Raw genomic sequence first — 56,507 nt, forward strand, 5'->3', positions numbered from 1 at the left:
CGACAGCGTCGCCGTGAACACGTAGTTGGCGACCGCGCCCTCGGCGACCGTCGAGGCGCTCAGGTTGACCGTCGCGTTATCAGTAATTCCATTGATCGTGACCGTTACTACCTGCGCTGTCCCGTCCGCAGTCCGAACCGTGAATGTGTCGATCAAATGATCGCCCGCGTTGAGTTCCTGGACCGCACTATTCGTGTTGTCGAGCGTATAGGTCCAGGTGCCCGCCGCGTTCATCGCAAAGGTGCCGTAGCCGTGGTCAGTTGCCCCGCCGGCACCAACCGCCTGGAACGTGTTCGCCAGATTGTCGACGTCGGTATCCGTCAGCGTGCCGCTGACACTCGGGGTGCCATTGATAGCGCCGCCGGCCTCGACGACCGTGCCGGCAATGGTGCCGGAGATTACAGCCGCGTCATTGGTGCCGTTGATCGTGACCGTTACTACTTGGGCCGTGCCGTCCTGTGTGTGGACGGTAAACGTCTCGGTGAGATGCTGGCCGACGTTGAGACCCTGCACTGCCGCATTGTTGTTGTTGAGGGTGAAGGTCCAGACACCACCCGCGGTCATCTGGTAGGTCCCATACCCATGATCGCCCGCGGTTCCGGGCGCGACCGCCTGGAACGTATTGGGCGTGTTGTCGACGTCGGTATCTGTCAGCGTGCCGCTCACCGTCGGCGTCCCGGTGATGGCATTGGCGACACCGCCAGCCTCGACGACCGCGCCCGTAGAGACGCCGGAAATCACCGCGGCGTCGTTGGTGCCGGCGAAATGTACCGTCGCGGTTGCCCAGCTGAGCGTTCCATTGCCGAGCCGGACCGAGTAGATGAAGCTGTCAGTCAGGTACTGTCCCGCATTCAAGCCCTGTAACTGTGCCTTGAACGCCGCTGACAAGGTAGTCGCGTCGTATCCCACGAGTCCGTCGGACGTAATCCAGATCTTCGCGCCGTTATAACTTGTCTCGGAGGTGGGGGATTCAGTGCGTGCTAAGTCTTGGGTCAACAAATCAGCGGCGGTGTATCCATTCATTGCGCCTGTGTTGTTGATGCCATTGTCGACTGACCAGAGGGTCTTGGCATTCCCGCCGAGATCGTTGGCCATCACGTTCAGGAAGACGGATTGGAAACTATCATAGGTAAACAGGTCATCCTTCGCCTGCGGCGTGTTGGAGAAAGACGTCGTGGTGCCGCCGGCACCGGTGACCTGAGTAGCCATTTTTCAACCCCCCTTTTAAGAACAGACGCCTCATCTGTTTTTCTGTTTTATCGACAGTACTGAACGACCGGCTGCTTCCAGCCGAAGAAAAACCGCGCGAATCCAGGCAGGCATGAATTTTCGCCCTCATCCAGGCACACCGCCGCGCCTGGAACAGCCGCCTCAAGCTGGCCATTCACGGACGGATATTGACCCGATGCTGCTGGACGCGACGACTGGTCGTCACGCTACGTTCCCTACCCAACCTACATCGTCAAACTCGTGGCTTTCGACCACGAACTTTAGATGCTTCTTATATTAGGAGATTATTAACTCTTATAGAGAGGAAGCGTCAACGCCCAACTTGGCCGAACAGTTAATAGTCGAACATAAGGGGAGCCACAGTCACTAGAATCGAGTTGTGAGATCGAACAGGCGCACGCCCGATATGAGCCAGGCGGCAGACGTGCGGCTCAGCGTGACCAGAGCCCGCCAGCGCACCACCATACCAACACCGCACCTTGATCGCTGAGTACTTTTCGTGCAGCACGCCAACCCGACAGCCAGCCAGTTCGCTTGAACGGTCGGGGATTCAACTGAGATCACTTAACGCGCCGGACAGCCGGGAAGCTTCATGCCTTGCTCACGGAGATCTTGAAGCCGGGCAACTCGAACATCTGTCCCACACGCTCCGTAGCACTTCGTGAAACCTCGTCGTTCGGTACGTGCGACCACACCTCCTCGTTCAAGGCCGATTGATCGCCCGAGCGCTGTCGCGATCGGTCTCGTCAGGGATATATTCGCCGGCATTGGCATCGAAGCCGGTCCAGCCGCCAGCCTCGTAAGCCCTGCGGCGTTCGGCAAGATCGACCGATCTGGATTGCCCCAGAATTTCCTCGAAATTTGCAATGAGTTCATCGTCCACCCTGGCCGTGACCAACGTGCCGCCGCGGCGTACGCCCTCCGCATACACGTGGGCATCGTTCTCGGGCACGCCGGACTCCGTCAGAGCGCCGACAATGCCTCCGACCGCACCGCCTGCCACCGCCCCGGCAACGACACCTGTCGCGGTGGCGGCGAGCCAACCCGCCGCGACCACAGGTCCGACGCCCGGGATGGCCATGACCCCCAGCCCTGTCAGCAATCCGCCGGCACCGCCGATCACGGCTCCAATCCCCGCGCCAGCCCCGGCATCCTCGGCAGCCTCCGAACGGTCGCCCTCGTACCAGTCATCCGAGTTGTTGGCGACGATGCTGATGTTCGCATGCGGGACGCCCGTGGCTTCCAGTTCGCGGACCGCGTCGGCCGCGTCGTCATAGTTGTCGAACAGTCCAGTTACCGTTTTCATTGATTTCTCCTGATCCGTGCTCACTTGCTGGCGGCAACGACGTTGCCCTGATAGTCCAGGCCGACGGCGAGGCTTTCGCCTGCCTTGGTGGCATGGCCCCGCCAGATGCCCTGGTCGTCCTTGGTAAGCTTCGACACGTTGGTATAGCCTGCACCCTCGATGCGGCTCTTGGCCTGGGCTTCGGTGAAGCTGTTTGCGCCGGGAACGAGAGCGGCGGCATTGGGGGTATTGTCGGTCTTCACCGCCGGTGTTGTCGCTCCCGTGATGGCGTCCTGCCCGGCTGCGATCTTTTCGATCATCTGCTGGTGCGTCTTCAGCGTATCGACCGTTTGCTGGGCGAATGTCTTGAGCCCGGCGTTGTCGCCGCCGCTGGCATAGGTTTCGAACAGCTTGACGGCGTCGGCATGCGCCTTGCGCTGCATGTCGACATAGGCTGGATCGATCGGAGCCTGCGCATTCTTGAGCTTGTCGAGATCGCCCTGGTGCTGGGCATCAAGCGCCGGCGGCACTTTCAATTTTTGTTCGCCGGCCACCGTTGCCAGCTTGGCATTGGCCGCGCCGTGATCGCGGATCATCATCTGGGCGAAGTCCTTGATGCTCTGGTCCTGAACCTTGCCCAAGGCAATCTGGCTCGAGTCGACTTCGAACTTGCCGCCGATGGCAGCCTTGTCGACGAAGGCCTGGGCGCTGTCGGCAGCAAAAGCAGGCACGGCGAGAAAAATGGAAGCAGCGGCGAGCGATGCGAAAAATTGTCGTGTTTTCATCGGCTTTGTCCTTGCCTGGGATGCGTCGCCCTAACAGGCCAAGATGCGCTTTGTTCCGATACCCAGACGACATGCCTGCAGGCCCGGCAGCACCACGATCCACGCATGAGGCTGCCGGACTATCTCGCGTGAGATCTGCCACATCGACGGAAAATGTGGAGAAGTGACAGGCGACAGGAACGCCGGCACCATGAACCAGCGTGGCTGCAAAAAAGCCGTGGTCGAGACAAGCAGTTTCCAGGCGCCGCTATTCTACATGCAGCATGGGTTCGAGGAATTCGGCAAAGTCGAATTCGGAATTCCAGGGCACGCACGCATCTTCCTTCGCAAGGACCTGTTGTAAGTCTTGGGACGGGCGCGCACGGACGGCCAACGGCTAGTTGTTTCAAACGCCAGGTGCTCTGGAACAAATCGACGGTTGCGGAGTTAAAGCGCGTCGCGACGCGCAGTCTTGCAGCGGCGTGTCGAATAGAGTGCATCCCGCTGGAGAGGCATGTGCGTACTGGACATTTCAGAAAGCCGATTGTCATTCAACCTGGCCGGATAGACCGCGACAGGGTTGTGGTTTCGGTGTCGGACGCAGCCGAAGTGCTGCTGCGGGACTGGCCAAAGCCGACATCCGAGAGGCGTCTTGCCGCGATCAGAGCGTGCCTTGCCGTCATGCGAGGCGAAAAGCCGACAAGGGCGGCACGACAGGCGTTCATCGTTGCGGCCAAGGACGCCAGGATTCTGCTGAGCGAGCAAGTCTGACCGTGGTGGGTCGCCTCAGCGCATGCAAGCTTGGTTCCGCCGGCGCCTGCAAGTGCGATACTGCCGAGATCGGTTCGAAGGGGAGAGATTATGGCTAAGGTTACAGGTCTCACGGCTGCCGCGGCCAGAGGCGAAGTTCAGGCAGGAGCAACGCACGACAAGACGCCGGGGTTCGATCCCGCCATTGCCCCGCTTGAGACAGACGCAGAGGCCGCGGACACACAAAATCCGGTCGCTGAGACAAGTCCGCCGCGCACTCGTCCAAAATTCGAAAACGATGCCAGCTTTGCCAATGCCATGCGTCCGGTCGAAGGCGAGCCGGAACTGCGGCCTGGCGGCAACTGGCCGGTGTTGGTGATTGCAGCTGTCGTTTTGACAGCAGCCGTGGTCTTCCTGGCGGCAAGCATGCTGCGCTGAGACTAATCCCGACGATGCAGCACCCACGACCTATTCCTGGAGGTCCGGCGCGTCCTTCATGCCTGAGAGTTCAGTCATTGGGCACAGCAGCCGCGGTCGCGCGGGATCGGAGATGTCGAGCTTGTCCCAAGGAATGCGGTATAGACCGTCGCGGCGGCGTAATCGGAAAAGATCCAGCACCGCCACGCCTATGGCCGAGGCCGAAAGACGCTCGAAAGCAGCGTAGACCCCGACGTGGAATTCGGTGACGACGAAATCGTCACCATCCCGTTCGGCGCGGATCTCCTCGATATAACCGACATTCTTGCCGCGCTGCGAGAGTACGCGCCGCCCCGCCAGATGCTCGAGATTGACCGTAATCATCATCAAGCTCCCGGAATGCGCCCGATGATATGGTCGCGCAACCAGTCCTGCCAGGCGAAGATCGACGTTTCTCGCACATCGATGTCGAACTCGATATCGATGCCGATATCTTTCACCTTGCGCCAAGCGATCCGATGAGGTTCGCCATGCTGCGTGCCGCCCAGCTTGACCGCGAGCCGCGCCATCCAGCGCCCGGGCCGTGCGCCGAGGCGACGCGCCAGGGTGATGGAGCCGAGCTCGATGGCAATGATCCGAGGCGGCTTGCCAGGCCGCAACTGCGCCACCAAACCGTCGACCTTACCGACCTTGACCTGCTCGCGGTCGACCACCTGCTTGTCCAGGAGATCACGCAGCAACTTCATCATGTGCCTCCGAATATCTGCAGCGGGATGGTCACCACCGCCAGTACGAAGCCAAGCGCGATGATGAAGATGACGGCGGCATTTGACAAAATGCCGTTGCGATGCTCGCCGACATAACGTTTGTCGTTCAGCAGAAACAGGAACGGAACGACGGTCAGCGGAAGGCTGGCAGCCGTCAGCGCCATGGAAAAGATGGTGAGCCTCAGCGGGTCAAGACCAAGCGCGATGGGAATAGCCGCCAACAGTAATGATATCGTGTAGATGGCGCTGAAACCCGGATCGTCGCGCGGCTTGCGATCCTCGCCCCAATTCCAGCCGAACCCTTGGGCCACAAGATAGGCCTGTTGCAACCCGACCTCGAGCGCAGCGCCGAAGCAGGCGATGGCGAGAGAAGCAACAAACAGCACGAAGCCCCAGAAGCCGAATATGGGGATCAGCATCAACGGCAGTTGGTGATAGTCGTCCACCTGGGTGACGCCATGCGTGGCGAGCACGAGAGCGGCCACGATCAACACGCCGATCGAGATGGTGCCCCCGAAGGTCATGCCCAACCCCGCTATGGCCCGATTGGCGCCGAGATAGCTTTTGTCCCACCGGTCCTCGATGGCCCCCGAGGAATAGAACATGAACAGGTAGGGCGATATCGAGGCGCCCAGAATGCTGACCGCCATGAACCAGTAATTGGCGGCATCGTGGACCGGCAGCGAAGGCACGGCGCCCCTTGCGACTGCCGTCCAATCAGGTCTCAGCATCACCGCTCCGACGACGAAACACAGCGTCACCAGACCGAGAAACGACACGCCCTTCTCGATGACGCCGAACGTGCCTTTCCAGAGCAGCAGCCACGCCAGCAAAGCCACCGGCAGTGCCCACCACTGGAAGCCTATGCCCGTGGCAAGTTCGAGCGCAATGGCAACGCCGCCGATCTCGGCGGACAGCACCAGGAAATTGACCAGCAAGGCGGCAAGCAACGGCCATAGAAAGACGTTGAAACCGAACCTTTCGCGGATGCCGTCGGAGATCGTGTGATGGCTCACGGCCGCGAACCGGCCGGACATTTCGACAAGGAAGATGATGCAGACGGTGCCAAGCACCACCGCCCAGATCAACTGGAAGCCAAACATCGCGCCTGCCTGCGCCGCCGTCGCCATGGACCCAACTTCGAGGAAGCCGCCGACGCTGGTGACGACGCCGAGGGATATTTCCATGAGCTTTTTCATGGCTTCGGCGCGAAATACTTGGCGTAGGCGGCAGCGAGCGCACGCGACGCCAGCCGTAAATCCTGTTGCGCGTCTTGGACTTCCAGCCGGTCATCTGCCTGCAGTCCGGCCTCGGCACGCGTCACCGCGACCGACAAATCATTGACTGCTTTTGTCAGAGAAGCTTGCTCGGTGGGTTCACTGGTTTCGGCGGACCGGATTTGCGCCCCCGTATCTACGAGCGTCTTGGCGATCGATTGCAGCGTGTCCACCGTGTATGCGGTCGGCGCCGCGCCGCCCATCCAAGCGTCGAGCAACATCGATGCGGTCTGTGCCGCGGAAGCCGCTGTTCGTGATTGCTGCTCGATCTCGTCGGAAGACGAGCATCCCGCCGACACGCACAACAGCAACAGCAAGCACAAACAATCCAGCCGGAAATGACGGCCGCTGAGGATCAAATTCGGCGTTTGGTGCGCCACAAGAATAGTCTCCCCTAGTGCCGAACGAGCGGTGGTCGGCTTGAATTGACCTAGAGCGTTCAGCGGGCGCGTCAACGAAAGCCCATCCGGCGGGGCGGCTGCAGGGCATGTGGACGCGACAGATCTCAGCCGGCCACCGCAACTCAAGCGGAACAAAGGATCGCGTGCGGAATTAGGAGCACAAGGAGGCGGCGGAGCCGACTTCAATTCCGTCCTGATCATCACGTCGACGTGAATGGACTGCTGGCACGGAGAATCCCGCAATGCCTCGTCTCATATCCTGGATAGTGATCGTGGCAGTCGTGATCGTCGCGGCTTGGCTGTGGTTCGGCGGCCATAGAGCAAGCAACGATGGCGGCAGCCAACCCGCGCCTCACGCGATAGACCAGAACGGGTAGGTCAATCCTGATCGGCCGGGCTGCGAGGGGCCACGATCCTGTATTCGTGGATCAGGCCGAAAACCTGATTTCTCACCGTCTCGCGCGCTTCGGGCTGGATGAAAGGCATTAGCCGGTCGACGCTTTCAACGAGTTCCGGCGGCAGGTCCGCCACCGCATCCGTGAGTTCGCTGGCATGTTCATACATGTTGTCCGTCAGCTTTTTGTCGAGGTCGGAAAGGATGCTCATCATCACGCTCCATGTCTGTCCTCTCCCGTTCTGTTAATGACCAGTCCGGCAGAGATGTTCCGCGCGAGACGGCGCTCAGACCGCTGAGTACTTGTGGTCAAGGGAGCATCGTTTCAGACCGCCCCATCACCGCAACGTCGTGTGGCCCGGGTCGCGTCGCCTGGCTTTCGGCGGGATCAGCCTCCCGGCATTGGCCCGTAAGCCCCTGACGAATTCCTCCACGTACGGAAGCAACTCGAAAAGTACGATCACGGCCATCACGCAGACGATATAGATCAGTGGCAACTGCTGCGATTTCCAGACGATATCGAAGCGCGCGGTTTCCGGCCCCGCCCCGAACAACGCAAGAAACTGCGTCCAATGGAGGGAGACGACGCTGACCAGGCCCATCAGCGGGATCATTTCCAGAAAGCTGTGCACATGCTGTTCGATCGGCGTTACCCTGCGCGCCGTGGTTGCATAGCGTACATCCCACATCGCCGTCGCCTCGTGGATGAAGAAGGTGACGATCATGACAGCGATGACCAAGGCATTCACCTCGAGGAACATGGCTGCCAGCAACGGCACGCCTACTTCGGCGAACATCAGAAGATGGATCAAGGATTCCTTGGCGCCCGTGGTCGACTCGATATATGAGGCGCGGTGGCAAAGCCAGTCTGCAAAGCCAGCGACAAGCCAGACGGGAAGCAGAAAGTACATAAGGATCAGCACGGTGGGACCTGACAGCATAAACGCGTCTGGCCTGGTTCGAGGTCTACTCAGAGACGAGCTGTCGATCACTGCCCAGGCATTTCGGTGTTTTCCTTGGGATTCTTCTGGACGCCCGCGGCTGGTGAGGTATCCGCCGGGGCGTTGCCACCCTGGTTCTGTTCAGGCGCGCGTTTCAGCGGCGAGGTCTGCCAGCCCATATCAATGTAGAAAAAGCCGACGACGAAACCGACAATGATGACTGCGGCTATCACCAGCGAGATTATCGCGTTGCGTCGCTCCATAGGCCTAGCCGCCACTTGGCTTGGGAGATGCAGGCTGGGCTGGCTGCGTACCTTGCTGATCGCCGCCGGTGCTGGTCTGCGGTGTCGGGTTGGTGTCCGTCGTGGGATTCTTGTCGACCGGTTGGCTGTTCGTGGTATCCGTCTTGGACTTGGCTGGATCGGCATTGTCATTACACGCCGCCAAGGCGAGCAATGCGGCCGACATCAAAAGCACTGCCCTCATGCTGATTTCTCCTGGCTGAGTTCGGGCGAAGCCGCCTGCCAATGACCTATCCGGTCGAACCGCACCGACAGCCCTTGTTTGACGGCGCTTCTGGCCAGCAGATGGTCCAGTTCGGCGTCCTCGATCGGGCTTCGTACGACCTGGCGGATGGCCTTACAGGCGAGTTCGGTCGAGACGAAATCATATCTCCTGCTCCTGGCGACAACATATTGTTCGACCAGCATCTTTACGCGCCTGAGCGCGATTTCTTCCGCGAATTGCATTTTGTTCCTCCTGCACGCCGAACTGCTGAACGGGTACGTTGTTCCAAAGATTTAAAACATGGCGCCCTGCCCATAGAAAGCCCGCGCTGCCGCGAGGGCGCGCGGGCTGATCAGGCTGAGGGGACCCGACCGTGCAGCATCAAACAAGGGGAGCGATGACGCTGCACGGCTACCGAACTCGCACAAACTTGAGTTGTTCCACCGCCATCATGAGTTGTTCACAGTCGAATGTGCCCAGAACAAAATCGCTTTTCATGGCCGGCATAAAGCCGCCCATTCAATCCTATCCGTACGGAACAATCAGCCTCGATGGTGGTTCGGCCGAAGCGAAATTCGGAGGACGTTATGACGAATGAAAAGTTGGCCGTGGTGAGGGCAAGGTCGGCACCGATGAGAAGGACAATCCCACCGATGTAGTCATAGCCGGTTACGAGGCGAGATGGCCGGCGAGGAACAAGTCATCAGCAGTTGGAGAACAAGCTGCAGGTCGCCGCGGCGCATGTGATGCCGGCAGGCACGCTGGCTGAACAGCACCGCAAGATGGCCGAGCCGGGTTCCGCATCCAAAGACTGAACAATCGGGCATCACGGCAGCAACTCCTATGTGTTGACCTGTATATCGACGGATTGCTGCAGACGCTCAGACGGTGCCTTTTACACGATTTGCCTTCCAACCTTCTTCCAACAAGGAGCAACCTCATGAAAGCGCTCACATGGCACGGCAAAGGCGACATCCGATGCGACCAGGTGGCTGATCCCGCTATAGAGGATGATCGCGACGTCATCATCAAGGTCATCTGCTGCGCCATATGCGGCTCGGACCTGCATCTGATGAACGGATATATGCCGACCATGGAATCGGGCGACGTGCTTGGACACGAGACCATGGGCGAGGTCGTGGAAGTCGGCCGCGGCCATTCGAAATTCAGGAAGGGTGACCGCATCGTGGTGCCGTTCAACATCTCATGCGGCGAATGCTGGTTTTGCCAGAAGGGGCTGTTCTCGCTTTGCGACAGGTCCAATCCCAATGCCAAACAGGCCGCCGAAGTGATGGGACAATCCCCGGCGGGCCTGTTCGGCTATTCGCATCTGGTCGGCGGCTATTGGGGAGGGCAAGCCGAATATCTGCGAGTCCCTTTCGCCGATGTCGGTCCGATAAAGGTGCCCGAAGGAATGGACGACGAACAGGTGCTGTTCCTCTCAGACATCTTCCCGACTGGCTACATGGCGGCTGAAAATGCCGGCATCGAGCCAGGCGATACCGTCGCTATCTGGGGCTGCGGTCCGGTCGGCCAGTTCGCCATCCAAAGCGCATGGATGCTCGGCGCCGGCCGCGTTATTGCCATAGACAAGGTGCCGGAGCGGCTGGCGATGGCTCGCGAGCACGGCAAGGCCGAGACGCTCGACTTCAGCAACTCCGATATTTACGACGCCTTGATGGCGATGACCGATGGCCGCGGTCCTGATCGCTGCATCGACTGTGTCGGTACCGAGTCGGATCCCGGCGCCAGTGCCGACGCCATGCTCGACAAGGTCAAGGCCGCCGTCTACCTCGGCACCGACAGGCCGCATGTACTGCGCGAAGCAATCTACTCCTGCCGCAAAGGCGGCACCATCTCGGTGCCCGGCGTCTATATCGGTCTCGTCGATCATATTCCGTTCGGCGCCGCCATGAACAAGGGCCTGACCTTCCGGATGGGTCAGACCCATACTCAGCGTTACCTCGAACCGCTCCTGGACATAGTCCAGAAGGGCGACATCGATCCCTCCTTCGTGATCACGCACCGGGCGGATCTCGGAGCCGGGCCGGATCTCTACAAGACGTTCCGTGACAAGCAGGATGGCTGCATCAAGGTGGTGATGCGGCCGCATGGTTGAGGTGTCGGGCTCTCGCACCAGGTCTGCCCTGAGTAAGTCGGCGGCCGTGGATCGCAATGGACCCGTTGGCACCTGGAACCTTCGATCGCGGCGACGGTTTGACCTGCAGACTTCACAGCGGCGGGACTACCGTGCCCCACCCGATGCAAAGAAAGGTGCTGCCATGAGCAATGAGAGTTCCACATCGAAACCCAGCGTCCGGTCTCCGAACGCCGATGGTCTGCCGCACCCGAGACGGGACGCCAGTGACACGGATGCCGGTGGCAAGCCGGAGACGCCGAAAACCGCAGGCACATCCCGGCCGTCGACCGCGCCGCTTGACAATCCGGTTGCCAATCGCAACGCCGGGCGGCCGCGTCAGGCGAGCACCACGCCTCGGCCGACGGACAAGCCCCTGGACTGATCGAAACCGCCTGTTGAAATCACGACGAGTGCGTGTCGGGACGAAGCAATGCCAGGTCGGCCAGGGTGTTGAGAAGGGCAGCGTCGCCTGCCGGCTTTGGCACGAATTTGCAGCTTCGGAAGGGTTGGGGAACATCACGCGGCCCAAATCCGGTCATGAAGGCGAAGGGGACGCCGCGAGCCAGCAATGTTTCGGCTACGGGCAGACTCGTTTCACCGTTCAATTGAATGTCGAGCAGCGCCACGTCGACTTTGCCTGCATCGATAAGTTGACGAGCCGCGGCGACCGACGAGACCGGGCCGATCACGGGATAACCCGCCGCACGCAGGCGAGACGCGACGTCTTCGGCGATCAGCCATTCGTCCTCGACCACCAGAACGCGCGGCCTGTCGTCGCTCACGGCGCCTCCTTGTGGTTTGCTGGAAACGCGATCTGGACGCTGAGGCCGTCCTTGTGGAACGCGGTCTCGACATGGCCGCCGAGCCTGTAACCAATTTCTCCCTGCAGCAGTGTCAGGCCAAAACCATTGTCCAAGGGCGCCTTGACAACAGGGCCGTCCTTTTCGCGCCAGCCAAATGTGAAACTGTCCTCCTCGATCGACCATTGCACACTGACCTTGCCGTCGGTTTTTGACAAAGCGCCGTACTTGGCCGCGTTGGTGGCCAGTTCATGAATGGCCATGCTGAGGGAAAGCCCCTGTTGCGGACCTAGTTTGACATCCTCGCCATCGAGTTCGATCCGCTCGATGCCGAATGGTTCGAGCTCCTGCTGGAGCAGTTCCCTGACCGAGGCTTCCTTCCATCTCTCCCGGGTCAGCAGGCCGTAGGCCCGCGACATGGCATGCAGGCGACCGATCAGCGCATCCGCGAACTCCTCCTTCGTATCAGAACTTTCCCGCGTGCGGCTTGCAATGCTGGCGATCACCGCAAGCATATTCTTGACCCGGTGGTTGAGTTCAGAGATGAGCACCTGCTGATGCTCTTCCGCCTGTGCCAGAGTGGTGACATCGACAAGTGTCACCACCACGCCCTGGATCCTGTTGCCCTTGTCGCGATAGGGATTGATGCGGACCATGTGGAACAGGCCCCTGGCATCGCGTGCCAGATGGTGATTCAGGATCTCGCCTGTCTCGAAAACCTTGTCGATGTGCTGCTTCAGCTCGGGGTAGTCGAGCTGGCTAGACAGATCCGTCAGCGGCCGGCCGACATCGGAGGGACGCAGGCTGAAGAAGGATGACGCCGCCGGCGTGAAGGTACGGACCACAAGGCTGCGGTCGAGGAAAATGGTCGCGATGTCGGTGCTTTCGAACAGGTTGCGCAGATCGCCGTTGGCGTGGTCGAGCTCCTCTATCTTGGCCGTCAACTCGGCGTTGATCGTGTTGAGCTCCTCGTTGAGCGACTGCATCTCCTCCTTCGAGGCTTCGAGTTCCTCGTTGGTGGACTGCGCCTCCTCATTGACGGAGACGAGTTCCTCGTTCGACGATTTGACCTCTTCCAGCGCGGTCTCGTATTCCTCGATCGTCGATTGCAGGCGCTCCCTGGTGTCGCGCAGCTCCCGCTCGAGATCGGCGGTGCTGTCACTGTCACGGCCGCCGCCGTCTTCCTCTGAGCGGGCCTGGGTCGGCCCCGACGGTTCGAACAGGACGAGATAAAGCGGCTCGCCATTGCCACGTTCGGTGAGCGGTTCGATCGTGAGCTTGATCGGCTGGACCCGTTCGTCGTCTTCCTCTACGATGAGGTTTTCCCGCACCACTGTGCGGCGCGTCGTCGTCGCTTCCCGCAACGCGGCGCGGAGGTCCAGTCGCAGCCCACGCCTAGCCATCGTCAGCAACTGCCGGCTGGGAATCCCTTGCGGCGCTTCGAGATATCTGCCGGTCCTGGCCGAATAATAGACGACATCGCCCTCGGCGTTGACCAGGACATGCGGCGGAGCGAAGCGCTCCAGCACCTGCGCCTCGACAGCCTGGCGCAGCGGATAACCGGCGGCTCCCTTCCTTAAGCCGGCGCTTTCAGAGGGAAAGACGCCGGAACGGCTCTCACCGATCAAGGCGGGCAGCCTGATATGCGGCGAGGCATGCTCGCGCGCCTGGAAGAGACGATGTTTCTTGTCGACAGTGGCAAACAGATTGTCGTGCTGCCCAACGCTTTCGGAGGTGCCGAGGAACAGGTAACCGCCGGGCTTCAATGCATAGTGAAAGACAGGGATGACACGGCTCTGGATGCTCGGGCCGAAATAGATCAGCAGATTGCGGCAGGAGACCAGATCCATGCGCGAGAAAGGCGGATCGCGAATGACGCTGTGCGGCGAGAAGATGCACAGTTCCCGTATCTCGTTGCTAATGACATAGCTCTCTCCGTCGCCGTTGAAGAACCGCTGTCGGCGTTCGGGTGAAAGCCCTTGCAGCAAGGCTTCGGGATAGCGTGCCGCCCGGGCCACCGCCAGCGCAGGCTCGTCGATGTCGGTGGCAAATATCTGGACGCGCGGAACGACCGTAAGCTTCTCCATGTGTTCGCGCAGCAGGATGCCGATAGAGAACACCTCCTCGCCCGTGGCGCATCCGGGAACCCAGACCCTGACGGTGTCACTGGCGGTCTTGCCTTCGAACAACTGCGGTATGATCTTTCGCTCGAGCAACTCGAAGGCATCGGGGTCGCGAAAGAAGTTGGTGACATTGATCAGCAGATCGCGAAAAAGGTTCATCACCTCGCGAGCATCTTTCTTCAGCCAGTCTATATAGGCGCTGATGGAATGGACCTGGGCGATCTGCATGCGTCGCTTCACGCGGCGCAGAAATGTCTTGGTCTTGTAGCCCGAGAAGTCGTGGCCGGAGTGGCTGCGCAGAATGGCGTATATCTGTTCTCGCACCTTATCGATGTCGGCCGTATGGTCGCCATCTTCTTCCGCCAGCCCTTCCAGCGTGTCGAAGCCGCGGGCGAAAGCCTCCAGCTTCGCCCCGATCTCCTCGGCGGGCACAGCGACGTCGACGAGCCCGCTGGCAATAGCGCTCTGTGGCATATCGGGATTGCGCGGCCCGTAGCCGTCGTGCGCTTGCGCGACAGTGAGGCCACCCCGCTCCTTGATCGCCTTGGCGCCCAGCGTTCCATCGGAATCACCGCCCGACAGAATGACGCCCACGGCATATTCGCCCTGGTCTTCAGCGAGCGCACTAAAGAAGATGTCGACGGGTTTGCGCTCTTGGGTAAGCCCGTTGGGCCGCCGCAGGCGCAGCACACCGTTGGCGATCGCCAGAGTGACGTTTTGTGGCATCACGTAGACGTGGTCAGGTACAACAGCTATGCCATCCTCGGCCACAACGACAGGCATCTCGGTGTAGCGGCTGACAACTTCATGCAACAGACTTTCTCGCTTCGGGCTGAGATGCGTGATGATGATGAACGCCATGCCGGGCTGGCTGGTAACGCCTTTGAACAAGCCTTCCATCGCGGGAATGCCACCCGCGGACGCGCCGATGCCAACGATGGGAAATCTAGTCGATCGGGCAGTCACGGCATGTCCCCCTTTCGCCGACCCGACATGAAGTCTCCTCAAGGCCGGATCGAACAGGACACAACCATATAGCGCGCAAGAGGTATGGAACAAGACGTCAGGGATGACGTTGAACCCGATATCAATGGTGGTTCAATGACGAAACGCTCTGCTGACATAAAACTCCGAGCGCCAGTGGTGTCAGGGGCGCCTGGATCGCTAGCAGATTCCGATGCGGGGCCCGTCCCGGATCGCATGCTGATGCTTGCGAAGCGGTTGCAGGCGGCCTTGGATGACAGAATTCGGAAAGCAAATCCTCTGCATTCTAACCTCCGTTGCAAGAAAGGATGACGACGTGCGCGACCTGCGGGGGCTGCATATTCTGATAGTTGAAGACGAATGGACGATGGCGGGAGATCTTGCGCGGTTTTTCAGCAATATGGGCGCCATAATCCTTGGTCCCGCTGCAACCGTCGAACAGGCTTCCAAACACACCGGGACGGCCGAAGCTGCAATCCTCGACGTCAATCTCAATGGCCGACGCGTGTTTCCAATCGCCGATGAGTTGATGCGCCGGGGTGTCCCCTTCGTGTTCTTCAGTGGCGATGACGACATCGCCATTCCCGACCATCTCCGCTATGCCAGCAATCTGCGGAAATCCTCGGGCAGCCAGGCGGTGTTCAACGCACTCTTTCCCCCGCAGGAATCGGGGCGGGCGCCCCCCGGACCGGACCCGTCCGACGACGTCTTCGCGCTTTTGCCCAAACTGCGACTTGCGGCGCGCCTTTTGCTGGGAGACGTCGACGCATCGGATCGGCTCGTCGAGAGGACGCTCGAGCAAGCGATCCGGGATGTCGACCGCAGACAGCCTGGTCAATCCACTGAAAACTGGCTCAACGGCATCATGCGAGAGATGGCGAAAACCCGCGGCGCAAACCTGATGCATTAATTTTACCCTCCCTCTCAGGCTGAAGTGCTAAGCCGCGGGGCCGTCATTGTTGACCACATCTCGACAACTGGGCCGTACAGATCAGCCGCTTGGCTTGCGTCATCAGCCCTTCTGATCGCGCTCGACGAATTTGTTGAAACGGCTGGCTTTCCCCTCCCCAGTCTTGGCCTGATACAGAAAGGCCAGATCGTTCTCGTCGAATATCCGGAAGAACTCGTCCCATTCGATGGGCTCGAATGCTTCCTCAGGCTCACCGAAGTCGATCCGCAGGATGCCGCCCTCGCCTTTTGTGCGTACCACTGCCGGCCGGCCGTCCCGCTCCTCGGCCCACTTGCGAATTTCGTCGTGGTCGGTGGTCGTTTGCGACTGAGACATTGAAATCTCCTTTGATCGGCGTTGCTCCATGGGACACGCGGGCTGTCGGGCGTCCTAACAGCACAAGGGCGTCAATGTTCCAGCACCGCGCCGTGATCGCGATGCCGGCCCAACGAAGTCCGCCAAAGGAACTTTGTTGAAGCAAGGGAACAAACCTTTTGCCGAAAAGTTCGGGGCGCCGAGGTTACTTGTCTGAGGAGTCGTCGTGAAACGCATATTGGTTACAGGAGGCTGCGGCTTCATCGGCCGGCATGTCGCACAGGAACTCGTCGAGCAGGATTATTCGGTTCGCATCCTCGATGCGCTGCTGGAGCAGGTGCATGCGGGCGAAGCCGTCGCGCTTCCCGCCGGGACCGAACTGATCAAAGGTGATGTCCGAGACCGGGAGGCGGTCGCCAGTGCGCTGGAAGGTGTTGACGCGGTCATTCATCTGGCGGCGGAAGTCGGCGTCGGACAATCGATGTACGAGATCGCGCGCTATGTCGGCGCCAATGATCTCGGCACCGCAACGCTACTTGAAGCACTGATCAAGCACCCGGTCGAACGGATCGTCGTCGCCTCGTCGATGAGCGTCTATGGCGAAGGGCTCTATGCAACGCCAGACGGCCGGCGCATCGACAATGCCCGGCGCAAGGCGAGCGACATCAAAAGCGGGCAATGGAATCCGCTGTCGCCAGAGGGAGCCCCCCTCTCGCCGCTGCCGACGGACGAAGAAAAGCCGGTCGATCTCGCCTCAATCTATGCGCTGACAAAATACGCACAAGAACGCGCTGTGCTGATCTTCGGCGAGGCCTATGGCATCGATGCTGTCGCGTTGCGCCTGTTCAATGTCTTCGGCGCCGGCCAGGCATTGTCGAACCCCTATACCGGCGTGCTGGCCAACTTCGCTTCGCGTCTCGCCAACGGCCAACGGCCAATGATCTTCGAGGATGGCGAACAGAAGCGCGATTTCGTCCATGTGCATGACGTCGCCCGCGCCTTTCGCCTTGCACTGCAGCAACGCCAGGCAAAGGGTCATGTCATCAACATCGGCAGCGGCCGAGCCTACGCGATCAGCGAAGTCGCACGATTGCTGGCCGAGGCCATGGGGACACCGAACCGCTCGCCCGAACTGCTCGGCAAAGCGCGCTCCGGCGATATCCGCAACTGCTTCGCCGATATTTCCAAGGCCCGTGAGCTGCTCGGTTTCGAGCCGGTGCGGCAACTGGAGAATTCGCTCGGCGATTTCGTTTCCTGGGTGCGTAACACGTCCGCCGTCGACCGCGGCGCCGACATGAAACGCGAGCTCGAAGAACGCGGGCTGGTGTCATGAACACACGCAATCGACGCGACGCGCCGGTCGCCATCGTCGGCGGCAGCGGCTTCATAGGATCGAACCTCGCCGACAGCCTGTTGTCGGATGGTGAACCGGTGCTGGTGATCGACAATCTCAGCCGTCCGGGCGTCCAGCAGAACCTTGAATGGCTGGCACAAAAACACGCCAGTCGCCTCACGGTGGAGACCATCGACGTGCGGGACGCCAACGCCTTGGCGCCGGCTCTGACGGGTTCAAAGGCAATTTTCCATCTGGCCGCGCAAACCGCCGTCACCACAAGCCTGGTCCAGCCGGGCGAGGATTTCGACATCAACCTTCGCGGAACATTCAACGTACTGGAGGCGGCGCGACTGAGCGGTGAGTGTATTCCTGTTGTCTTCGCCAGCACCAACAAGGTCTATGGCAGCCTGCCCGACGTCGCGGTCCGCGAGGACGGCGACCGCTATGTGCCTTGCGACAGCGTCATCCAGGCGAACGGCATCGATGAGGCTCGGGGCCTGGACTTCTGCACGCCCTACGGTTGCTCCAAGGGCGCGGCGGACCAGTATGTGCTCGACTACGCCAAATCCTACGGCATGCCGACGGCGGTGCTGCGGATGAGCTGCATCTATGGACCGCGCCAGTTCGGAACCGAGGACCAGGGCTGGGTCGCGCACTTCCTGCTCAGCGCGCTGACGGGACGCCCCATCACCATTTACGGTGACGGCAGGCAAGTGCGCGATATCCTACATGTTTCCGATGCCGTCGCCGCCTACAGGGCCGTACTCGACCACATCGAGACGACCAAAGGCCAGGCATTCAATCTTGGCGGCGGCCCGGAAAATGCGCTCAGCCTGCGCACGCTGTTGAGCGAGATCCGTGGCCTGACCGGCCATGAGCTTTCAATCCGCCATGATGGCGAACGCACCGGCGACCAGCCCTTCTTCGTCGCCGACACCCGCAAGATCAAAACCGCGCTTGGCTGGATGGCCCAGGTTTCATGGCGCGAAGGCGTCCGCGACCTAGCCGACTGGCTGCAGCGCCACCGGCTCGAGCCTCACCCCGAAGCCGTGAGGTACGTCGCATGAAAATCGCTCTGGTAAACCCATTCTGGACCTACGACGACAGCATCTATTTCGGCTGCCGCCAACCACATCTGCCGCTGGAACTCGGCTATTCGAAGGCCCTGCTCGAAGCCGCCGGACATGAGGTGCTGATGCTGGATGGTCAGTTGCAGAAGCTCGACAATTCCGGTCTTTGCGAGCGGGTGGCCGATTTCGCCCCGGCAATGACTGTCGTCAGTACCGCGCCGACCTATCTGTTCTGGCGCTGCGCACCGCCGGAATTGCGCGTGCCGGCCGATTTCCTCAACCTTCTCGCCGGGCGCGGTGGACGCACGGTCGCCGTCGGGCCGCACGGCTCGGCCACGCCGGCGCCAACCTTGCGCAAGCTCGGCGTCGACATCGTCGTGCGCGGCGAATGCGAAGAAGTCGTCGAGCAACTTGCCCGGCGCGACGATTGGAGCGCAGTGCCCTCAACCGCTTATCTGCGGGATGCCAGGGTGGTTTCGAACGGCGGCGTCCACGCCAGCTCGTTTGTCGATCATCCACCCCTCGAATGGCCTGCGGACTGGATCGCAGCCCATTCGCATCACCATCACAGGTTCGATGACAATCAGGTCGGGTTCGGTGCGGAAGTCGAGGCATCGCGCGGCTGTCCCTACAATTGCAGCTTCTGCGCCAAGATCGATTTCCGTGATGCCTATCGCCGTCGAAACCACCAAGCGGTGGTCGCGGAGATCGATCGGCTGATTGCCCAAGGTGTCGGCTACATCTACTTCATCGACGAAATCTTCCTGCCGCAAAAAGCGCTGCTGGAAGCCTTGGTCGATCGCAATGTGAAATTCGGCATACAGACCCGCATCGATCTGTGGAAGCCCGAGCTGCTGGAATTGCTGGGCGCCGCAGGCTGCGTCTCCATTGAAGCGGGGCTCGAAAGCCTGACGGTTGAAGGCCGGGCGATGCTGGCCAAGCGCTGCCGGCTGGGCACCGAGGAACTTGCCGCGCTGCTCGTCGATGCTAGACGTCACGTTCCATTCGTTCAAGCCAATCTGATCGGCGTGGTCGAGGATGATCCCGCCCTGGTCGAGCACTGGCGAACCCACCTGATCGACCACGGCGTATGGGCCAATGAACCTGTTCCGCTTTATCCGTATCCGAGTTCGCCCAGCTATCGCGAGCTTTGGGGCGAACCCGACGACCTTGCCTGGGAGCGCGCCCATGATCACTATCTCGCATCCTTCCAGAAATTCAGTGACATCCAGGAGAAGCGGCCCCGGCCGCTGGCGGAACTGGAGGCGACATGTTGCGGACACTGACGCCGCGCTCGTGGCGCATCCTGATGACCGTCGATGCCGTGGGCGGCGTATGGCGCTATGCGCTTGATCTGGCAAGGGAACTTGTGAACGGCGGCGACAGCGTGGTGCTTGCCGGGCTCGGTCCCCAGCCGACGAGGCAGCAGGCTGCGGAGGCAGAGGCTTTCACCACGCTGATCTGGTTGAACACGCCGCCGGATTGGATGACCCACAACGGCGGCGACCTGGATGCGCTACCGCGAGAATTGCTTGCGCCCATGCGCGACCACGCCATCGACCTAGTCCATTTCAACGCGCCGACGCAGGCGGCGGGATTCGATGCGCCGTGCCCAGCCGTGGCGGTCTCCCATTCCTGCGTGACGACATGGTTCCACGCCGTCAGGAAACAGGCAGTGGATGGCGCGTGGGCCTGGCAGAAGGAGCGCAACAGGCGTGGCTTCAATCGGGCCGACGCAGTCATCGTGCCGAGCCGCAGCCACGCCGACATGCTTGAGACCTGCTACGGCCCGATCGCGCGTCTGAGTGTGGTGGGAAATAGTGCCAGTCCGGTGCCGAAGGCCGAAAAGCGCCAACCGCTCGTCTTCGCCGCTGCCCGCTGGTGGGACGAGGGGAAGAATGCGGCGGTGATCGACCAGGCCGCGTCGCTGACGCGATGGCCCGTCTTTGCCGCCGGTTCGATGCACGGTCCGAACGGCGGGCGTACCAGCTTCAGCTATGCTGTTCCTCTGGGAGCACTGCCGTCTCACGAGGTGCGCTCCTTGATGGCGCGCGCCGGCATTTTCGTGTCGCCGTCGATCTATGAGCCATTCGGTCTGGCCGCGCTGGAAGCTGCCATGTCGGCGACGCCCCTGGTGCTTTCCGACATCGCAACCTATCGCGAACTATGGGACGGGGCCGCGATGTTCTTTGACGCGCGCAATCCGCACGACCTCGCTGCCGGCCTCAATCGTCTTTCCAGCGATGCCGAACTCAGGCGAGAGCTCGGCCAGGCAGCGATGCGACGGAGCCGCCGGTTTACACTGGCCAGGCAAGCGGCAGCCATGCGAGGCGTCTACGACAAGGCGGCCCTGGCTATGGCGGGGCGTTGACCATGCGCTTTTTGTTTTACACCCACTCGGTCGTATCCGACTGGAACCATGGCAATGCCCATTTCCTGCGCGGTATCATGCGGGATCTGATCGCGCGCCAGCACCAGGCAGTCGCGCTGGAGCCGTCCGACGGCTGGAGCCGTTCGAACCTATTGGCCGAGAAGGGATCCTTCGCCATCGAACGCTTCCGCAAGGATTTCCCAGAGTTGATGCCGGTGACCTACGATGCCGGGTTCGATCACGAGGCCTGGATCGCCGAGGCCGACGTTGTGATCGTTCATGAGTGGACGGATCCGGAGCTTGTCGCACGCATCGGTCGTGCCCGGGCCGCTGGCGGCAACTTCATCCTTCTGTTTCATGACACCCATCACCGGGCCGTATCGGCAACCGAGGCAATCTCGGCGCTACGGTTGGAGCACTATGACGGCGTCCTCGCCTTTGGCGAGGCCTTGCGCGAGAGCTATCTGCGCGCCGGCTGGGGCAAGCGCGTCTTCACCTGGCATGAAGCCGCGGACGATCGCCTGTTCAAGCCGCACCCAGAGATCCATCCCATGTCCGATCTGGTCTGGATTGGAAACTGGGGCGACGATGAGCGGACTGCCGAACTCAAGGAATTTCTGATCGAGCCAGTACACGATCTCGGTCTCGAGGCCACTGTTCACGGCGTACGCTATCCCAAGCCCGCACTTGCGGACCTGGCCGCCGCCGGACTGCGCTATGATGGATGGATCGCCAATGCCGATGTGCCGAAGGCGTTCGCTGCGCATCGTGTCACCGTTCACATCCCACGGCGCCCCTATCGTGAGGGATTGCCTGGAATTCCGACGATCCGGATGTTCGAGGCGCTCGCCTGCGGCATTCCGCTGATTTCAGCGCCCTGGTCCGATGTCGAGCAGTTGTTCAGGCCCGGCGTCGACTTCCTGTTTGCGGAGAACGGCTCTCAGATGCGCCAACACTTGCGGGCGGTATTGGCCGATGCGGATTTCGCGGCTTCCCTGGTGACTTCGGGCCTCGAGACCATTCGCTCCCGGCATACCTGCCAGCACCGCGTTGACGAGCTGTTCCGCGTGCTCACGGCATGCACGACCGAACATACCATCAACAACACCACCGCAAAGGAAGCCGCCGCATGAAGATGGCATTCTACGGATCGAGTCTTTTGTCGTCCTACTGGAACGGTGCCGCAACTTACTATCGCGGGTTGCTGAAGGCGCTTTCCCAATTGGGCTACGAAATCACCTTCTATGAACCCGACGTCTACGACCGGCAGAAGAATCGCGACATCGAGGCGCCTGACTGGTGCACTGTCGTCGTTTATGAAGCGACCCAGCACGCGCTGATGCAGGTCGCGGCACGTGCCGCCAGCGCCGACATCGTCGTCAAGGCGAGTGGCGTCGGTTTCGAGGACGAGGCGCTGCTGCGCGCCGTTCTCGACCACGCCCGCAGCGACGCGCTGGTGGTATTCTGGGACGTGGACGCTCCGGCAACCCTTGCCCAGTTGCGCGACGAACCGGACCATCCGCTCCATAGCGCCCTGCAAGAAATCGACCTTGTGCTGACCTATGGAGGCGGCGACCCCGTGGTATGGGCCTACCGTGCCATGGGGGCGAACGAATGCGTGCCGATCTACAATGCGCTCGATCCCCAAACGCATTATCCGGTCACCAGCAATGCGCGTTTCGCTTGCGATCTGGCGTTCCTTGGCAACAGGCTGCCGGATCGTGAGGCACGGGTCGAAGCGTTTTTCCTCGATCCCGCATGCCAGCTGCCGAAACAGCGTTTTCTGCTCGGTGGATCGGGCTGGGGGGACAAGCCGCTTCCCGCCAATGTCGGCTGGCTCGGTCACGTCGGCACCCGCGATCACAATGCCTTCAACGTCACACCCAAGGCGGTTCTGAACATCAGCCGCGACAGCATGGCCGTAAACGGTTTTTCACCGGCCACGCGTGTCTTCGAGGCGGCCGGCGCCGGCGCCTGCCTCATCACCGATGCGTGGCTGGGCGTGGAACTGTTCCTGAAACCAGGCGAGGAGATCCTGGTGGCGCGCGACGGCGGCGATGTCGCCGAGATCATGTGCTCGCTGACCTCCAGTCGGGCAAAGGCAATCGGCCAGGCCGCACTTTGCCGCGTGCTGGCCGATCACACCTACGCGTTGCGGGCGGAGGTGGCCGATGCAGTCTTCAAACGTCACTTCGAGCAGGGGACCGTGGAGGCAGCGGAATGACCAAGCAATTGGACATCGTCTTTCTTGGCCTGTCGCTGTCCTCGTCCTGGGGAAACGGCCACGCCACGACGTTTCGAGGCCTGCTGAAAGGTCTGCACGAACTCGGCCACCGCGTGACCTTTCTGGAGCGCGAGGTGCCGTGGTACGCAAACCACCGCGATCTGCGCGATCCGGATTTCTGCGCCTTGCGCTACTACGAAACCACTGCGGAGTTGCAACGCGACTACGCCCGGTGCCTGGAGCAGGCCGACATCGTCGTCATCGGCTCGTTTGTGCCGGAAGGGCGCGTGGTCATCGACATCGTCGCTTCACTTTGCAAAGGGCGCTTCTGCTTTTACGACATCGACACGCCGGTGACCGTGGCGCAGCTTTCAGCCGACGATTGCGATTATCTGAGCTGGCGGCAGATTCCTTACTTCGACGTCTACTTCTCGTTCACCGGCGGGCCGATGCTTGGCCGTCTGGTGGAGGACTTCGGCGCGCGCCGCGCCGAACCGCTCTACTGCTCGGTCGACCCGGAACGGCACCACCGGACCGGCGATCCGATCCGCTGGGATCTCGGCTATCTCGGCACCTACAGTGCCGACCGGCAGGCAACGCTGAACGCGCTGCTGCTCGAGCCCGCACGGCATATGCGGGACCGGCGTTTCGTCGTGGCCGGTTCGCAATACCCATCCGACATCATCTGGCCGGACAATGTCGAACGTATCGAACATCTGCCGCCCGCCGATCATGCCGCGTTCTACAACCGTCAGCGCTACACGCTGAACGTCACACGCAGTTCCATGATCGCCGCGGGATGGTCGCCCAGTGTGCGCCTGTTCGAAGCGGCGGCTTGCGGCACGCCCATCATCAGCGATCGCTGGCCAGGGCTCGACAGCTTCTTTCCCGCTTCCGCGATCCACACCGCCGGGGAAACGGACGATGTCGTCGAGATCCTCTTCGGCGAGTCCGAGCGCACACGCCTCGCCATGGCCCGCCGGGCCCGCGAACGTGTCCTCGCATCCCACACCGGTGCAGCCAGGGCCCGCGAATTCGTGGCGGCGTTGACACAGCCAAGGGCGGCGGCCCTCGATTTCGACATCGGAAGCGCAGCATGACCAGCAGACGGGAGAAAACGGCGATGCGACAAACACGAAACGCGCGAAGGGCAAAGGCAGTGCTTGTTGCCGGCGGTGCGGGATTCCTCGGTTCGCATCTTTGCGAAGCATTGCTCCGCAACGGCTGGCGCGTGATCTGCGCCGACAATTTTCTGACTGGGCGCATGGAGAACATCATCTCGATCATGGACCATCCGGGTTTCCGGTTGATCGAGCAGGATATCTGCCGGCCATTGGATCTCGGCGAGCCCGTGGAGCGTATCTTCAACCTGGCATGCGCTGCCTCGCCGCCGCGTTACCAGGCCGACCCTATCCACACCACGCGAACCTGCGTGATTGGAACGCTCAACCTGCTCGAACTCGCTGTCCGATATGACGCGCGGCTGCTACAGGCCTCGACGAGCGAAGTGTATGGCGATCCGGAACAGCATCCCCAGAGGGAGGATTATGTCGGCCATGTGAACTGCACCGGTCCGCGCGCCTGCTACGATGAGGGCAAACGTACCGCCGAAACGCTTTGCTTCGACTATCTGAGAGCCGGCAAAGCCGACGTGCGCGTCGCGCGCATCTTCAACACCTACGGTCCGAGAATGGATCCGGCGGACGGCCGCATCGTCTCGAACCTGATCATGCAGGCGCTCGAGAAACGTCCCCTGACGATCTTCGGCGACGGCTTGCAGACGCGATCCTTCTGCTATGTCTCCGATCAGATCGATGGATTGAGGCGCCTGATGGATATCGATCCCAATCCAGGCAAGCCGGTCAATCTGGGCAATCCCGGAGAATTCACCATCGTGCGACTGGCTGCGTTGGTGAAGGCGATGACGGGTACCAAATCGGATCTGAAATTTCTACCGCTGCCGCAAGACGATCCTCGGCGCAGGCAGCCCGATATTTCGCGTGCAAAAGCGCTGCTCGGCTGGACGCCGAAGGTGCCCCTCAACGAAGGGCTCAAGCTGACGATCGATTATTTCGCAGCTCTCGAAGGCAGCCGCATCGGCGATCAGATGACAGGCTTTGCCAAAAGAGCAAGGCCCGCACCCGGAGGGCTGCAGAACCTTCCGGCGTGATGCGAGATGGCGCCGAACCTTTCCCGAGATCGTGCGGAACATCCGCCCAGGCTTGTGGTTTGGCAGGAGGACCCGATATGGAGGATCACCCTCATGCAACCCAAGCGCCCCTCGAGGGATATCGACCAGATGGCCGAACGCGAGACCGCTGCCTATCTGCGGCGCGCCTCGATTACCTATCTCGAGTGCTGCGTCAGCCTGATGATGACGCATCTGCAGCGCGAGGAAGTGGCCACTATTCTCGAGCAGGAAGCAGACATGCTGCGAAGGCTGGACTGATCGGAAACGATCATATCCGGCATTCGTCCAGGAACCGTATCAGCGGCATCCTATATCGGTCTGCCATCTCGGCCAGCCTTGTTTTTTCCCCACCGTTTTCGGATTGCGCAGCCGTGCTCCAGAGCCCGAGTTGGAATGCCAAATAGCATGGTTCGAAAAAGCCGATGTGGTCACGGTCGATGGCAAGTTCCATTCCCTCGACCAAGGTCCTCACATCGCTGTCGGACAGTCCATACTCGACGCGGGCGCCGGCAATGTCCCATTCAATCGGTTGGCAGCCGATCAAATCATGTGCCCGGCAGTGGTCAACAGCATCTGTCTTGAGCACCGTGCCATCTGCACGAACGAGAAACTCCCACGGTTGAAGCTTTCCGTCGATTTCGACGCGCTGCAGCACATGCGCGGAGGTCCGTTTCGAGAGCCAACCGCGCAACGTCGCTGCGCGTTTCTCATCCAAGGCTTCCGACGCATTGGAAACAGCCATCTCCGCGAGAGCAAGTAATGATGCACCCGGTTCGCAAGTTCGAAGATTGAGCGCACGCCAGGTTAGGTAGTTTGTGAGCTCCGCGATCAGTTTTTCCCTGGGCAGCGGCGCCTGATCCATCGTGCTGCCATCAATCCACCGTTCAACCAGAAAGCCATGGCAAAGCGCGACAACTTGCGATCCGAACCCGGCTTCATGCAACATCGCCGCGGCTCGTTTCTTGCGGAGTCCGGTTTCGCCGAGGCCGGCGAATTTGACGAGCCAGCGGTCACGCCCTGCGGACGCCAGGAATTTACGCCGCTCGGTACCGCGTGGGCTCGGCGGCCAGCGTCCTTCGTCGGCATAGTGGGCGGCCCGCCACTCGCCACCAGATGATTCGGTCAGGTTTAATTCCGGCCTGCCGACCGCCTCGGCCACCCAATCGCGCAGCGTGGGAATTTTCGAGCTTTCGGAGAAGGTGCATTCAAACGCCGTCGCCACATGTTTCGGACAGCGCGACCACGTTTCCCGAGCCTCCGGCGACGCTTCGCTGCCCGGGCCGCCTGAATGGCTGGGAAACAGGTGAATGCGGTCCGTATCGACATCCAGTTCACGCAGCCAAACGACAACGGCATGCATCGAACTGCCGGACAGGCCGGGACCCTCGTCGACAACGGCGAAACGCGCCGATGGATTGTTCTTCCAGGCGGTGATCGACCGCGGATCGGCGTTGATGTGCCTGTGGAAGGGATGGCCGATCGGACGAACGCTGAATGGCGCCGGCGCGCCAATCGAGGCCGCCACCATAGCTGCGAGCCCAAGGCCAATGCTGCGGACACCGATTACGCATGTGTTCGCATCGAGCCCCGACTTCTGCGCCGCGTCCAAATAGCTTTCGGGATAAAGCGCATAATGCGCATAACCCTCGGCGGAGCCGGTCAGAACCTCGGCCTGACAGTCGAGCCCGGCCAGCAGCTTGAGAAGTCCCGGATCGATGCCACCGCCAACGTTGAAACCGCTTCGCCACGACTTCGCTACCTCTGCCGCAAGTCCGACCAGCAGCCTGGCGCCTTGCTGTTGCCGTGGCGAAAAAATGTCGATGCCGCAGGTTCCGAAATCGAGGTCGGCAAGCGCCTGAACCAGCTCCGACACGCTGATGAACAGTCCGACCAATGCAGCATGGCGTCGGATGCCATGAGACATCCGATCAAGTCTTACGGCCATTTCGCCTGCTGCTTCGCGAAGCTGTTGTGCGTCCTGCGTCCGCTTGTGGTCGCCGTAGACGATCATCGATCGGTTTCCAATGCTTGCCGTGCGGGAACGCATCGGATGCGGCTTCGATCCATGCTGTCTCGCGCAATTTTTCGATGGGCGGAGGAACATTCCGGCAAGCTGATGGTTCGGCGCCAGGAACTTACCTTTGAACAACATAGGGTGGCGGTTTCGTGGGATCGAAAAAGGTTCGTGTTGGTATCGTTGGGGTCGGCAATTGCGCATCCTCCCTGGTGCAGGGCCTCTCGTTCTATCGTCACGCTAAAAGCAACGAACCAATCCCTGGGCTGATGCATGCCGACCTCGGCGGTTACCATGTCGACGACATCGAGATTGTCTGCGCATTCGATGTCGCCAAGAGCAAGGTTGGCCTCGACGTCGCGGAAGCGATCTACGCCGCCCCCAACAACACGTTCCGCTTTGCCGACGCCATGACAACCGGCGTTCGCGTCGAGCGCGGACCGACGCTGGACGGGATCGGCAAATATTTGCGCGACGAGATTGAAGAAGCTCCCGAGCCGGTTGCCAATGTCACCGAGATCCTGCGTGACAGCAGCGCTGACGTGCTGGTTTCCTACCTGCCGGTGGGTTCCGAGGAGGCGACCTGCTTCTATGCCGAATGCGCACTCGAGGCCGGCTGCGCCTTCGTCAATTGCATACCGGTCTTTATCGCCTCACGTCCGGAATGGCGACGGCGCTTTGAGCAGCGCGGGCTGCCGCTGGTCGGCGACGACATCAAGAGCCAGGTCGGCGCGACCATCGTGCATCGGTTGCTAGCCAATCTCTTCCGTGAACGCGGCGTACGCATCGACCGCACCTATCAACTGAATTTCGGCGGCAACACCGATTTTCTCAACATGCTGGAACGCGAGCGGCTGGAATCGAAGAAAATCTCCAAGACACAGTCCGTGGCCAGCCAGTTCGATGTTCCCCTGGAGCCGGGCAACATCCATGTCGGCCCGAGCGACCATGTGCCTTGGCTCACCGATCGCAAGTGGGCCTATATAAGGGTCGAAGGCACGACCTTCGGCGGCGTGCCGCTCAATGCCGAGCTCAAGCTGGAGGTCTGGGATTCGCCCAACTCGGCCGGCGTGGTGATCGATGCGGTACGCTGCGCCAAGCTGGCGCTCGATCGCGGCATAGCCGGCGCGCTGACCGGTCCCTGCAGCTATTTCATGAAGTCGCCTCCCGAACAGTTCACCGACGCCGAAGCGCGGCAGCGCACGCTCGCTTTTATCGCAGGCAAGGACGAGCCTTTGCTCGATGCGGCAGAATGACGACGACCTTCTTTCTGATCCGCCATGCGGCACACGAAAATGTCGGCTCCTATCTGGCAGGCCGTATGGACGGCGTTTGCCTCGGCGATGCCGGTAAGGCGCAGGCAACGCAGCTTGGCTGCCGCATGGCCCGGGAGCCCATCGTCGCGATCTTGTGCAGCCCGCGCGAGCGTACCCGAGAGACGGCGCTGCCAGTTGCGCTCGCCTGCGGTGTCGGAGAAATCGCGATCTGCGCCGAACTTGACGAGATCGACTTCGGCGACTGGTCGGGAAAGACTTTCGATGAGCTGAATGGCGACGCCAGCTGGCGAGCCTGGAATGATCAGCGGCAAGTGGCAAGGACACCGAGTGGCGAGACCATGCACGATGTCCAGCAGCGCGTCGTCGCGGTGATGAATGCTGTCCACGAGAAGCATCAGAATCAGTGTGTCGCCCTGGTCAGCCACGCCGATGTGATCAAGGCCGCCGTCTGCAAGGTCCTTGGCTTGCCGGCCGGCGACTGCTTTCGCTTCGACATCGATCCCGCTTCGATCACGACGATCGTGTCGGGGGACTGGGGGGCGAAGCTGATCCGATTGAACGAAGTTGCCTGACGAGGATTTGCCGGATGCAGATGGTCATTTTCGGTCTTACCGTCACGTCTTCATGGGGCAACGGCCATGCCACCTTATGGAGGGGACTGATCCGAGCCCTCGCCCGGCGCGGCTGGTCAGTTACCTTCTTCGAACGCGACACGCCCTACTATGCCGGAGCGCGCGATCTTGATCGCCTGAACGGCGGCAACGTCGTGCTCTACCCGGACTGGGAGGACATCCGCCGGGTCGCGGAGCAAACAGTCAAGCAATCGGATGTCGTTATCGTCACCTCTTATTGTCCCGACGCCGTGGACGCCTCGCGGCTGGCGCAGCAGGCAGGCCGCGGACTGCGTGTGTTCTACGATCTGGACACTCCGGTCACGCTTGCCCGCATCGAACAAGGTGAGCGTCCACCCTATTTCGGCCCTGAGGGTCTTGCCGATTTCGACCTCGTCCTGAGTTACACCGGCGGCTCGGCGGTCGACGCGCTGAAGACGGTTCTGGGTGCGCGCCATGTGGTGCCGCTCTATGGGCACGTCGATCCCGACCAACACCGGCCGGCAGAGAAGCGGGCCGAATTCGCCGGTGATCTGTCCTATCTCGGGACCTACGCGGCGGATCGCCAGGCCGGCGTCGAAAAGCTGCTGGTCCGCACCGCCGCGCGTCTACCGGATCAGCGCTTCATCATCGGCGGCGCACAGTATCCGCAGGAATTCCCGTGGGGCGACAACATCTTCTTCGTCAGGCATCTGCCACCGGCCGATCATCCGGCGTTTTTCTCATCCTCCCGACTGACGCTGAATGTCACCCGCGAGGCGATGGTGCAAAAAGGCTGGTGTCCTTCGGGCCGGTTGTTCGAAGCGGCGGCATGCGGGGTGCCGATCATAACCGACACCTGGCCTGGCCTGAGCAGCTTCTTCGAACCCGGCAGCGAGATCCTGCTGGCCCACGACACCGATGACGTGGTCGCGGCGCTCGCCTTGCCGGCAGATGAACTCGATGCCATCAAAACCCGTGCGCGCGAACGGGTTCTGGATGAACACACTTCTGCCCGGCGCGCGGCGGAGCTGGACCACATTCTAAACGACGCCTTTCAAAGATCTCCCCGCGAACCGATGATGGAAGCAGTCTGATGTTGGGCATTGTGCCCGCTGCCGGGCGCGGCAGCCGCATTCAACCGCTCGGCTTCTCGAAAGAGCTGCTGCCGGTAGGCAGTCGGATCGATGGACAGACGGAGCGTCCCTGCGCGGTGAGCGAGTACCTGGTGCGGCGGATGGTGCGCGCCGGCGTCGACAAGATCTGTTTCATCATCGGATCGGGCAAATCCGACATTCTCGAATATTACGCCGCCGGCTATGGTGACGCTGCGGCTCTGTTCGTGGTGCAGCCCAACCCTGTTGGACTTTGCGATGCGATTTTTCGGGCAGCGCCTCTCGTCGCGCCCGACGAGACGGTTTTGATTGGTTTGCCCGATACGATCTGGTTCCCCGAGGACGGCTTCTCCTGCCTGCCGGATAGTTCCCTATCGTTTCTGCTCTTCCCGGTGGACCGCCCGGAATTTTTCGATGCCGTGGTTCTCGACGAGGGAGATCGGGTGAAGGAAATTCAGGTCAAGCGGCAAGACGCCGCCACGAACTGGATCTGGGGGGCGTTCAAGATGCCGGGCCGGATCTTGCACCAACTCGCTGCACTCTGGCGTGAACGGGACCGGCGTGACGAATATATCGGCACCCTGATCAATGCCTATCTGGCTGCCGGCGGTGAAGCCTACGGTGTCAGGGCCGGAGTCTCCTACGTCGATGTCGGCACCTTCAACGGCTATCGCACGGCTCTTCGGCTGCTCGAAGAGGGCGTCGCATCCGAACAACGCCAAACCGCCATGCTTGTGGGTGGAGCACACCCGCATGTGCCTGTCGTTCCCGGCGAAGGAGCCTGACCATGCTGCATTCCCATGCCGAAATCCGCCGCCGTATCGATGCTCTCGGCCCATGGTTCCACAACATGGAACTGGCCGGTGTCGAAACCGCTCCCAACCATTTTCTCGGCAATTACCCGCTGATCAAATGGCGCAAATTCGCCGAGGCCATTCCCGCGGATCTGACAGGCAAGACGGTGTTGGATATCGGCTGCAATGCCGGCTTCTATTCCATCGAGATGAAACGGCGAGGTGCTGCCCGTGTCCTCGGCATTGATTTCGATGAGGCTTATCTGGCGCAGGCCCGCTTTGCCGCCGAGATCGCCAATTGCGAGATCGAATTCCAGAAACTGTCGGTCTACGACGTCGGCGCCCTGCGCGAAACATTCGATATCGTGCTGTTCATGGGGGTGCTTTATCACTTGCGCCACCCGTTGCTTGCGCTCGACCTTATCCGTGAGCATGTCGCCGGTGATCTGATGATCTTCCAGTCCATGCAGCGCGGCAGCACCGATCTTCCCGAGATGGAAGAGAACTATCATTTCTGGACGCATGACCTGTTCGACCGGCCGGAATTTCCCAAGCTCCATTTCATCGAGCACCGCTATGCCGACGACCCGACCAACTGGTGGATACCCAATCGAGCCTGCACCGAAGCGATGCTGCGCAGCGCCGGTTTCGAGATCGTTCTGCACCCTGAGCAGGAGGTCTATTTCTGCCGGGCCGCAGGCGACCCGGCCAGTGGCGGTCCCGTCTACCCCTCGAAAGGACAGCGCCATGATTGAAGCCGCGATGATCTGGAACGAGCCCAACAACAAATCGCATTGGGATCCCGAGCTCGACCCCGACTGGAGCCGCTTCGCCAGGATGGCAATCCTGGCGGCGGACGCAATCGCATCTGAAAACCCGGCTTTGACCAAAGTGCTCGGTGGCATCTCGCCGATAGACCCGGGATTCATCACCCGCATGAAGGAATTCGGCGTGCTGGATCATGTCGACGCCGTCGCCGTGCACGGCTTTCCGCTCGACTGGAACCTGTGGCAAATCCAGGAATGGCCGCAGAAGATCGGCGAGATCGCGACCGTCACCGACCTTCCCATCTGGGTCAGCGAAGTCGGCGTATCGACCTTCGGCGCCGAGGAAATCCAGGTCTGGGGGCTCAAGCGAACAGCTGAATTGCTGCTCGGCAATGCACCACGCGTCCAGTGGTACAGCCTCTACGATCTTCCGCGTGAATGGGAAGCAACGACGCGTCACCGCGAAGCCGAAGGCTCCTCTTATTACCGTCATTTCCATATGGGGCTGCTGCGCCAGGACGGCACGCCAAAGCCCGCGCTGGAGGAATTCCTGCGCTATACACCCGCAATGGGACTGGTGCAGTGGTTTCATTTCGAAGATCCGCGGCTGGACGACGCTGTCGCCTGGCTGAAGCGGCTGGGTGTCACCAATATGCGTACCGGGCTTTCCTGGGCGGACAGTTTTCGGCCGAATGCGCTGGACTGGTTCGACCGGCAGATGGAAGCACTCGCCGATTTCGACGTGACGGTCACCTTCTGCTTCACACCTCAGCATCGCGGAATGATGCCCCACCACACCAGCCCGCCACTGGTGCCGGAGGAGTTCGCGGAATTCTGCTCAACCATGATCCGCCGCTATGCGCCTGGCATGACATCCGCCTCGCTCCCCACGCGGCGGGCCTCGGCCGCGTGAAATCGTCATGCTGCCCATGCATCAGATGCCGGACTTCGCAACACCACTGACAGGTGGGGATGCGGCGCAGGGCACCGGGACGCAACCGGCCGCGACACTCACCGTCCTCAATGTCGCCTACCCTCTCGCGCCCGTCGGACCCGACGCTGTCGGCGGTGCCGAACAGGTTCTGTCGATGCTCGATCGGGCGTTGGTTCACGCCGGCCATCGATCTATCGTCATTGCTTGCCGTGGCTCCAGCACGAGCGGCACGCTTGTGGAAATACCGGCCGAAAACGGCATGCTCGACGAGGCGGCGAAGCGCCGCGCGCAAGAGGCCCATCGCAAAGCGATCGCCGCTGCCCGCGCCCGATGGCCCATCGATGTGGTTCATCTGCACGGCATCGATTTCGACGCTTATCTGCCCGACGATGGTCCGACCTTGGTGACCCTCCACCTGCCGTTGGATTGGTATCCGGCCGCGGCATTGCGCCCGACGCGTGGCGACCTCTGGCTTCATGCGGTCTCACCCAGCCAGCAGAAAACCGCGCCATCAGGCGCCAGGCTGACGGCACCGATTCCGAACGGCGTCGACATCCAAGCACTGAACCTGCCGCAGCCGAAGCGCGACTTTGCCCTGGTTCTGAGCCGGGTTTGCCCGGAGAAGGGCATTCACCTGGCGCTCGATGCAGCCAAACTGGCAGGCGTTCCGCTCGTCGTCGGCGGTAAGGTCTATCCCTACGAAACGCATACGCGGTACTTTCGCGACGAGGTCCAATCTCGCCTCGATGGCCGCCGCCGCTTCCTTGGTCCGCTCGGCTTCACCGTCAAGCGACGCTTTCTCAACGCAGCGCGCTGTCTGGTCATTCCGAGCCTCGCAGCCGAGACCAGCTCGCTTGTGGCCATGGAGGCCCTCGCCTGCGGGACCCCGGTAGTCGCCTTTCCAAATGGTGCGCTTCCCGACGTCATAGAGCACGGCAGAACGGGCTTTCTCGTCGACACGGTCGACGAGATGGCCCAAGCCATTCTTGCGGCGCCCAGCTTGGATGCCGAGACATGCAGGGCGGAGGCGCGACGGCGATTTTCGCTGGAACGGATGATCTCGTCTTACATGGATGCCTATCAGGCGCTGGCACAGCTTGGCACTGGTCGCCGGCGCTTGGCTGCGACGCCGTGAGCAAAGCGGTGCTGCGCTGCGAAATCATCGGTGACCCCGCGCAGTTCGACGCCTTGACGCCGCACTGGTGGAAACTGTGGCAGCAGAGTCCCTCGGCGACGCCGTTTCAATCTCCCGCCTGGCTGGTGCCATGGTGGCACGCATTCGCACCCGGTGAACTGGCGACAGTCGCGGTCTGGCGCGGCGGCGATCTGGTCGGGCTGGCGCCGCTCTATCTCGAGCACGGGACGGCCGGTTCGAAGCTGCTTCCGGTCGGCATTTCGCTCAGCGACTATCTGGACATCCTGGCTGTCCCTGGTATCGAAGCCGAGGTTGTCGGCATTATCACCGAGTCGATCTTCTCGATCGGGTGGGCGCAATGGATCTTGTCGGACTTGCCGCAGGACAGCGTCGCCCTTGCGATGAAGCATCCCGAGATGGATCGGCCGACCGCCCATGCCGCCTGCCCCGTGCTCGCCATCGCCGGCGACGAAACGCTGGCAGGCTGCGTCCCCGCAAGACGCAGACGCCAGTTGCGTCGGGCGCGCCAGGCCGCATCAAGATGCGGCGGGATTGCGCTGTCATCGGCATGCGGCAGTCCGCAAACCTTCCTCGATCAATTGATCCGCCTGCACAATGTGCGATGGGCCGAACACGGAGGGGGTATGTTGGCCAACCCCGCCGTCGAGCAATTCCATCGGCTCTCGCTTCCCTTGCTCGATGCTCATGGTCTGGTGCGATGCTGGCTGCTCGCGATCGATGACAGGACCATCGGTGCCTATTACGGATTTCACCACCGCGGCCGTGCCTACGCTTATCTGGGTGGGTTCGACCCTGCTTATGCCGAGGAGAGCCCGGGCGCGATCCTGATTGGCCACGCAATCGTGGAGTCGATCCGCGAAGATGCGCGCGAGTTCGATTTCCTGCGCGGCCAGGAGGCCTACAAATATGGCTGGGGCGCCGCCGACAGGTGGACGATGCGCAGGGTCTGGACGCGGAGTTGACCCATGAGTGTAACCGCACCGAAAGGCGCCCAGCGCCGGACATCGGTCAGGCTGGCGGTTGAAGACTGCATGGCCGACGGTATTTGCGCCGAAGGTGTTCTCGTCAGGCTGGCGCTCCACCTGCCGCCCACAATTGGGGCAGCGGAATTGGCGGAGGTCGTGCTGAAAGTCCGTCCGGCGGATACCGGCGACGCGGCAAGATTGCGGAAGGTCGCCGGACTGCTGCGCTGCAAACCAGACGTCTTTGCCATGTTGCGAGCGACGGGCGGCGCCGTTCGCCATGAGCGCAATGAGGACGAGACGAATGCCGCTGTCGTCATGCGGCTGGCGTCCAGCTTCGATGCCGCGGCAGCGATTTCGGGAGCCGCGAGTGTCCAACTGGCATCCCTCGGCGATGAGGAAAGGCTCACAGCCACGACCAACGAAATCGTCGCATGGCTGGAAGCCCGAGAATTCACCGGAAGGGAACGGAGCATTCTCGACATCGGTTGCGGCATCGGCCGTTTCGAGCGTGCGCTGTGCAAATCCTTCAAGCGGATGGTCGGTATCGATATATCGTCGCGAATGATCTCCATCGCCTCAGAGCAATGCGCCGCACTCGGCAATGTCGAGTTACGACAAACCTCCGGTCTCGATCTGGCCGATTTCGACGATGCCAGTTTCGATTGCGTGCTGGCGGTCGACAGCTTTCCCTATCTGGTTCTGGCCGGCATGGCAGAGCGGCATTTCGAAGAAATTGCGCGCGTTCTGAAACGGCCGGGCTGGCTCGCCTTGCTGAACTATTCCTATCGCGGATCGCTTTTCTCAGACCGCGACGATATCGGCCGTCTGGCGCAAGCTCATCAATTGCGGGTCCTCATCGACGGTGAGAAGCCGTTTCGATCATGGGATGGCAACGCTTTTTTGCTCGCTCGGTGAGACGGAACATTACAGCACGATGCCAGTTCGGACGTCGAGCAAAGGGCACCAACGAGTGTCCTCGATTCGAAGGAGGAGCGCGGGCTGGACGGCAATCGGATCAAGTCCGGAGGATTACGCCGCTAATCGATTGCCGAAGGACTGAACGCCACCGCGCGGGCCTGTGGTCCGCGGGGCGACCAAGGAGCAAGGAAATAAACCTGTGCAAGGGTCCGCCGGTCAGCTTCTCGGCGGTGGACACAGGCTTGTAATGCCGGGCGCTTATCACCACACTACGATCAAGGGACCGCTATCAAGAGAATGTGATGTCTCGTTCGAGCGACGATACCGCGGATCCGCTTGTCGAGATGGCGGTGGATCGGGAGATTGCCTCCCTGCTGGCAGCCATAGAGCAGGAAGAGATTCCGGACCGCCTCACCAAGCTGGCGATCGAATTGCAGAACGCGCTCGTCGAGAAGCGTCGGCGCGACGTGAACAACTGACTATCTGCGGCTGTCGACCTCGACGTCGAGCTGACCGTCCGACAGCTGGTTTCTCCTCTCCATCAATGTCTCCAGCGAACTCTCCCCTAGGAGTTCAAGGATGTTGGCGCGCGCACGGTTCAGGCGGCTTTTGACCGTCCCGACCGCGCAACCGCATATGTCGGCGGTTTCCTCGTAGCTCACTCCCAAAACGCCGATCAGCATCAGCACCTCGCGTTGGTGTTCAGGCAGTCTTTGAATGGCGCCGTGAACTTCCCTGCTCTGAACGGTCCATTCCTGGGTGGCTTCCGAAATTGGTCTCGAAGAGGCGCAGTCGAGCAGGCCTGGCGCCTCCCGGGCAGCGATCTTGACCCGGGTATAATAGGTGTTGCGCATGATGGTGAAGAGCCACGACTTCATTCGCGTACCGGGTTCGAACTTGTCGATGTTGGCGAGACCTTTGGTCAGTGTCTCCTGCACGAGATCGTCAGCATCGTCGGGGACGCGGCAGAAGGTGCGGGCGAATGCCCGCAGGGCGGGTATCAGGTCAACGATGGAAACTTCATTGGTTTCCTGGTCGGCCAAAAGGCAGCCTCCGGATGACAATGGTCCAGCTCCCAGAAGAAAGAGTGTGTGAACGCAGCCTCAGCTAAATGCATGGAAGTTTGGTTCGTTCCTCTTGCTGGAGACAACTCTTCACAATTCTTCGCGGGCGGAGATATCTGTCATGCGATCGGCGCATACCATCGCCGCAGCAGCGACGCCTCCTTCGACAGTGGTATCTACAGCGTCCGCTTTTTTACGGGAACAAAGCCGTTCACCGGCAGTTTGATGGCTTGCCACTTCAACCTTCCAGTATCGATCGAGGAGCTGTCATGGCCAAATCCGCTCGCCCCTCCGCTCGCCAATCGGCAAGTGGACTGGATCAGAATAGCGCGCGCGGAAATGGCGGCGAGTTGCACCAGATCGCGGGAGACGACACGCCTGTCCTTACCACGGCGCTCGGAACGCCTGTCTCCGACGACCAAAACACATTGCGGATCGGTGAACGCGGACCATCGCTGATCGAAGACTTTCACTTTCGCGAGAAGATTTTCCACTTCGACCACGAACGCATCCCGGAACGGGTCGTCCATGCCCGCGGCTATGGCGCGCATGGTTATTTCGAGACCTACGACTCACTTGCCAAATACACACGTGCCGACATTTTCCAGCGAGCTGGTGAAAAGACGCCGGCATTCGTTCGTTTCTCGACGGTTGCCGGCAACAAGGGCTCGTTCGATCTCGCCCGCGACGTGCGCGGCTTTGCGGTCAAGCTCTACACCAAGGAAGGCAATTGGGATTTGGTCGGCAACAACATTCCGGTCTTCTTCATCCAGGACGCCATCAAGTTTCCCGATCTGATCCACGCCGCCAAACAGGAGCCCGACCGTGCTTTTCCGCAGGCACAGACGGCGCACGACAATTTCTGGGACTTCATCAGCCTGATGCCGGAATCGATGCACATGGTGATGTGGATCATGTCGGATCGCGCCATCCCGCGTTCCTTCCGCTTCATGCAAGGCTTCGGTGTGCACACGTTCCGCCTCGTCAACGCCAAGGACGAATCCACCTTCGTCAAGTTCATCTGGAAACCCAAGCTCGGCATGCAATCGGTGGTCTGGAACGAGGCGGTCAAGATCAACGGCGCCGATCCCGACTTCCATCGCCGCGATCTGTGGGAGGCCATACAGGCCGGCAATTTCCCGGAATGGGAGTTGACGGTGCAACTGTTCGATCAGGCGTTTGCCGACAGTTTTGACTTCGATATCCTGGACGCAACGAAGATCATTCCCGAAGAGGTTCTCGAACCAATTCCGGTCGGTCGGCTGGTGCTCGACCGGATGCCGGATAATTTCTTCGCCGAGACCGAGCAGGTTGCATTCATGACGCAGAATGTGCCGCCCGGAATCGATTTCTCCAACGATCCGCTTCTGCAGGGCCGCAACTTCTCCTATCTCGATACCCAATTGAAGCGGCTGGGCAGTCCGAACTTTACCCATCTGCCGATCAATGCGCCGAAGTGCCCGTTCGCCCATTTTCAACAGGACGGGCACATGGCCATGCGCAATCCGGCCGGTCGCGCCAACTATGAACCGAACTCATGGGGACTGGGACCGCGCGAGGATCCGCAGCGTGGCTTCCGTTCTTTCTCCGATGCCGAAGAAGGGCAGAAAGTACGTCTGCGCGCGGAGAGCTTCGCCGATCACTACAGCCAGGCCCGGCAATTCTTCAACAGCCAGACACCACCGGAGCAGCGTCACATCGCAATGGCGCTGACGTTTGAACTGAGCAAGGTCCAGGCGCCGGCGATCCGCGAACGCATGGTTTCGCATTTGTTGAACATCGATGAAACGCTGGCGACCACGGTCGCCGACAAGCTCGGCATCCGTGACATGCCCGAACCTGCCGAAGCCGCCGTTCCACCGCGCGATGACTTGCCGCCGTCGCCGGCGCTCAGCATCATCCAAAACGGGCCCGACAGTTTCGAAGGCCGCAAAGTCGGTGTCATGCTCAGCGATGGAGCCGATGTCGCGCTGTTCGAGGAACTTCGTTCCGCCATCGAAGCGGAAGGCGCGGTGATGGAGGTGGTTGCGCCCAAGGTGGGCGGCGCCGAAGCCGCCGACGGCACCCACATCGAAGCAAGGCACATGATCGACGGCGGTCCATCCGTTTTGTTCGACGCGGTGGTGCTGCTCCTCTCCGAGGCGGGCGCCGAGCTACTGGTCAAGGAGGCCGCTGCGAAGGATTTCGTGTCTGATGCGTTTGCGCATTGCAAGTTCATCGGCTTCACCTCCGGGGCCGAGCCGCTCCTGATCAAAGCAGGCGTCGCTCCCGATGCCGATGAGGGGCTGAGGCGGCTGGATTCGGCAGCTTCGGTAGCTGCGTTTGTGCAGTCATGCCACAAACTGCGGCTCTGGGCGCGGGAGGCGGCTGTCAAACTTTGATGCGATGGCGTCAGCTGTTTCCGTTGGCGCGTCCGCACTCTTTGGTTTGCCGCCAACCCAGCCGGCACCGCGGTCTACGAGCGATCTTCCTTGCTGGACGCTTGTCGCCGCTGCTTCTCCAGGACCTCGTCGGTCCCGACCAGCTTCTTTGCTCCGCCTGAAATGGTCGTGGACACCACCGAAGGCGGATCGCTCGCCGGAAAGGAATCCTCCAACCCCGCCTGCAGTTGGTCCTCGAGCGTGCGTGGTTCTTCGGACCGGCCGGGCGTTCTGCGCGTGTCGATCTTCTCCAGCGACTGTTTCTTTTTCGGCGAATCGTTGGCGTTCCGGACCAGGGCGTAAAGCTGCTCGATCGCGAGTTCCTTGATCGTTTCGAAATCGGCCCGATCGTCCTTGGCAGCCTCGATTTGATCAACCATGGCTTTCTCGAAGCGGTCGAGGCTGTCGCCTCCGCAGGCATGGGAAAGGCGCAACAGGGCTTCGTTCAGCATCAACGGAGCGAAATGTGCTGAAGCTTCAAGCCTGAGTTGCCTTAAACGGTCCGGAGTTGCGGCCTGCAACTTTGACATGGACAACCTCCTTTCTCCCACAAGCGTCTCAACGGGATTTGACCGCCGATGTTCCACCGTGCCTGAACATCTGTCATGCCATGCGAGCTACAGGAACCAGCTTGCCACCAATCCCGCCGACGCCGCAAAAATCGCCAAGGTCGTCACGCCGCCCAGGATGTTCGTGCTTGTGCTGTTGACCTTGTCGCCCATGATCTTGCGATTGTTGGTCATGATGAGGATGAGAAGCAGCAGCGGCGGCGTTGAAAATCCTTGCACGATGCCGGACCAGACGAGAGCTTTCATCGGGTTGAAGCCGAAGAAATTGAGACCCACCGCCACCAGCGTTATGACCCCGATCGCGATGTAGAATTTGGGAGCCTGCCGGGGTTTGGCATGCAGGCTATTCTTCCATCCCATCGCCTGGGCGAAATCGAAAGCAGCGCCAGCGGTCATGATCGGCACGGCCAGGAAGCCGACGCCAATTACACCGGCCGCAAAGAGAATGCCGGCAGCGTCGCCGGCAAGCGGCCGCAGCGCTTCGGCCGCCTGTGCCGCTGTCTCGATCTGCGTGTGTCCGGCCTTGTAGAGCGTCGACCCGGTCGAAAGGATGATAAAATACATGATCAGATTGGAGAACGTCATGCCGATCAGGATATCGCGGCGGGATCGGCGCAGTTCACCCTCGGTGGCGCCTTTGCGCTCTTCGAGGCTCGTTCGACCCTTGGCGATCTCCTCCTCCACCTCCTGATTGGACTGCCACGTGTAAAGGTATGCGGAGAGGGTGGTCCCGACGATGGCGACGAGGATGGACAGGTACTCTCGGCTGAACTCGATTTGTGGCAACAGCGTGCCACGCAGGACGGAAGCGGCATCCGGTTTGGCAAGCACCGCGGAGACCACATAGGCAAGCAGAGCCAGAGCCAGCCACCGGAACACGTTTCGGATCAATTTGTACGATCCGAGCACCTGCAGGGCAAAAATGACGACCGCAACGGCAGTGACGACCAAGGGAGCAGGCAGCGGAACGAACAGCACAATAGCCGCCGACATGGCGCCAAGGTCGGCGGCTGCCTCGATCGTGTTGCCAATCAGCACGCCCACCAGCACGGACCATAGCAGCCAACGCGGGTAGAAGTCCGATATGACCTGGAAAAGCCCGCGACCCGAAACCTGCCCAAGTTTGGATGAAAGGTAGACGACGAGATACATCATCGGCAGCGTGACAGGTGCCGTCCAAAGCAGGTCGGGGCCGAACCGCGCTCCGGCGCTTGCGTAGGTACCGATGGCCGAGCAGTCGTCATCGGCCGCGCCGGTGATCAGGCCAAGCCCAAGAGCCCGAACGACGCCGCCCCCATTTCGCCTGCTTTCCCTTTGGCCAGCATTCTCGGGCGGCTTGTTCATTGAAGGCGCGTCTTTACCGAGGCCACGCAAGAAATCATGACGAACATTCCAATCGGATGGCGATGAAGCGTTGCAGCTGCATTGAGATCGAGGTTCGAACCTCCGGTCAGGTTTTTTGTTCCTGGACACGGTCCCGGCCCGCGACGGCGGCGGAGCCGAACGTCAAAGCGAATGCTCCGTTTGCCTGAAGAAGAGAATGCATGTGTCAAAGCCAGTCCTTCAGGCGACGTGGCACAAAAGCTATTTCTTGAAGTCAGCGGCTCGTACTGCCGCCGATCACCATCCGCACGCCGAGGCCGATGATGAGACAGCCGGCGAGCCGCTGCTGCCAAAGCCTTGCGCGAGGGTGCCGCATGACCCATGCGCCGACCGCGCCCGATGCCAGGGCGTAGGCTCCCAGCACCAGCACACCGGTTATCTTCTGTGTTGCGCCAAGCAGCACCAGTTGCAACGTGACGGAGCCCCTATGCGGGTCGACAAATTGCGGCAGGAACGCAACCATGAACATCAAAGGCCAGGGATTGCTCAGATTGGCGATCATTCCTTCCCGGGCGGCGGCGAGCGGCCGCAGGGCCTTGATGTCACCTGTGGGAATGGTTGCCGAGGCTGAAAGCAGCAGCCGGAAACCCAGCCACATGATATAGGCCGCCCCGGCCCATCGAAGCAGATTGAACGCCACCGGCGAGGCGTGGACAAGCGAAGACAGGCCGAATGCAATCAGCGGAAGCTGCACCAGTCCGGCGCCCAGCGTCATGCCGAGTACCGTGAACAACGCCACGCCGCGCCCGTGTCCGATGCCGCGGGCCATCACCAGCATGCTGTCGGGGCCTGGCGGCACCTGCATCAGAATGACGGTTCCGACAAAAGCTGTCCACAATGAGAGGTCGATGGGCATCTCCTTTCGCGCCGCCGATGACATCAAAGCGGCCAGCCGTCACCGGGTTCCGGCGGCAAATGAAAATGTCCATCGCGAAGGACCTGCCATGAACCCGTCAGATGGAACGCGGTGCTGTCCTGGAAGTTGAAAAGCCGGAGCCGTTCCTGAACCGGTTTTGGAGGCCTGATCCGTGCATGAGCCGATAAACGCCTTCCCGCTCCCGCTGGATACGTCTCCGATGGAGGCCAGGCTTGCCGATGCAATCCCAAGGGATGGGAACCGCTGGCAGTACGAGCCTAAATGGGACGGATTCCGCTGCCTTGCTTTCAAGAGCGACGACACCGTTGACCTGCGCGCCAAATCCGGCAAGCCGCTCGGCCGCTATTTTCCGGAAATCACGGAGATCCTGCGTGACCTCAAGCGCGGGCATTTCGTCATCGACGGCGAGATTGTCATCGAGGTGGACGGTGAGCTTTCCTTCGAGGCGCTGCAGATGCGTCTTCACCCGGCACAAAGCGGAATCCGCAAACTGAGTTCGCAGACGCCTGCCAGTCTGATCCTCTTCGACATGCTTGCCAGGCCGGGCGGCGAGGTCATCACGGGCAAACCACTTGTCGAAAGGCGGCGAGCGATCGAGGACTTCGTGACCTCCTCGAACAGTCCGGATCTTCGCCTGTCGAAGTGCACTTATGATGCAGCGACGGCGGCTCGATGGCTGAACGGGGCCGGCCATGCATCGACCGACGGCATCGTGGCCAAAGTGCTCGACGAGCATTATCTGTGCGGCGAACGTGCGATGGTGAAGGTAAAGCCGAGGCGCACCGCCGATTGCGTTGTCGGCGGTTTCCGCTATCTCGCGGGTAGCCGTGAGGTCGGCTCACTGCTCCTCGGCCTCTACAATGACGACGGCAAGCTCGATCACGTCGGCTTCACGTCGACCATCGCCAGGACCGACAGAGGAGCGCTCACGCGCCGGCTGGAAGGGCTGCGGTCAGAGCCCGGATTCACCGGCAAGGCGCCCGGCGGCCCGAGCCGCTGGAGCACGGAGCGCAGCGGACAATGGGAGCCTTTGGAACCTGAACTGGTGGTGGAGGTCCGCTTCGACCACGTCACCGGCAATCGGTTTCGCCATGGCACCAAACTGCTGCGCTGGCGCCCCGACAAGGCGCCACGGCAATGCACGTTCGAGCAGATCGAATAGACCGCCCCAGGATGATCGCCCCAGAAACCTGTCACGATTTATTGCGACGAAGGAACCAACTCGGGATTCACCGGTTCGGACACCATCCACCCGGAGCTACCCTGACATGCCGAATGCAGCAGAAATTCTGATCGACACACTCGTCGCCTGGGACGTGGAGGTGGTGTTCGGCTTGCCGGGAGACGGCATAAACGGGGTCATGGAAGCGTTGCGGACGCGGCGCGACAAAATTGCCTTCGTTCAGGTCCGGCATGAAGAGTCGGCTGCCTTCATGGCATGTGCATATGCCAAGTGGACAGGAAAGCTGGGCGTGTGCCTTGCGACGTCCGGCCCCGGCGGAACACATCTTCTGACCGGCCTCTATGACGCCAAGCTCGACCAGGCTCCGGTGCTGGCGATTACGGGCATGCAGTTCCACGATCTGATCGAGACGTTCACGCAACAGGATGTCGATCTGACGCGCGTGTTCAACGATGTCTCCGTTTATAACGCCCATGTTGCCGATGCCGCGCATATGGAAAACGTCGCCAGCCTTGCCTGCCGAACGGCGCTGGCGCGCAAGGGCGTCGCCCATCTTTCGATTGCCAGCGACATCCAGGAGCAGGAGCGTGATCCGTCGAAGCGCTCCAAGCGCAATCGCCCGGCGCACACGCCGCAGGATATGTTCGCCGGTCACAGCGTACCGCTGGACGTTGAGCTCGACAAAGCCGCCGCCATTCTCAATGACGCTTCGCGGGTTGCGATCCTGGCCGGGCGCGGCGCCATCGGCGCGGCCGCCGAACTCGAACACACGGCGCGCCTGCTGCAGGCGCCTGTCGCGAAGGCTTTGCTGGGCAAGGCGGTGCTGCCGGACGACCATCCCTACACCACCGGCGGGATCGGCATTCTTGGAACCCTGGCTTCGCAAGAGGCGATGGAGAACTGTGACGCGGTGCTGATTATCGGTTCGACCTTTCCCTACATCGAATACTACCCGCAGCCCGGACAGGCCCGTGGCGTCCAGATCGACTGCGATGCGCAACGGATCGGCTTGCGCTTTCCGGTCGAGGCCGGCCTTGTCGGCGACGCGGCAGAGACATTGCGCGCGCTCAACCAGCGCCTGACGCAAAAGCCCTCGGATGAATTCCTGCGCCGTTCCCAGGAGACCATGAGAAAATGGCGCGAGATGATGCGGCAGTCGGAAGACATGCAGGCGCAACCATTGAAGCCACAAGCGATTGCCCGGGCTTTCGGACAAAGATTGGCCGACGACACAGTGATGGCCACGGATTCCGGTCAGAATACGGAGCTGGCCGCCCGCCATGTCGATCTTCGCAGCGGCCAGGCATTCGGGGTGTCCGGATCGCTGGCGTCGATGGCTTGCGGTCTGGCCTACGCCATCGCTGCCGGCATAGCGTTTCCCGGTCGACCGATTGCCGCTATCGTCGGCGATGGCGGCTTTGCCATGCAGCTCGGCGAATTCTCGACGGCGGTGCGCTACAAGATCCCGCTCAAGGTTCTGGTGATCAAGAACAACATGCTCAATCAGATCGCCTGGGAGCAGATGATGTTTCTGGGCAACCCGCAATTCGGTTGCGAATTGCAGCCGATCGATTTTGCTAAGGCGGCAGAAGCAATGGGCGCAAAGGGTTTTCGCATCGAGCGGCCCGATCAGATCGAGACGGTTCTCGACCAGGCTTTCGCCACGCAAGGCCCTGTCGTGATCGAAGCGCTGGTAGATGCCTATGAGCCGCTGATGCCGCCCAAAATGCCGGCAGACTACGCCAAGAACTTCCGCCAGGCCCTGCCGCGGACGCCGGGACACGAACGCATAGAAGAAAATATCGCCCGTGAGCCGGCGAAATCGATGATGGATGCCTAGAGGCGGCGCAGGGAGGTGGAACAGCGCGCCTCAGTGGCTTCATTCTGAATCTTTCCAGATGAACCCGCGCTCTTCCGGGTGACGGATGCGGATCATGAGCTTCGACGCGCTCTTTTCGACCTCGATTTGCTATGGCAACGGCGCTCCGCAGGCTGGTTGGACTCTGGCGCTACCCATCACATTGCCACTGGCGGCAATCCTTTTGCTGTATGTTGCCGGCGCTGGCCGGCTGTGGCGACGGAGCGGACGTGGACGTCGCTTGCGATCGCGGCAGGCCTTGCTGTTTGCTGCCGGCTGGTCCGTCCTGGCGTTCGCCCTTGTAAGCCCGATCCATGCATTGGGCGAACATGTGTTTGCGGCGCACATGATCGAGCACGAATTGCTGATGGCGGTCGCAGCGCCTCTGCTGGTTGCCTCCCGCCCGACGGCGGCGATGATGTGGGCCCTGCCGGTACAGCTGCGCCAGATATTCGGAGCGGCCGGACATGCAAATGCGCTTCGGGCGGTCTGGGCGTTCATCAGCCGTCCTGTGGTCGCGACCGTCCTGCACGGAGCCGCGATATGGATCTGGCATGTCCCGGCGCTGTTCGAGGCTGCCCTCCAGCAGGGCTTCCTGCATTATGCCCAGCACGCGAGTTTCCTCGGTAGCGGGCTTTTGTTCTGGTGGGTGCTGCTGCCTCGCCTTGGCCGCGAGCAGGCTTGCGGCAATGCCGTGATGCATCTTTTCTTCACCTCCCTCCACACCGGGCTGCTCGGGGTGTTGCTCGTCGTCTCGCCCAGGCTGTGGTATCCGGATAATGCGATCGGCTCGGATTTATGGGGGCTCAACCCGCTCGAGGACCAGCAACTTGCAGGCTTGATCATGTGGATTCCCGCCGGCCTGATCTATGGCGGAGCCGCACTGCTCCTGGTCGCTTTCTGGATTCAAACGAGCGGTCGGCGGCAACAGGCTTTCCAGCAGTTGCGCATCGTCTAACCCGCACCGCTTCGCGTCGGTTTTCAGCCGGGCGGTGTTGCCAAGCATCCTTTTTCAGTCAGCCGCGTTATGGCCTTGGCAACGATGGTGGATCCTTCATGGCGAGGTGCATGAGTCCGTTGGCCAGCTCTCGCAGGCTGACACGACCGCGAATGTCGCTTGCCCCCACATGTCCTAGGCAAATCTTGCCTGGCACCGTTCAGGGAACGGCCGCGCAACGGCGTTTGAGGGCGATCAGCGCAGCGCCGATATTGGCCTTGGCAGGATGCGGCGACAGGCAATCGGCCCTCCATGCACACGGTGCGAATGCCCGGAGAATCCTTGATCTGATCTGGCCCTTCACCGCAATCGCAGTGGCCACGTGGCTGCTTGTCATGTTGATCCTGGCGGCAGCGCTTTTGCGTCGTCGCCTGTCCGAGACAACGCGCTCGCCGCTCGAGATCGATTCTCGTCAGGAGCGCCGATTTACCCGCGCTGTCGGCAGCGCCATTGCGTTGACCGTTCTGGTGCTCATCATGATGACGATAGCGAGTTTTTTCGCCGGCAAATCCATTGCTTCGCTGAGTGGAACGGAAACGCTTGCCGTGCGCATCACCGGGCACCAATGGTGGTGGGAGGTCCGGTATCCCGGAGATGATCGGTCCCAATCGATCGTCACGGCAAATGAAATCCATGTCCCGGTTGGCGAACCGGTCAAGGTCGAACTCGATTCGCTCGATGTCATTCATAGCTTCTGGGTGCCGAACCTTGCCGGCAAGCGCGATCTCATTCCGGGCCGGCCGAGTGAGCTCACACTCGTCGCCGATAAGCCCGGCATCTATCGTGGCCAGTGTGCCGAATTCTGCGGCTATCAGCACGCCCATATGGCCATCACCGTCATCGCGGAAAGCCGCGAAGCGTTCGAAGCATGGCAATCCAGGCAAAACGCCGTAGCATCCGCGCCTGGCGGCGACGAAGAGCGCCGCGGCCAACAGGCATTTCTGTCCACCGGCTGTGCGCTCTGCCACACGATAAGAGGCACGCCTGCCAGCGGAACGGTGGGACCTGACCTAACTCATCTCGCCAGCCGACGCGCACTGGCCGCGGATACGCTCGCCATGACCCCTGGCGCGCTCGCCGCCTGGATCGCCGATCCACAGTCGATAAAGCCCGGCGCCAAGATGCCGCGCATTGCCCTTAGCGCCGACGATTTCAACGCGGTCGTCACCTATCTCGGAAGCCTCGAATGAGTGGCCTTGCGGGAAAGCCGGCCGAGCACACTCAGGAGGCCCTGAAAGGCATCCGTGACACCGGTCTCGAAGAGGTGAGACTGCGCGCCTTTCTGGCGCATGCCTGGCGAACGCCGAAAGGCTTCTACGGCTGGCTGGTCACGGTCGATCACAAGCTGATCGGACGGCGCTATATCGTGACGGCTTTCCTGTTTCTCATCCTTGCGGGTCTGTCAGCGCTCGCCATGCGCTTCCAGCTTGCCCAGCCTGAGGCCGGCCATATCGGTCCCGATCTCTACAACCAGCTGTTCACCATGCACGGCACGACGATGATGTTTCTGTTTGCCGTGCCGGTGATGGAAGCTTTCGCCATTTACCTGGTGCCGCTGATGATCGGCACTCGCAATGTCGCCTTTCCGCGGCTCAATGCATTCAGCTACTGGGTCTATCTTTCCGGCGGGCTGATGATCTGGATCGCCTTCGCCTTCGAAACCGGTGCGGATGCCGGCTGGTTTTCCTATGTGCCGCTCGCCGGACCCGAATATGGCGTCGGCAAGCGCCCCGATTTCTGGGCGCAGATGGTGACCTACACCGAAGTGTCCGCCCTCGCGGTAGCGGTCGAGATCATCGCGACAGTTTTCAAACAACGTGCCCCCGGCATGTCGCTCGACCGCATCCCGCTCTATGTCTGGTCCGTCCTCGTTACGGCTTTCGTCATCCTGTTCGCCATGCCGGCCGTGATGGTCTCGAGCACAATGCTGATCCTCGACCGCCTGGTCGGCACAAAATTTTTCGACCCCGCAGCAGGCGGCGATGCACTGCTGTGGCAGCATCTGTTCTGGTTCTTCGGCCATCCCGAGGTCTATATCATCTTCATTCCGGCGACCGGCTTCGTTTCCGCGATCCTGCCGACCTTCGTTCGCCGCCCGGTGTTCGGCTATCTCGGGATCGTGCTGTCGTTGATCGCGATCGGTTTTCTTTCCTTCGGCCTGTGGGTGCACCACATGTTCGCTACCGGCCTGCCGCAACTCGGCGAGAGCTTCTTCACCGCTTCCTCGATGATGATCGCCATTCCGAGCGGCGTTCAGATCTTCTGCTGGATTGCGACGATCTGGGGCGGCCGGCCGATCTTCGCCACGCCCATGCTTTTCGTTCTCGGCTTCATCTTCACCTTTGTGATCGGCGGCCTGACCGGCGTCATGGTCGCCTCGGTGCCGCTCGACCTGCAGGTGCACGACACCTATTTCGTGGTTGCCCATTTCCATTATGTGCTGGTCGGGGGCGCCGTCTTCCCCCTGCTCGGCGCCGTTTATTACTGGTTTCCCAAGATCACCGGACGCATGCTGTCCGAGAGGCTCGGCCGCTGGAATTTCTGGCTGGTCTTCCTCGGGTTCAATCTCACCTTCTTCCCCATGCATATTCTCGGTCTGCAAGGCATGCCGCGCCGCGTTTATACATATCCGCCGGCGAGCGGCTGGGGCGAGATGAACCTCTTCATCAGCCTCTCTTCGCTGGTGGTGTTCGCGGGCTTCGCGCTTTTCTTCCTGAATCTCTTTCTCAGCCTCCGCAACGGCCGCATTGCAGGAGACAATCCCTGGGGCGCGAGCACGCTCGAATGGGCGACGACGTCGCCGCCGCCCTCCTACGATTTTTCGCGGCTGCCCGTGGTAACTCACCGCGAACCGCTTTGGGCCGAGCCCGATGTGCTCCCAGTGGTCGAAGGTCTGCGTGTCGACGCCCGCGAGGTGCTCGCCGGCACGGTCGCCGATGCGATGCCGCAAGTAAGGGTACCATCGGCTGACAACTCGATCTGGCCGTTGCTGTCGGCCATCGCAGTCGGCGGCGCATTTCTCGGTTCGATATACACGCCGTGGGCGGTGGTCTGGGGAGCGATCCCGGTTTCGATCGGCTTTATCTGCTGGTTCTGGCCGAAAGGCGAACCGGAGGACGAGGAATGAGGCACCGCCCCGTCGCCGACGTCAGTCACCTGCCCACATACGATTTCGGGTCAGCGAGCCCGATGTGGTGGGGAACCCTTGCCTTCATTGCCCTCGAGGCAACCGGTTTTGCCTTGGCGATAGGCACTTACTTCTATCTGGCCGTGCTGGCCCGGCATTGGCCCATTGGGGCCCCTGCGCCAGATCTGCTGCCGGGGACGGCAGTACTGGTTATTCTGGTTGCGAGCGTCGTGCCCAACCACATGATCGAGGTTTGGGCACGTCGCCAGGACCTGGCGAAAGTTCGCCTTGGCATGGTCGTCATGTCGATCGTCGGCATTCTTCCGCTGATCGTTCGCATCTGGGAATTTCCGGCTCTGCGGATTTCCTGGGATCAGAACGCTTACGGATCGATCGTCTGGTTCCTGCTCGGGCTGCATACGACGCATCTCCTTACCGATGTCGGCGACACGATCGTCCTGGCGGTTCTCATGTTCACGCAAAAAGGCAAGGCAGGCCGCCGCTTCAGCGACGTCTCGGACAACGCCTTCTACTGGGACTTCGTCGTCGTCTCATGGGTCGTGCTCTATCTTGTTATCTATTGGGCTCCGAGGATGTGAGATGCAGGCGATCCGTACCGGCGTTTCCTGGGCAGGCCTGGTCAGCGGACCAGTTGCGTGGGCAATAACGCTGCAGCTCGATTATTCGATTGCATCCTGGCAATGCCATGCCGGCTTTCGTCCCACTGCCTTGTTCTCGTTGATAGGCGCCGCGGTCGCCCTGGCAGGCGCGCTGCTGTCGTGGCACGCCGTTCATGACCGCGGACATGGTACGGTTCCGCCCCGGAAGGCGCGCACGCGCGCATTCCTTGCCAGGACTTCCGTGGGCATCGGGGCGCTGTTCACGCTCATCTTGCTGGCGCAGCTGATGGCAGGGCTGATCTTCAGCGGGTGCGAACTGTGACGAGGTCAAAGACCCGGAGATTGGCCGTCCGCCGGTGCCCGCCTTGGCCTGCCGCGGGCATTCCATTCCCGGCCGTCACCTCCCGGGCGGTCGCGCTCGTCTTGGCATCGTTGGCGCTTTGCACTGAGCTGCGGGCGAGCGAAATCCAGAAGGGTGAATACCTTACCCGAGCGGCCGACTGCATCGGCTGCCACACGTCCAATCCGAGCCGCCCGTTCGCTGGAGGCTATCGCGTGCCGACACCCTTCGGCGACGTATACTCGACCAACATCACACCTGATCCTGACACGGGCATTGGACGCTACTCCGCGGACGAGTTCGTGCGGGCCGTGCAGAAAGGTATCAGGCGCGACGGAGCCGATCTCTATCCCGCCATGCCCTATGACAGCTTCGCCGCGATGAGCCGCGAGGACGTGCTTGCGATCCGGACCTACCTCCTGGCGCAGCCGCCGATCTCGCAGCCGCAGCCGCGAAACATCCTGCCTTTTCCATTCAACCAGCGCTGGACAGTTGCGCTGTGGAAGCTCGCGAACCTGCATACCGGCAGTTTCACGCCCGATCGGAACCGGACCGCCGCATGGAACAGGGGAGCCTACCTGGTCGAGGTGCTCGGCCACTGCGGTGCCTGCCACACGCCAAGGAATGCGACGTTCGGCATGGATGAAGACCACAAGCTTGCCGGCGGCACCGCCGGCATCTGGCAGGCCTTCAACATCACCAGCGACAAGATCGCAGGCGTCGGCGGCTGGAGCAACGAAGAGCTGTCTCGATTTCTCAAAACCGGCGCCGTTCCCGGGAAGGCTTATGCGGGCGGGCCGATGGCGGAAACGGTCATGAACAGCCTGCAACATCTTTCCGATGACGATATCCAGGCCATCGTCGCTTATCTCAGGGACGTGCCCGCCCAATCGGGAGACGAAAAGCAGCCGCGTTTCTCATGGGGTAACGCGGCCACGGCCGACGGCGATGCTGGAACCGAAGGGATGACGCAAGGCAGCGGGACCGCAGCCGGCGATGATCTCTATCGATCGCTCTGTTCGACGTGCCATGGGGCGAACGGAGGCGGATCGTCAGACGGATCCTATCCGTCCTTGACCCGCAACAGCACCCCCGGCGCGGCCACGCCCGAGGATGTCGCCATGACCATCCTTGAAGGCGTCAAAGCTGGCGACGTGGCGGGGCGTAAATCGATGGCGGCCTTCGGCGGCTGGCTGGACGATGGCCAGGTGGCAGCCCTTGCAAATTACGTCACCGCTCGGTTCGGAAATCCCGACGTCAGCGTTACCGCGGCCGATATACGCCAGATGCGAGCCGGCTCGACAACAGGCCAGACAATCATGGTTCTGGCGGCTCAATCACTTGTGGCGTGCGCCGCCGTGTTGATGCTTGGGCTGCTGCTTCTGCTGGCAAGGCGCCTGCGCCGTCGGACCAGTTCAGTGCGCCTCATGTCCGCGCATAGAGATAGGCGGTGATGTCGCGCGCCTCTTGAGGCGACAGATTTGTATTGGGCATGGCCGTGTTCGGGTCTACGTCCCGCGCTCTGCTGATCCAGCGCATCATCGCATCCGGGCTGGCTCGCGATGCCCCGATATATCCTCTTTCGACGACGCCCTGCAGGGAGGGACCGACGGTACCACGGGCGCCGGGCACCCCCGGGATTTCGTGACATCCGCCACAGCCGTTGCGGATCATGGCCGGGACGGCTCGTTGAGGGTCGCCGCCGATCGCCTGCACAAGCGTGGTTTCTCGCAGACTGTTGCTGCGAACCGATCCGCTGGCGAAGACGGCAAAACCGATGACGACAGCCGCCGATGCTCCTGCCAACCACCAGAATTGGGGCGGCGCTTGCTTGGCGGCCTGCCGGTTCATCTGCGCTTACCGCTCTCAGCGCTCAATGCGCTGCCGAAGCACTGGTCCGGCAACGGATTGAGGAGCCGGGTCATTTATTACAGTTCTGCACATTCGATGTTGTCGTGCCGGTCGCGGTGTTGTTGTCGATGTCATTGCCTGCCGAATCTTTGCAGCGGTCAGTCATGCCACCTGATTTCGTTGTGGAATTTGTCGAATTTGTAGTGCTCGGATCGGAAGGATTCACGGACGTTCCAGAGCCGGTGCCGCTGTTGCCGCCGGTATTTCCAGACGTAGCCCCGGTGCCGTCGTTCGAGCCCGAACCGCTGTTGGAGCCGGAACTGTTCGACTGTGCCACTGCCGATGTGGCCAATGTGAGCGCGAGCACAGCGGCGGACAGAAGTTTGACGATCATGGTAGATCTCCTGGTTGGGTGTACCGCCACCAAACCAATCCTTTCCTGATATGTTCCCGGCGAAATCGTGTTCAGCAAAATTCTTGTGAAACAGGTTTTTGTGCCGGCACTGCAGACCGGCTAGCCGCGCGACGGCGGTCGATATAGGTGCGCCGCCTTGGCGTCGTCCGGCCGCGGAAGCAGCGCTGGCCGCATGCCCTCGCCTGAAGCATAGTTGCTCACTGGTGGCCGCTGCCCGCGTCCCCGACCAATGCCCGATCATCCCCGGATCGGAGACAGCTCAATCATCGCCATGAAAGTCATAGCAACGGGCCGAACACGAATATAGCCAGTAGAGCAAGAAAAATCACGGCGATAACTGCGATCGCCCACGTGACAATTCTTCTTGTCCCCCGTTGCTCCTGCTTGCGAGAGATATTTTCAGCCACAGTACGAAATCCTTGCTGCAAAACTCAACCGACGACAAGGCTCAGCGCCCGCATGGTCCTGCCGGACTGTTGGGCCGCGTCCTGGAATGGCCACAGCCGGGGCTCACATGCCTACCAACCCTGCCGCCCGTACCAATCGTCGACATCGCGCCGCACGCGGTCCTTTTCGATGCCGTAACGCTCCTGGATCTTGCCTTCGAGTTGATCGCGCTTGCCGGCGATGCGGTCAAGGTCGTCATCGGTGAGTTTGCCCCACTGCTCCTTGACCTTGCCTTTCACCTGTTTCCAGTTTCCTTCCACGCGGTTCCAGTCCATGACACCGTTCTCCCTGTTTTGGAAAGGTCCGGAATAGGAAACGCAATCCAGTCAAGGATGTTCCTGGAAACAGCCAACGCGCTGCCCGATGCCGAATCGGTTGCCAGAAGTTATCGCCCCTTGCGGTCCGCAAAGTACGTTCGAGCCAACTTTCAGCCGAGCCATCGTCGCTCGCTCAAACCCGCGTATTGCACGTCATATGCCAAGGCTCTAAACGGCTCCGACGATGCTTTACATTCGTGCCCGATCACGTTTGAGTGCTGTCAGGCAATCAGCGCTAACTCCAGCGGAGGCGACAACACACCATCGCCGCCTAATCCCCCTACTCCCACTCGATTGTTCCAGGCGGCTTCGACGTCACGTCGTAGACGACGCGGTTGATGCCGCGGACTTCGTTGATGATGCGGGTGGCAGCAGCCCCCAGGAAGGCCATGTCGTAGTGGTAGAAATCCGCCGTCATGCCGTCGACCGAGGTGACGGCGCGCAGCGCGCAGACGAACTCGTAGGTGCGGCCGTCGCCCATCACGCCGACCGTCTGCACCGGCAGCAGCACGGCGAATGCCTGCCAGATGGCATCGTAGAGGCCGGCCTTGCGGATCTCGTCGAGATAGATGGCGTCGGCTTCGCGCAGGATCTCCAGCTTTTCGCGGGTGATGCCGCCGGGGCAGCGGATGGCAAGACCCGGGCCGGGGAATGGATGGCGGCCGATGAAACTCTCGGGCAGGCCAAGCTCCTTGCCCAGCGCCCTGACCTCGTCCTTGAACAGCTCGCGCAGCGGCTCGACCAGCTGCATGTTCATGCGCGCCGGCAGGCCGCCGACATTGTGGTGCGACTTGATCGTCACCGACGGGCCGCCGGTGAAGGAGACACTTTCGATCACGTCGGGATAGAGCGTGCCTTGCGCCAGGAATTCGGCGCCGCCGAGTTTCTTGGCCTCTTCCTCGAACACCTCGATGAACAGCCGGCCTATGGTCTTGCGTTTTTTCTCCGGATCCGACTCGCCCTCGAGGGCGTCGATGAAACGGTCCGACGCGTTGACCAGAATGAGCGGCAAATTGTAGTGCTCACGGAACATCGCCACCACGCCCGCGGCCTCGTCCTTGCGCATCAGGCCGTGATCGACAAGGATGCAGGTCAGCTGGTCGCCGACCGCTTCGTGGATCAACAGCGCGGCAACGGAGGAATCGACGCCGCCCGACAGCGCGCAGATGACCTTGCCCTTGCCGACCTGCTTGCGGATCGCCTCGACCGCGTGCTCGCGGTAGGCGCGCATGGTCCAGTCGCCCTCGATGCCGGCGATGTTGTGGACGAAGTTCCTGAGCAGCCGGGCACCGTCGGGCGTATGCACCACCTCGGGGTGGAACATGATGCCGTACATCTTGCGCTCGATGTTGCCGAAGATGGCGAAGGGCGAGCCCTCCGATTTGCCGAACACCTCGAAGCCGTTGGGCAAGGAGATGACGCGGTCGCCATGGCTCATCCACACCTGGTGGCGCTGGCCGGGCGCCCACAGGCCCTCGAACAGCGGGCTGTCCTTCTGGATCTCGACGAAGGCGCGGCCGAATTCGCGATGGTCGGAGCTTTCGGCGACGCCGCCCATCTGCACGCACATGGCCATCTGGCCGTAACAGATGCCGAGCACCGGCACGCCGGCGTCGAAGACGATCTGCGGCGCGCGCGGACTGCCGATATCGCCGGTCGAAGCCGGGCCGCCGGACAGGATCACGGCTTTCGGATTGATGCGCTTGAATGCCGCTTCGGCCGACTGGAACGGCACGATCTCGGAAAACACGCCGGCCTCGCGGATGCGGCGGGCGATGAGCTGGGTGAACTGGCTGCCGAAATCGACAATCAGGACGGTATCGGGATGATTGGCTGTTTTCATGGCGAGCGTTTAGAGAAAGAAATGAGTCGACGCAATGGGTTGCGAGTTTCAGAGCGGTCTGGCGTCTTCATGCGGCGAATCTTTCAGAAGCGTGCCCGAACCGATGGCCTGTTCGAGCCGCATGACGGCCTCCGCCAGCTTCCCATCGATGACTTCAAGATATTCGGTCCAGTCGCCGACATGCCTGAGATCCGCCGCCCCGTCGGAAATGCCGCGCAGCCCGATCAGCGGAATGTCGAACAACTGGCAGGCGCGCAGGCAGGCGAAGGTCTCCATGTCGACCATGTCGGCGTTAACAGCATCATAGGCCGCACCGGTGATGATCGCGCCGCCGGTCGATAGCGTCGCCTGCTTGATATCAGGTATCTTGAAGGGCAATGGCACGGTCACCGGCAGGTCGAGGAAGGGTGTGGCACCCTTCTCGAAGCCGAGCGGCGAAGCGTCGATGTCACGGTAGCTGACCGAAACCGCCTGGTAGATTCCCGTCTGCTCCAGCGTCCGGCTGCCGGCTGAGCCGAGCGACACGACGAGGTCGGGCAGGGTTTTTTGCGACTTCAGCCAGGAGAGTTCAGCGCCTAGCCTGACGCCGGCCTCGACCGGACCGACACCTGTCATCAATGGCGTGAACAGCTGCTTGAGATGCGGACCGTATTCGGCCTGCGCCGCCATGACGAAGAGGACGTCCTTGCCCGACAGGCGGCGAATTTTATCGGTCATGATGATTTGCTCCTCTCCGCCCGATCACCTGCTTATCTGCGCCGCCGCTCGCCGGGACCCGCTGCCTGCGGCAGCTCCCGGCGTCCGTGGCCTTTCATCGTGCCACCGGCACGATGAATTCGCCTGCGGCGAACCGGCCACTCACCCTTCTATGCCATCACGCCCGACCACCGTCATCATCGTTCCGGTCATGGTGGCGATCAGCTTGGCCTCGCCGTCGGCGGCAAAGGCGTAGGCCTGGCCGTCGGCGACGATGATGGTGCGGCCTGGCTTGGTCACCGAGCCGCGGAACAGGAAGCGCTCGCCCCTGCCCGGCGCCAGCAGGTTGACCTTGAACTCGATGGTCAGCACGCCGGAATTTTCCGGCATCAGCGAAAAGGCGGCATAGCCGCAGGCCGAGTCCAGCGCCGTCGAAATGACGCCGGCATGGAGGAAGCCGTGCTGCTGGGTGAGTGCCGCCGAATAGGGCATCTCGATCTCGATGATGCCGGGCGTCACCAGCGTCAGTTCGGCGCCGATCGTGGCCATCGCCTTCTGGCGCGCGAAGGAGGTCCTGACGCGATCCTCATAGTCCGGGGCGGGTACGATCTTTGCTGCCATGGCCGCTGCCTTCCTTTATGCGGATAAGCTTATTGCAGAGGCATGAACGGCAGGCAAATGCTTTTGCTGCACTGCACAATCGACCTGGCCTGCCGGCTGGCGCCACGCATCCG

Annotated in this window: 59 protein-coding genes; 33 read left to right on the forward strand and 26 right to left on the reverse strand. The window is 61.3% G+C overall.

Annotated features, from left to right (window positions below; translation table 11 throughout):
* The 3 genes from LB519_RS27355 to LB519_RS27365 form a co-directional block, all read right to left on the reverse strand.
* Positions 1-1,209: VCBS domain-containing protein (locus LB519_RS27355; protein ID WP_210239290.1), on the reverse strand; the 1,209-nt coding region annotated here is incomplete at its 3' end.
* A 724-nt stretch (positions 1,210-1,933) separates the two neighbouring features.
* Positions 1,934-2,536 carry a general stress protein gene (locus LB519_RS27360; protein WP_224621622.1) on the reverse strand — a complete coding sequence of 201 codons (603 nt, stop codon included), beginning with the start codon at positions 2,534-2,536 and terminating at the stop codon, positions 1,934-1,936.
* A 20-nt stretch (positions 2,537-2,556) separates the two neighbouring features.
* Positions 2,557-3,300 (reverse strand): DUF4142 domain-containing protein, encoded by a 744-nt coding sequence (locus LB519_RS27365; protein ID WP_063170169.1) that lies wholly within the window; start codon positions 3,298-3,300, stop codon positions 2,557-2,559.
* 163 nt (positions 3,301-3,463) lie between these two features.
* On the opposite strand from LB519_RS27365, the gene LB519_RS27370 reads away from it, so the two are divergent.
* The 3 genes from LB519_RS27370 to LB519_RS27380 all read left to right on the forward strand — a co-directional run bounded on the left by LB519_RS27370 (position 3,464) and on the right by LB519_RS27380 (position 4,467).
* The gene (locus tag LB519_RS27370) at positions 3,464-3,643 is read left to right on the forward strand and encodes a hypothetical protein (RefSeq protein ID WP_024502377.1); all 180 of its coding nucleotides are present in this window, start codon (positions 3,464-3,466) and stop codon (positions 3,641-3,643) included.
* 152 nt (positions 3,644-3,795) lie between these two features.
* Positions 3,796-4,050: a DUF982 domain-containing protein gene (locus tag LB519_RS27375; RefSeq protein ID WP_013533177.1), complete on the forward strand. Its 255-nt coding sequence runs from the start codon at positions 3,796-3,798 to the stop codon at positions 4,048-4,050.
* Between the two features lie 90 nt (positions 4,051-4,140).
* Positions 4,141-4,467, forward strand: coding sequence for a hypothetical protein (locus tag LB519_RS27380; RefSeq protein WP_063170168.1), 327 nt, complete (start codon positions 4,141-4,143; stop codon positions 4,465-4,467).
* A gap of 30 nt (positions 4,468-4,497) precedes the next feature.
* On the opposite strand, the gene LB519_RS27385 is transcribed toward LB519_RS27380, so the two are convergent.
* The 9 genes from LB519_RS27385 to LB519_RS27425 form a co-directional block, all read right to left on the reverse strand.
* Positions 4,498-4,830 carry a hypothetical protein gene (locus LB519_RS27385; RefSeq protein ID WP_013533179.1) on the reverse strand — a complete coding sequence of 111 codons (333 nt, stop codon included), beginning with the start codon at positions 4,828-4,830 and terminating at the stop codon, positions 4,498-4,500.
* Between the two features lie 2 nt (positions 4,831-4,832).
* On the reverse strand, positions 4,833-5,192 hold the full coding sequence (locus tag LB519_RS27390; RefSeq protein ID WP_013533180.1) for a hypothetical protein: 360 nt from the start codon (positions 5,190-5,192) through the stop codon (positions 4,833-4,835).
* Positions 5,192-6,412: an NRAMP family divalent metal transporter gene (locus tag LB519_RS27395; protein WP_063170167.1), complete on the reverse strand. Its 1,221-nt coding sequence runs from the start codon at positions 6,410-6,412 to the stop codon at positions 5,192-5,194. The genes LB519_RS27390 and LB519_RS27395 overlap by 1 nt, the downstream gene beginning before the upstream one ends.
* A complete protein-coding gene (locus tag LB519_RS27400; protein ID WP_063170166.1) occupies positions 6,409-6,870 on the reverse strand; it encodes a hypothetical protein in 462 nt (153 codons plus the stop codon). The genes LB519_RS27395 and LB519_RS27400 overlap by 4 nt, the downstream gene beginning before the upstream one ends.
* Before the next feature lie 399 nt (positions 6,871-7,269).
* Complete coding sequence (locus LB519_RS27405; protein WP_063170474.1) at positions 7,270-7,497, reverse strand: hypothetical protein; 228 nt, start codon at positions 7,495-7,497, stop codon at positions 7,270-7,272.
* A gap of 126 nt (positions 7,498-7,623) precedes the next feature.
* Positions 7,624-8,226 carry a diguanylate cyclase gene (locus tag LB519_RS27410; protein ID WP_224621624.1) on the reverse strand — a complete coding sequence of 201 codons (603 nt, stop codon included), beginning with the start codon at positions 8,224-8,226 and terminating at the stop codon, positions 7,624-7,626.
* A gap of 47 nt (positions 8,227-8,273) precedes the next feature.
* On the reverse strand, positions 8,274-8,489 hold the full coding sequence (locus tag LB519_RS27415; RefSeq protein ID WP_063170164.1) for a hypothetical protein: 216 nt from the start codon (positions 8,487-8,489) through the stop codon (positions 8,274-8,276).
* A 4-nt stretch (positions 8,490-8,493) separates the two neighbouring features.
* Positions 8,494-8,712, reverse strand: coding sequence for a hypothetical protein (locus LB519_RS27420; protein WP_063170163.1), 219 nt, complete (start codon positions 8,710-8,712; stop codon positions 8,494-8,496).
* Positions 8,709-8,975, reverse strand: a complete 267-nt coding sequence (locus LB519_RS27425; protein ID WP_063170162.1) for a hypothetical protein — start codon at positions 8,973-8,975, stop codon at positions 8,709-8,711. The genes LB519_RS27420 and LB519_RS27425 overlap by 4 nt, the downstream gene beginning before the upstream one ends.
* Positions 8,976-9,673: 698 nt before the next feature.
* Between LB519_RS27425 and LB519_RS27430 the strand changes: the two genes are divergently transcribed.
* Positions 9,674-10,852: a zinc-dependent alcohol dehydrogenase gene (locus LB519_RS27430; protein ID WP_063170161.1), complete on the forward strand. Its 1,179-nt coding sequence runs from the start codon at positions 9,674-9,676 to the stop codon at positions 10,850-10,852.
* Between the two features lie 422 nt (positions 10,853-11,274).
* Here the strand turns inward: LB519_RS27430 and LB519_RS27435 are convergent, their stop codons facing one another.
* Together LB519_RS27435 and LB519_RS27440 are read right to left on the reverse strand one after the other, a co-directional pair.
* A complete protein-coding gene (locus LB519_RS27435; protein ID WP_063170160.1) occupies positions 11,275-11,655 on the reverse strand; it encodes a response regulator in 381 nt (126 codons plus the stop codon).
* Positions 11,652-14,762, reverse strand: coding sequence for a CheR family methyltransferase (locus LB519_RS27440; RefSeq protein WP_224621626.1), 3,111 nt, complete (start codon positions 14,760-14,762; stop codon positions 11,652-11,654). The genes LB519_RS27435 and LB519_RS27440 overlap by 4 nt, the downstream gene beginning before the upstream one ends.
* 271 nt (positions 14,763-15,033) lie before the next feature.
* On the opposite strand from LB519_RS27440, the gene LB519_RS27445 reads away from it, so the two are divergent.
* On the forward strand, positions 15,034-15,690 hold the full coding sequence (locus LB519_RS27445; RefSeq protein ID WP_082826656.1) for a response regulator: 657 nt from the start codon (positions 15,034-15,036) through the stop codon (positions 15,688-15,690).
* Between the two features lie 102 nt (positions 15,691-15,792).
* Here LB519_RS27445 and LB519_RS27450 read toward each other — a convergent pair whose 3' ends face one another.
* Positions 15,793-16,065, reverse strand: coding sequence for a hypothetical protein (locus tag LB519_RS27450; protein ID WP_063170158.1), 273 nt, complete (start codon positions 16,063-16,065; stop codon positions 15,793-15,795).
* 205 nt (positions 16,066-16,270) lie between these two features.
* On the opposite strand from LB519_RS27450, the gene LB519_RS27455 reads away from it, so the two are divergent.
* The 9 genes from LB519_RS27455 (at position 16,271) to LB519_RS27495 (ending at position 25,494) form a co-directional block, all read left to right on the forward strand.
* Positions 16,271-17,377, forward strand: coding sequence for an NAD-dependent epimerase/dehydratase family protein (locus LB519_RS27455; protein WP_024502367.1), 1,107 nt, complete (start codon positions 16,271-16,273; stop codon positions 17,375-17,377).
* A complete protein-coding gene (locus LB519_RS27460) occupies positions 17,374-18,447 on the forward strand; it encodes an NAD-dependent epimerase/dehydratase family protein (protein WP_224621627.1) in 1,074 nt (357 codons plus the stop codon). Before LB519_RS27455 ends, LB519_RS27460 begins: the two co-directional genes overlap by 4 nt.
* Positions 18,444-19,736: a TIGR04295 family B12-binding domain-containing radical SAM protein gene (locus LB519_RS27465; protein ID WP_027164018.1), complete on the forward strand. Its 1,293-nt coding sequence runs from the start codon at positions 18,444-18,446 to the stop codon at positions 19,734-19,736. The genes LB519_RS27460 and LB519_RS27465 overlap by 4 nt, the downstream gene beginning before the upstream one ends.
* Entirely contained in the window at positions 19,721-20,821 is a 1,101-nt protein-coding gene (locus LB519_RS27470) for a glycosyltransferase family 4 protein (RefSeq protein ID WP_063170155.1), read from the forward strand. The genes LB519_RS27465 and LB519_RS27470 overlap by 16 nt, the downstream gene beginning before the upstream one ends.
* 2 nt (positions 20,822-20,823) lie before the next feature.
* Positions 20,824-21,954, forward strand: coding sequence for a glycosyltransferase (locus LB519_RS27475; protein ID WP_224621628.1), 1,131 nt, complete (start codon positions 20,824-20,826; stop codon positions 21,952-21,954).
* Positions 21,951-23,045, forward strand: coding sequence for a glycosyltransferase (locus tag LB519_RS27480; protein ID WP_027164021.1), 1,095 nt, complete (start codon positions 21,951-21,953; stop codon positions 23,043-23,045). Before LB519_RS27475 ends, LB519_RS27480 begins: the two co-directional genes overlap by 4 nt.
* Positions 23,042-24,145 carry a glycosyltransferase gene (locus LB519_RS27485; protein WP_024502362.1) on the forward strand — a complete coding sequence of 368 codons (1,104 nt, stop codon included), beginning with the start codon at positions 23,042-23,044 and terminating at the stop codon, positions 24,143-24,145. Before LB519_RS27480 ends, LB519_RS27485 begins: the two co-directional genes overlap by 4 nt.
* Before the next feature lie 23 nt (positions 24,146-24,168).
* Positions 24,169-25,215: a UDP-glucuronic acid decarboxylase family protein gene (locus LB519_RS27490; RefSeq protein WP_064993470.1), complete on the forward strand. Its 1,047-nt coding sequence runs from the start codon at positions 24,169-24,171 to the stop codon at positions 25,213-25,215.
* Positions 25,216-25,308: 93 nt separating this feature from the next.
* Entirely contained in the window at positions 25,309-25,494 is a 186-nt protein-coding gene (locus LB519_RS27495; RefSeq protein WP_013533200.1) for a hypothetical protein, read from the forward strand.
* Between the two features lie 10 nt (positions 25,495-25,504).
* Here LB519_RS27495 and LB519_RS27500 read toward each other — a convergent pair whose 3' ends face one another.
* Complete coding sequence (locus LB519_RS27500; protein WP_224621629.1) at positions 25,505-27,247, reverse strand: hypothetical protein; 1,743 nt, start codon at positions 27,245-27,247, stop codon at positions 25,505-25,507.
* Between the two features lie 155 nt (positions 27,248-27,402).
* Between LB519_RS27500 and LB519_RS27505 the strand changes: the two genes are divergently transcribed.
* The 10 genes from LB519_RS27505 (at position 27,403) to LB519_RS27550 (ending at position 36,245) form a co-directional block, all read left to right on the forward strand.
* Positions 27,403-28,506 carry an inositol-3-phosphate synthase gene (locus LB519_RS27505; protein WP_013533202.1) on the forward strand — a complete coding sequence of 368 codons (1,104 nt, stop codon included), beginning with the start codon at positions 27,403-27,405 and terminating at the stop codon, positions 28,504-28,506.
* Complete coding sequence (locus LB519_RS27510; RefSeq protein WP_024502359.1) at positions 28,503-29,099, forward strand: histidine phosphatase family protein; 597 nt, start codon at positions 28,503-28,505, stop codon at positions 29,097-29,099. The genes LB519_RS27505 and LB519_RS27510 overlap by 4 nt, the downstream gene beginning before the upstream one ends.
* Before the next feature lie 14 nt (positions 29,100-29,113).
* On the forward strand, positions 29,114-30,214 hold the full coding sequence (locus LB519_RS27515; RefSeq protein WP_224621630.1) for a glycosyltransferase: 1,101 nt from the start codon (positions 29,114-29,116) through the stop codon (positions 30,212-30,214).
* Positions 30,214-31,017: a sugar phosphate nucleotidyltransferase gene (locus LB519_RS27520; protein ID WP_024502357.1), complete on the forward strand. Its 804-nt coding sequence runs from the start codon at positions 30,214-30,216 to the stop codon at positions 31,015-31,017. The genes LB519_RS27515 and LB519_RS27520 overlap by 1 nt, the downstream gene beginning before the upstream one ends.
* A gap of 2 nt (positions 31,018-31,019) precedes the next feature.
* Positions 31,020-31,781, forward strand: a complete 762-nt coding sequence (locus LB519_RS27525) for a TIGR04290 family methyltransferase (RefSeq protein WP_013533206.1) — start codon at positions 31,020-31,022, stop codon at positions 31,779-31,781.
* A complete protein-coding gene (locus tag LB519_RS27530) occupies positions 31,774-32,706 on the forward strand; it encodes a hypothetical protein (protein ID WP_063170148.1) in 933 nt (310 codons plus the stop codon). The genes LB519_RS27525 and LB519_RS27530 overlap by 8 nt, the downstream gene beginning before the upstream one ends.
* 7 nt (positions 32,707-32,713) lie before the next feature.
* A complete protein-coding gene (locus tag LB519_RS27535; RefSeq protein ID WP_224621632.1) occupies positions 32,714-33,862 on the forward strand; it encodes a glycosyltransferase in 1,149 nt (382 codons plus the stop codon).
* Positions 33,859-34,845: a GNAT family N-acetyltransferase gene (locus LB519_RS27540; RefSeq protein ID WP_064993464.1), complete on the forward strand. Its 987-nt coding sequence runs from the start codon at positions 33,859-33,861 to the stop codon at positions 34,843-34,845. Before LB519_RS27535 ends, LB519_RS27540 begins: the two co-directional genes overlap by 4 nt.
* A 3-nt stretch (positions 34,846-34,848) precedes the next feature.
* Positions 34,849-35,763 carry a class I SAM-dependent methyltransferase gene (locus tag LB519_RS27545; RefSeq protein ID WP_064993463.1) on the forward strand — a complete coding sequence of 305 codons (915 nt, stop codon included), beginning with the start codon at positions 34,849-34,851 and terminating at the stop codon, positions 35,761-35,763.
* Positions 35,764-36,068: 305 nt separating this feature from the next.
* A complete protein-coding gene (locus tag LB519_RS27550) occupies positions 36,069-36,245 on the forward strand; it encodes a hypothetical protein (RefSeq protein ID WP_084015719.1) in 177 nt (58 codons plus the stop codon).
* Here LB519_RS27550 and LB519_RS27555 read toward each other — a convergent pair whose 3' ends face one another.
* Complete coding sequence (locus LB519_RS27555) at positions 36,246-36,809, reverse strand: sigma-70 family RNA polymerase sigma factor (protein ID WP_013533212.1); 564 nt, start codon at positions 36,807-36,809, stop codon at positions 36,246-36,248.
* 290 nt (positions 36,810-37,099) lie between these two features.
* Between LB519_RS27555 and LB519_RS27560 the strand changes: the two genes are divergently transcribed.
* Positions 37,100-39,211: a catalase gene (locus LB519_RS27560; RefSeq protein ID WP_064993462.1), complete on the forward strand. Its 2,112-nt coding sequence runs from the start codon at positions 37,100-37,102 to the stop codon at positions 39,209-39,211.
* Between the two features lie 74 nt (positions 39,212-39,285).
* On the opposite strand, the gene LB519_RS27565 is transcribed toward LB519_RS27560, so the two are convergent.
* The 3 genes from LB519_RS27565 to LB519_RS27575 all read right to left on the reverse strand — a co-directional run bounded on the left by LB519_RS27565 (position 39,286) and on the right by LB519_RS27575 (position 42,082).
* Complete coding sequence (locus LB519_RS27565) at positions 39,286-39,780, reverse strand: hypothetical protein (RefSeq protein WP_013533214.1); 495 nt, start codon at positions 39,778-39,780, stop codon at positions 39,286-39,288.
* A gap of 87 nt (positions 39,781-39,867) precedes the next feature.
* Positions 39,868-41,163: an Nramp family divalent metal transporter gene (locus LB519_RS27570; RefSeq protein WP_224621633.1), complete on the reverse strand. Its 1,296-nt coding sequence runs from the start codon at positions 41,161-41,163 to the stop codon at positions 39,868-39,870.
* A gap of 253 nt (positions 41,164-41,416) precedes the next feature.
* Positions 41,417-42,082 (reverse strand): LysE family translocator, encoded by a 666-nt coding sequence (locus tag LB519_RS27575; protein ID WP_245265305.1) that lies wholly within the window; start codon positions 42,080-42,082, stop codon positions 41,417-41,419.
* A gap of 148 nt (positions 42,083-42,230) precedes the next feature.
* On the opposite strand from LB519_RS27575, the gene LB519_RS27580 reads away from it, so the two are divergent.
* From LB519_RS27580 to LB519_RS31365, 8 genes are all read left to right on the forward strand, one after another.
* On the forward strand, positions 42,231-43,241 hold the full coding sequence (locus tag LB519_RS27580) for an ATP-dependent DNA ligase (protein WP_224621634.1): 1,011 nt from the start codon (positions 42,231-42,233) through the stop codon (positions 43,239-43,241).
* A gap of 106 nt (positions 43,242-43,347) precedes the next feature.
* Entirely contained in the window at positions 43,348-45,102 is a 1,755-nt protein-coding gene (locus tag LB519_RS27585) for a thiamine pyrophosphate-dependent enzyme (protein WP_224621635.1), read from the forward strand.
* A 94-nt stretch (positions 45,103-45,196) separates the two neighbouring features.
* On the forward strand, positions 45,197-46,078 hold the full coding sequence (locus LB519_RS27590) for a cytochrome c oxidase assembly protein (RefSeq protein WP_224621636.1): 882 nt from the start codon (positions 45,197-45,199) through the stop codon (positions 46,076-46,078).
* Positions 46,079-46,230: 152 nt separating this feature from the next.
* Positions 46,231-47,307 carry a cytochrome c oxidase subunit II gene (gene coxB / locus LB519_RS27595; protein ID WP_411909265.1) on the forward strand — a complete coding sequence of 359 codons (1,077 nt, stop codon included), beginning with the start codon at positions 46,231-46,233 and terminating at the stop codon, positions 47,305-47,307.
* Complete coding sequence (gene ctaD / locus LB519_RS27600) at positions 47,304-49,244, forward strand: cytochrome c oxidase subunit I (RefSeq protein WP_224621638.1); 1,941 nt, start codon at positions 47,304-47,306, stop codon at positions 49,242-49,244. The genes coxB and ctaD overlap by 4 nt, the downstream gene beginning before the upstream one ends.
* Complete coding sequence (locus LB519_RS27605) at positions 49,241-49,843, forward strand: heme-copper oxidase subunit III (RefSeq protein WP_013533222.1); 603 nt, start codon at positions 49,241-49,243, stop codon at positions 49,841-49,843. The genes ctaD and LB519_RS27605 overlap by 4 nt, the downstream gene beginning before the upstream one ends.
* Position 49,844: 1 nt before the next feature.
* On the forward strand, positions 49,845-50,186 hold the full coding sequence (locus tag LB519_RS27610; RefSeq protein WP_063170140.1) for a hypothetical protein: 342 nt from the start codon (positions 49,845-49,847) through the stop codon (positions 50,184-50,186).
* Positions 50,187-50,419: 233 nt separating this feature from the next.
* Entirely contained in the window at positions 50,420-51,658 is a 1,239-nt protein-coding gene (locus tag LB519_RS31365) for a c-type cytochrome (protein WP_164754757.1), read from the forward strand.
* Here the strand turns inward: LB519_RS31365 and LB519_RS27620 are convergent.
* The 6 genes from LB519_RS27620 to LB519_RS27645 all read right to left on the reverse strand — a co-directional run bounded on the left by LB519_RS27620 (position 51,630) and on the right by LB519_RS27645 (position 56,394).
* Positions 51,630-52,055 (reverse strand): c-type cytochrome, encoded by a 426-nt coding sequence (locus LB519_RS27620; RefSeq protein WP_224621639.1) that lies wholly within the window; start codon positions 52,053-52,055, stop codon positions 51,630-51,632. The genes LB519_RS31365 and LB519_RS27620 overlap by 29 nt on opposite strands.
* A gap of 70 nt (positions 52,056-52,125) precedes the next feature.
* Positions 52,126-52,449 (reverse strand): hypothetical protein, encoded by a 324-nt coding sequence (locus LB519_RS27625; protein WP_013533226.1) that lies wholly within the window; start codon positions 52,447-52,449, stop codon positions 52,126-52,128.
* A 539-nt stretch (positions 52,450-52,988) separates the two neighbouring features.
* On the reverse strand, positions 52,989-53,192 hold the full coding sequence (locus tag LB519_RS27630; protein ID WP_013533227.1) for a CsbD family protein: 204 nt from the start codon (positions 53,190-53,192) through the stop codon (positions 52,989-52,991).
* 322 nt (positions 53,193-53,514) lie between these two features.
* The gene (gene guaA / locus LB519_RS27635) at positions 53,515-55,077 is read right to left on the reverse strand and encodes a glutamine-hydrolyzing GMP synthase (RefSeq protein ID WP_024502342.1); all 1,563 of its coding nucleotides are present in this window, start codon (positions 55,075-55,077) and stop codon (positions 53,515-53,517) included.
* Between the two features lie 48 nt (positions 55,078-55,125).
* On the reverse strand, positions 55,126-55,794 hold the full coding sequence (locus tag LB519_RS27640; RefSeq protein WP_063172754.1) for a 5'-methylthioadenosine/S-adenosylhomocysteine nucleosidase: 669 nt from the start codon (positions 55,792-55,794) through the stop codon (positions 55,126-55,128).
* 141 nt (positions 55,795-55,935) lie between these two features.
* The gene (locus LB519_RS27645) at positions 55,936-56,394 is read right to left on the reverse strand and encodes a PaaI family thioesterase (RefSeq protein ID WP_013530371.1); all 459 of its coding nucleotides are present in this window, start codon (positions 56,392-56,394) and stop codon (positions 55,936-55,938) included.
* Positions 56,395-56,507: the final 113 nt, after the last annotated feature.

The organism is Mesorhizobium sp. AD1-1, assembly GCF_020164655.1.
In the GTDB taxonomy this organism is placed as follows: Bacteria; Pseudomonadota; Alphaproteobacteria; order Rhizobiales; family Rhizobiaceae; genus Mesorhizobium; species Mesorhizobium ciceri.

Coding starts and splice junctions, on each gene's coding strand:
- LB519_RS27360 (WP_224621622.1), bottom strand. CDS start 2,536: ATGAAAACGGTAACTGGACTGTTCGACAACTATGACGACGCGGCCGAC.
- LB519_RS27365 (WP_063170169.1), bottom strand. CDS start 3,300: ATGAAAACACGACAATTTTTCGCATCGCTCGCCGCTGCTTCCATTTTT.
- LB519_RS27380 (WP_063170168.1), top strand. CDS start 4,141: ATGGCTAAGGTTACAGGTCTCACGGCTGCCGCGGCCAGAGGCGAAGTT.
- LB519_RS27385 (WP_013533179.1), bottom strand. CDS start 4,830: ATGATTACGGTCAATCTCGAGCATCTGGCGGGGCGGCGCGTACTCTCG.
- LB519_RS27390 (WP_013533180.1), bottom strand. CDS start 5,192: ATGAAGTTGCTGCGTGATCTCCTGGACAAGCAGGTGGTCGACCGCGAG.
- LB519_RS27395 (WP_063170167.1), bottom strand. CDS start 6,412: ATGAAAAAGCTCATGGAAATATCCCTCGGCGTCGTCACCAGCGTCGGC.
- LB519_RS27405 (WP_063170474.1), bottom strand. CDS start 7,497: ATGAGCATCCTTTCCGACCTCGACAAAAAGCTGACGGACAACATGTAT.
- LB519_RS27410 (WP_224621624.1), bottom strand. CDS start 8,226: ATGCTGTCAGGTCCCACCGTGCTGATCCTTATGTACTTTCTGCTTCCC.
- LB519_RS27415 (WP_063170164.1), bottom strand. CDS start 8,489: ATGGAGCGACGCAACGCGATAATCTCGCTGGTGATAGCCGCAGTCATC.
- LB519_RS27420 (WP_063170163.1), bottom strand. CDS start 8,712: ATGAGGGCAGTGCTTTTGATGTCGGCCGCATTGCTCGCCTTGGCGGCG.
- LB519_RS27425 (WP_063170162.1), bottom strand. CDS start 8,975: ATGCAATTCGCGGAAGAAATCGCGCTCAGGCGCGTAAAGATGCTGGTC.
- LB519_RS27430 (WP_063170161.1), top strand. CDS start 9,674: ATGAAAGCGCTCACATGGCACGGCAAAGGCGACATCCGATGCGACCAG.
- LB519_RS27445 (WP_082826656.1), top strand. CDS start 15,034: ATGACAGAATTCGGAAAGCAAATCCTCTGCATTCTAACCTCCGTTGCA.
- LB519_RS27450 (WP_063170158.1), bottom strand. CDS start 16,065: ATGTCTCAGTCGCAAACGACCACCGACCACGACGAAATTCGCAAGTGG.
- LB519_RS27460 (WP_224621627.1), top strand. CDS start 17,374: ATGAACACACGCAATCGACGCGACGCGCCGGTCGCCATCGTCGGCGGC.
- LB519_RS27465 (WP_027164018.1), top strand. CDS start 18,444: ATGAAAATCGCTCTGGTAAACCCATTCTGGACCTACGACGACAGCATC.
- LB519_RS27470 (WP_063170155.1), top strand. CDS start 19,721: ATGTTGCGGACACTGACGCCGCGCTCGTGGCGCATCCTGATGACCGTC.
- LB519_RS27475 (WP_224621628.1), top strand. CDS start 20,824: ATGCGCTTTTTGTTTTACACCCACTCGGTCGTATCCGACTGGAACCAT.
- LB519_RS27480 (WP_027164021.1), top strand. CDS start 21,951: ATGAAGATGGCATTCTACGGATCGAGTCTTTTGTCGTCCTACTGGAAC.
- LB519_RS27485 (WP_024502362.1), top strand. CDS start 23,042: ATGACCAAGCAATTGGACATCGTCTTTCTTGGCCTGTCGCTGTCCTCG.
- LB519_RS27490 (WP_064993470.1), top strand. CDS start 24,169: ATGCGACAAACACGAAACGCGCGAAGGGCAAAGGCAGTGCTTGTTGCC.
- LB519_RS27495 (WP_013533200.1), top strand. CDS start 25,309: ATGCAACCCAAGCGCCCCTCGAGGGATATCGACCAGATGGCCGAACGC.
- LB519_RS27500 (WP_224621629.1), bottom strand. CDS start 27,247: ATGATCGTCTACGGCGACCACAAGCGGACGCAGGACGCACAACAGCTT.
- LB519_RS27510 (WP_024502359.1), top strand. CDS start 28,503: ATGACGACGACCTTCTTTCTGATCCGCCATGCGGCACACGAAAATGTC.
- LB519_RS27515 (WP_224621630.1), top strand. CDS start 29,114: ATGCAGATGGTCATTTTCGGTCTTACCGTCACGTCTTCATGGGGCAAC.
- LB519_RS27520 (WP_024502357.1), top strand. CDS start 30,214: ATGTTGGGCATTGTGCCCGCTGCCGGGCGCGGCAGCCGCATTCAACCG.
- LB519_RS27525 (WP_013533206.1), top strand. CDS start 31,020: ATGCTGCATTCCCATGCCGAAATCCGCCGCCGTATCGATGCTCTCGGC.
- LB519_RS27530 (WP_063170148.1), top strand. CDS start 31,774: ATGATTGAAGCCGCGATGATCTGGAACGAGCCCAACAACAAATCGCAT.
- LB519_RS27535 (WP_224621632.1), top strand. CDS start 32,714: ATGCTGCCCATGCATCAGATGCCGGACTTCGCAACACCACTGACAGGT.
- LB519_RS27545 (WP_064993463.1), top strand. CDS start 34,849: ATGAGTGTAACCGCACCGAAAGGCGCCCAGCGCCGGACATCGGTCAGG.
- LB519_RS27550 (WP_084015719.1), top strand. CDS start 36,069: ATGTCTCGTTCGAGCGACGATACCGCGGATCCGCTTGTCGAGATGGCG.
- LB519_RS27560 (WP_064993462.1), top strand. CDS start 37,100: ATGGCCAAATCCGCTCGCCCCTCCGCTCGCCAATCGGCAAGTGGACTG.
- LB519_RS27565 (WP_013533214.1), bottom strand. CDS start 39,780: ATGTCAAAGTTGCAGGCCGCAACTCCGGACCGTTTAAGGCAACTCAGG.
- LB519_RS27570 (WP_224621633.1), bottom strand. CDS start 41,163: ATGAACAAGCCGCCCGAGAATGCTGGCCAAAGGGAAAGCAGGCGAAAT.
- LB519_RS27575 (WP_245265305.1), bottom strand. CDS start 42,082: ATGTCATCGGCGGCGCGAAAGGAGATGCCCATCGACCTCTCATTGTGG.
- LB519_RS27585 (WP_224621635.1), top strand. CDS start 43,348: ATGCCGAATGCAGCAGAAATTCTGATCGACACACTCGTCGCCTGGGAC.
- LB519_RS27590 (WP_224621636.1), top strand. CDS start 45,197: ATGAGCTTCGACGCGCTCTTTTCGACCTCGATTTGCTATGGCAACGGC.
- coxB (WP_411909265.1), top strand. CDS start 46,231: ATGTCGCTTGCCCCCACATGTCCTAGGCAAATCTTGCCTGGCACCGTT.
- ctaD (WP_224621638.1), top strand. CDS start 47,304: ATGAGTGGCCTTGCGGGAAAGCCGGCCGAGCACACTCAGGAGGCCCTG.
- LB519_RS27605 (WP_013533222.1), top strand. CDS start 49,241: ATGAGGCACCGCCCCGTCGCCGACGTCAGTCACCTGCCCACATACGAT.
- LB519_RS27610 (WP_063170140.1), top strand. CDS start 49,845: ATGCAGGCGATCCGTACCGGCGTTTCCTGGGCAGGCCTGGTCAGCGGA.
- LB519_RS27620 (WP_224621639.1), bottom strand. CDS start 52,055: ATGAACCGGCAGGCCGCCAAGCAAGCGCCGCCCCAATTCTGGTGGTTG.
- LB519_RS27625 (WP_013533226.1), bottom strand. CDS start 52,449: ATGATCGTCAAACTTCTGTCCGCCGCTGTGCTCGCGCTCACATTGGCC.
- LB519_RS27630 (WP_013533227.1), bottom strand. CDS start 53,192: ATGGACTGGAACCGCGTGGAAGGAAACTGGAAACAGGTGAAAGGCAAG.
- guaA (WP_024502342.1), bottom strand. CDS start 55,077: ATGAAAACAGCCAATCATCCCGATACCGTCCTGATTGTCGATTTCGGC.
- LB519_RS27640 (WP_063172754.1), bottom strand. CDS start 55,794: ATGACCGATAAAATTCGCCGCCTGTCGGGCAAGGACGTCCTCTTCGTC.
- LB519_RS27645 (WP_013530371.1), bottom strand. CDS start 56,394: ATGGCAGCAAAGATCGTACCCGCCCCGGACTATGAGGATCGCGTCAGG.